The following is a 57671-nucleotide window of genomic DNA, read 5'->3' as shown; positions in this document are numbered from 1 at the left end:
AGGGCGGGTACCGGCAGCCCGTAGCCGAGCAGGGTGGCCCCGGACCAGACGGCGCCGGTGCTCTCGTCCCGGTACCGGGCGGTGGGGTCCAGGCCGCGCAGCCTCAGCGGAGGGTGGTCGGGCCCGAACGAGGTGGTGGCCCGCCACACGAACACCGCGATGCGGCCGGCCTCTGCGTCGGTGTACTGAACGGCCGTCAGCGGCCCCTCGCCCGGGGCCAGCAGCCGGTCCTGCCGGCCGTGCTGCACCAGCGGGCGGATGTCCTTGTACTGCGCGACCAGCCGGGCCGCCTCCTCGATCTCCGGCTCCGTCCAGCGGGTCAGGTCGCCCCCGATGCCGAGGACCCCGGCCATGGCCGAGTGGAAGCGGAAGGCGAGCGGAACCGACCGCCCCGTCAGCGGGTTGGGGCTGTCCGTCACCCAGGCGGACATCACTCCCGCCGGGTACACCTGGCCGAAGCCGTGCTGGATGGCCAGCCGGTCCACCGCGTCGGTGTTGTCCGAGGTCCACACCTGATCGGTACGGCGGAGCATGCCCAGGTCGGTCCGGCCTCCGCCGCCCGCGCACGCCTCGATCCGCAGCGCGGGGAAAGCGGCGCGGAGCCGGTCCAGGAGCCGGTACACCCCGCGGGCGTGCTCGGTGTACACCTGGCGGGCGGGCCCGCCGGTATGCGCGCCCGCTTCCGTGAACGAGCGATTGAAGTCCCATTTCAGGAAGTCCACACCGTTGTCCGCGACCAGAGCGCGCAGCCATCCGTAGGCCCAGTCGGTCACCTCCGGCCGGGAGAAGTCCAGGACCAACTGGTTGCGCAGTTCGGTGGCGGTGCGGTCGGGCAGGTGCAGCACCCAGTCGGGGTGGGCGCGGAACAGGTCGCTGTCGGCGTTGACCATCTCCGGCTCCACCCACACCCCGAACGACATGCCGAGGCGGTGCACCTCGTCGGCCAGCGGCCGCAGTCCGCGAGGGAACCTGCGCGGGTGAGGCGTCCAGTCGCCGAGTCCCGCGCGGTCGTCGTCCCGGGCACCGAACCAGCCGTCGTCGACGACGAACAGTTCCACGCCGAGGGACGCGGCACGACGGGCCAGGGCGAGCTGGTTGTCCTCGTCCACCGCGAAGGAAGTGGCCTCCCACGAGTTGTAGAGCACCGGCCGCAGCTCGTCGGGGTGCGGCAGCACCTGCCGCCGCACATAGGTGTGCAGGGCGCGGCTGGCGTCGCCGAAGCCGCCCCGGGCGTACGCCGCGACGCTGACCGGCGTGACGTGGCGCCCGCCGGGTGCGAGGGCGGTCTCGGCGCCCTCGTGGCCCTCCGAGACGGCGACGCCGGCGTGCCGGGCGGCGGTGTGCTGGACCGTCAGCCGCCAACTGCCGCTGGTGGCGAGCGCCGTGGCCCAGACCTCGCCCTGTTCCTCGTCGGCGTGGCCGGCGTCGAGCATCGCCCAGGGGTTCGCGTGATGACCGGTGTGGCCGCGCCGGCTGGTCAGGGTGGTCTCGCCGATCGGCAGCGCGGTCCGCTCCAGACGGTGCTCGGCGGACCAGCCGCCGTGCACGCAGGACAGGCGCCACCCGGGCCGCTGAGGCAGCGGCCAGTGGGCGGAGGAACACCGTGTCAGGTGCAGTGGTTCGGCGCCGGGTCCCGCGGTGTGGACGAGTTCCGTCCAGCGTTCGAGGACGTCACCGCCCGCCGGCACCCGGTAGTGGAGTTCCCAGGCCAGTGGCCGGGAGCGGTCCCGCACGGCCACCACCAGGTGGTCGCCGTCGATGATCCGGACGTCCTCGACGCGGGGTTCGAGGGCGCTGCTGCCGTCGGGGAAGCGGACCGTGAGGGCGGGGACGCCGAACCGGGCGCCTCCTTCGACGGGGTACTCCTCCACCGCGTCGTGCCGTCCCTCGAAACTGTCGTCGTGGCCGGACCACACGGGCAGCGCCACCGCGTCCCCCGTCGGGACGGGAGCCCCCCAGTGGACGTGGCGCACGGTGCCCCGCGCACGGTCCACCCGCAGGACGTAGCAGGAGGCGTCGGTCCGCAGCACCACCGTGCCGCTTGGTTCGTCGAACTCCACACCTGCGGGCGCCGCGGGCACGGACACGGGGGCGTTCATCAGGCACTCCTCGGTGACGGGTGGGGACGCGGCGGGTCCGGCGGGCGCCGGCGCCCGGTTCAGTAAAGCGACTCGGCGACATCCTCGCGGACGACGGCCACGCCCCCGGCGGGGATCTCGGTGCACGGGCCGTCCCCGGCCGCGTCGAGAAGGCTGGTCCCTGCGACCCGCACCCCGACCGGCTCGCCGCCGTGGTTGACGAGGAAGAGGTAGGAGCCGTCCGGGCCGGTCCTGCGGACCGCCTCGACCCCGTCGGGCACGTCGGCGACGGGCCGCAGCCCGGCGTCCCCCGCCAGCCGCCGCAGCAGGTCCCGCAACGTGGCCCCCGACGCACGCGTGGCCGCGTACCAGCTCGTGCCGGCGCCGTGGTCGTGCCGGGTCAGGGCGGGGCCTCCCGCAGCCGGTCCGTCAGCGAAGCGCAGCACGGGTGTGCAGCCGCGGGGCTCGACGCGTTCGGCCCACTGGCCGGCCGTCGAACCGTCGTCGAGGGAGACGGTGTCGCCGGGGCGCAGCGGCAGGTACTCGTCGATGCGGAGGCCGAGGACCTCGCCGAGCGCGCCCGGGTAGCTGCCGGGGTGGACGCGGTCGTGGGTGTCGACGACGCCGCTGAAGCAGCCGACGGCGAGGTGGCCGCCGTCACGCACGTACCGGGTGAGACCGTCGGCGTGTTCGTCGGACAGGAGGTAGAGGTTGGGGGCGACGACGGCCTTGTAGGCGGACAGGTCGGCGCCGGGCGCGACCACGTCGCACGTGATGTTCAGCCGCCACAGGGCCTCGTACCAGTCGCGGACGGTGTCGAGGTAGCGCAGGGGCGCGCTCGGGCGGGCGTCCATTTCCAGGGCCCACCAGTTGTGCCAGTCGAAGACCAGCGCGACGTCCGCCGCGACGCGGGTCCCGGTCACCTCGCGCAGGGCGGCGAGGTCCGTGCCGAGGCCGCACACCTCCTTCCAGATCCGGGTGTCCGTGCCGCCGTGCGGGAGCATCGCCGAGTGCCACTTCTCGGCGCCGGCCCGGGACTGGCGCCACTGGAAGAACATGATGCCGTCGGCGCCGCGGGCCAGGTGGGCGAGGCTGTTGCGGCGCATCTGCCCGGGCTGCTTGGCCACGTTGACGGGCTGCCAGTTGACGGCGGAGGTGGAGTGCTCCATGAGCAACCAGGGACGTCCGGCCGCCATGCCGCGCGCCAGGTCGGCGTTGAGCGCGAGGTCGATGTGTCCGTCCGGGTCGGTGGCGGGCAGGTAGTGGTCCAGGGAGACGATGTCGCAGTCCGCGGCGAAGGAGTGGGCGTCCACCTTCTTCTCCAGCGTGCCCAGCTGGTTGGTCGTCAGCGGGATGCCCGGCGCGAGGCGCCGCAGCAGCGCGGCCTCGGCCCGGTGGCGGGACAGGAGCTGGTCCGAGGAGAAGCGGCGGTAGTCCAGGTCCTGCCCGGGGTTGCGGAAGGCGGTCGTGTCCCGTGGCGGGTCGATCTCCTCCCAGTCGCCGTAGCGCTGGCCCCAGAAGTCGGTGCCCCACACCTCGTTCAGCGTGTCGAGGGTGGTGTAGCGCTCCCGCAGCCAGCGGCGGAACGCGGCGGCGCTGACGTCGCAGTAGCACAGGGCGTTGTGGTTGCCGAACTCGTTGTGCACGTGCCACAGGACGACGGCGGGGTGGTTCGCGTACCGCTCGGCGAGCGCGGTGACCAGGGCGTCGGCGGCCTCCGCGTAGGCGGGGTGGCTGGGGCAGAACACCTGCCGGCTGCCGTGGGCGAGCCGGGTGCCGGAGGCGGTGACGGGCCGTGCGTCGGGGTGCGCGTGGGTGAACCACGGGGGCGGGGCCGCGGTCGCGGTGGCGAGGTCCACGGCGATGCCGCCGGCGTGGAGCAGGTCGAGCACCTCGTCGAGCAGGGCGAAGTCCCAGGTGCCGGGGCGGGGTTGGATGCGCGACCAGGAGAAGACGCCGACGGTGACGAGGTTGACGCCCGCTTCCCGCATGAGGCGGACGTCCTCCCGCCACACGCCCCTCGGCCATTGTTCGGGGTTGTAGTCGCCGCCGTAGGCGATGGAGCCCAGTTTGCGGGTGAGCGCGGTCAGCGGGTCGGGGGCCGGCGGGTGGGCGGTCTGCGGGTGGGGCGGGGTGGAGGTCACGACTTCACCGCCCCGGCGGCCAGTCCGGCCCGCCAGTAGCGCTGCAGGAGGAGGAAGGTGAGCACGATGGGCACGACCGAGATCAGGGCTCCCACGATGGTCAGGGTCTGGAGCTGGGGCAGCCGGCTGGTCTGCGACTGCCAGGTGAACAGGCCGAGGGTGACGGGGTAGAGGTCGTCGTCCTGGAGCATGACCAGCGGAAGGAGGAAGTTGTTCCAGATGACGACGAACTGGAACAGGAAGACGGTCACCAGGGCCGGGGACATCAGGCGCAGCGCGATGGTGCGGAAGATGCGCAGTTCACCGGCGCCGTCCATGCGGGCCGCCTCGATCACCTCGTCCGGGACCGAGGCCGTGGCGAAGATCCGGGCGAGGTAGACGCCGAAGGGGCTGACGATGCTGGGCAGGAACACCGACCAGAAGGTGTTGGTGGCGTTCACCTGGGCGAACAGCAGGAACAGCGGCAGGGCGAGGGCGCTGGCGGGCACCAGGACGCCGCCGAGGACCAGGGAGAAGATCGCCTCGCGCCCCCGGAACGTGTACTTGGCGAGGGCGTAGCCGGCCGCGGCGGCCAGCACCGTGGCGACGGCCGCGCCGGCTCCGGCGTAGAGCAGGCTGTTGAGCAGCCAGCGGCCGAACACGCCGTCCTGCTGGGCGAACAGCGCGGAGAGGTTGTCGCCGAGGTGCCAGTCGGCGGGCAGCAGCCCGGGGGTGGAGACCAGGTCGCTCTGGCTCTTGGTCGAGGAGACGAACAGCCAGTAGACGGGCAGCAGCATGTAGCAGGCGGCCAGGACCATGAAGGCCGTCGCGGCCACGACGGGGAGCCGTCCGGGCCCGCCCCGGCCCGCCGGGGCGGCGGGGTGGGCGCCTTCGACGCGGGTGAGGATGCTCATCCCTGCCTCCTGGAGGTCAGGCGCAAGAACGCGAACGACAGCAGGAAGGTCACGACGGCGAGCAGCACCGACAGGGCCGCCGCCTCGCTGTAGTTGTCGCCCGACGCCAGCGAGTAGGCGGCCAGGTTGGGCGTGTAGGTGCTGGTCACGCTGGTGGAGATGGTCCGGAAGACCTGGGGTTCGGTGAACAGCTGGAAGGTGCCGATGATGGAGAACACCCCGGTGAGCACGAGGGCCGGCCGGATCATCGGGATCTTGATGCGGGTGACGATGGTCCAACCACCCGCTCCGTCGACACGGGCCGCCTCGCCGATGTCCGCGGGGAGGGCCTGGAGGGCCGAGTAGAGGATGAGCATGTTGTAGCCGGTGTAGGTCCAGGTGACCACGTTGCCGATGGAGAACAGGATGAGGTGGGTGCCGAGGAGGTCGACCGTGATGCCGGCCGACCGCAGCAGTTCCACGATCGGCGAGAGGCGGGGGTCGTACAGGAAGGCCCACATCACGGCCGCCACGACGCCGGGAATGCCGTACGGCACGAAGTACACCAGGCGGAACAGGCGCCGCAGGCGCGCCACGGTCGAGTCCAGCAGCAGCGCCAGCACCAGCGAGAGCAGCAGCATGACGGGAATCTGGACCAGCGCGAAGACGCCGACGCGCACCACGCTGTCGCCGAAGAACGGCTCGTGCACGACGTCCGCGTATTGCTCGAAGCCGGCGAACACCGCGTGGGTGTGGCCGAAGGTGCCGCCCGTGCGCTCGGTCTTGTGCAGGCTCTGCCAGAAGGCGTACCCGACGGGCACGAGCGTGAACAGCACGAACGGGACGAGGAACGGCAGGAGGAAGGCGTAGGGGGCGAGGGCCTGGCGCGCGGGTCTGCGGCGCGCTCGGGGCGGGGTGGTCGGGGAGGTGCTCACATGAGGGCCTTCGGCGGGGAGGTGCCGTCCCCGCCGCCGCGACGGGCGGCGGGGACGCTCTGGGCGGGTACGGGGAGGTCAGCCGGTGACGTCGAGGGACTGCTTGCGCAGCGACTCCACGCTCTGCGACTGGGTCTGCTTCAGGACGTCGGCGAGTGTGCCCTTGCCGCCGACGGCGCCCGCGGTGCCGTCACTGATGTAGCGGTAGGTGTCGGTCATCGTCGGTCCCCAGGTGAAGCCGTTGTCCACGTCGGCGGACGCCTTGGCGAAGACGTCGAAGATGCGCTGCTTGCCGTAGAAGTCGACCGGCTGCTTCAGCGCGGGAAGGTCCAGGCCCTTCTTCGCCGCGGGGTAGAGGCCGCCCTCGCGGTTGAGGATCTCCAGTGCCTTCGGGTCGCTGTTGAGCCAGAGGGCGAACCGGGAGGCTTCCGCGGGGTGCTTGCTGCCGGAGAGCACGGCGGTCGTCGATCCGCCCCAGTTGCCGGCCTGTTCGTCGCCCGGCTGCCACTGCGGCATGGGGGCGACCGCCCACTTGCCCGCCGTGGACTTGGCGTTGTCGCGAATGGTGCTGTAGCCCCAGGCGGCGCTGATCCAGGTGACGACCTCGCCGTCGTTCCACGACTTGTACAGCGCCGGCGAGAAGCCCTGGAGGTCGGTGGCGACGAGGTGCTTGTCGATCAGCTTCTGCCAGTAGTCGGCGACTTGGCGGCTCTCCGGCCGGTCGACCGTGACCTTCCAGGAGTCGCCGTCGCGCTGGAACATGGTGGCCTTGTTCTGCCACAGCAGACCGGTGAACCAGTTCGGGTCGGTCTGCGAGTAGTGCGTGATGTACTTGCCGGCCTTCTTGATCTTGACCGCGTCGGCCGCGTACTCGTCCCACGTCGTGGGGGCCTTGAGGCCGAGCTTGTCGAAGATGTCCTTGCGGTAGAACAGCGCCATCGGGCCGGTGTCCTGCGGGACCGCCCAGATGCCGTCCTTGCCACCGGCCCCGAAGCCGACCTGCGACCAGGTCCAGTCCACGAACTTGTCCTGGGCGGCGCCGACTCCGGGGCACTTGGCGATGTCGCGCAGCCCGTCCTTGAGCCGGAAGCTCGCCAGGGAGTCGTACTCGATCTGCCCCAGGTCGGGGGCCTTGCCGGCCTTCAGGGCGTTGGACATGTTCTGGTAGGTGCCCGCATTGCCGGCCGGAGTGGTCTTCAACTTGACCTGCACGTCCGGGTGTTCGCTGTTCCACAGGTCCACTGCCTTCTGCATGCCGGGGACCCAGGACCAGTACTGCAGCGTCACCTTCCCGGACGCCGGCTTGCAGGACGAGCCGGCGGCGTCGTCCGCTCCTCCGCCTCCGCCACCGCTGCCGCAGCCGGTCGCCGTGGCGAGCGCCAGGACCACCGCACCGGTCAGGCAGCGCCTGACCAGCGATCGTCCGACCGGGGATGCACTACGTTCGCGTATCGCCATGAGGTTGCTCCTTGCACCGGGTGTCCCACTCCGACCAGCAATGGGCGCAACCCTCACAACAGGAATCCACAGAAGTCAACAGGCGCGGCGAAAGTTTTCCCAACCGAGTCCACGCCCAATGGCGCTCAGCAGCAGGCTCAGCAGCCCTCAGAATCTACGTTGACCTGCACTTTCAACAACACCGTCGCCATGCGTCGCACATCACTCTCGCCACACGCAATCGATTACGCTACGGTGCTCACCAGACCAGGAGGGTGTCGCGTCGGGACGGGCGGGACGCCTCCACGGGCGCCCGCCGCTCAAACCGAACTGCGGGCGACGAACTCGGCTTTCACGCGGACCGTCTTGGGCACACGGCGCCCGTCGAACCGCTCCCTGAGCAGCCGGGCGGCGGCGCGGCCGACGTCCTCCGCGGGATAGCGCACCGTCGTCAGCTGCGGCCGCACCAACGAGGCGAAGGAGGCATCGTCGTGACCCACGAGCGCCACGTCGCCGGGCACGTCGATGCCCAGCTCGTGGGCCTTGTCCAGGGCGCCCACCGCGATCACGTCGTTCGAGCAGAACACCGCGTCCGGCCGGTAGCGCCGGCTCATCAGCTCGGCGAACCCGGTGGCCCCCGCTTCCCGGGTGTGCTCGCCGCGCACGACCAGCCGCCCCGGCAGGGCGGTCCCGAATTGCCCGGCGAGCGACCTCAGGATCTCCAGGCGAGGGTCTCCGCCCGTCGCGTCCCGCGGTCCCGCGATCATCGCGATGCGGCGCCGCTTCGCCGCCGTCACCGCCTCCAGCGCCCGCCGCATCGCGGCCCGCGCGTCGGGCGCCACCGTGTCCACCGGCCCGAAGGGCACATCGGCACTCACCACGACGGGAACCCCGGCCCCGGCGAGAACGTCCAGATCCTTCGGCGACAGCCGGAACGGCGTGATCACCACACCGGCGAACCGCTGCTGCACCGCCTCGGCCAGCAGCGCCCGCTCCTCCTCCCGGTCGGCGCGGGTGTTGCAGACGATGACGTGCATGCCCAGCCCGCGGAACTCCTCCTGGAGCGTCGCGGCGAGCTGCGCGTAGAACGGGTTGGCGATGTCGGGCACGATCAGCGCCACCAGGCTTGAGCGTCCCGTCCGCAGACTGCGCGCCGCGGTGTTGACGGCAAAGCCCAACTCGGCGATGGCGGACTCCACCGCCGCACGCGTCGCCGGGGCGACGGGCCGCTTGCCGGACAGAACGTAGGAGACCGTGGCGGTCGACACACCCGCGGCCCGTGCGACGTCCGCCATCGTGACCTGCTCGCGCACCCGTCACGCTCCTTTCGCGCCGTCACCATACTTCACCAGCGACAACGACAGGGAAGCGCTCTCCCCGGCGCCGGTCCGCCACCCCGCCCGGCCACCGTCCCGACCGCCCGCCGGCATCCTTCGCCGAACGGGGCCCGCACCCCGGATGCACGGGCCGGACGGCGTCCGAGAACGGCGCCGCCCCGTCGACCGCCGGACGGGCCGTTCCGGGCTCCGCGGGTCGCCGGCTTTCGACACCTGGAGCGACCGGATTCCCACGGACACCGGCACGGCCGTACGCCGCGCCCACGCCGACCTCGTAATCCACTGGAGGCTGTCGGCGCCGGAGGTGCCGGTGGGCGCAGGTAGTCGACGAGGGCGGCCAGCCACTTCCGGTCCACCGCCGACTGGAGGGTCGTGCCGCTCGTAAGGCTGCGCCTCTCCCTCACCCTGACCGCATGGGCGGCCTCCGACGCGACGTACTCCGAACAGCTCACCCAGACCATCGCGGACCGCCGGTGCCACGGCCGGAGCGTGACGGCCGACTGCGCCGGCCATGCCCTGCCCCTGCCGGTCGTCCCCGTCGCCACCACCCGGTGCCGCGAGCACGCAGGTGCTCGCCGAGAGGCTCGGGAACGACGTCCCCGCCGTCCGGATTCGCCTCCTGCGAGGACGCGCCGGCGCCCGGTGGCCCGGCACCGGCGGCAGGCCGGACGCGCGACCGCGCAGCGGTTACCCCGTCTCGGCATCCCCCGCGCGAGTGACGCGGGATCACATGACCCGATGTCGCCGGGCATCGGATATCACCGGCGCGAGCGGACGCCGCGGGGTGATCCTTGGGCATGGAGTTCTTCTGCTACCACCGCGACCGGCCGGCCTCCGCTCTGCTGCGCGACGACCTACTGGAGGCGCACTGGTCCTACATGGACGGCTACGCGCAGCAGATGATCGCCCGGGGGCCCACGCTCACCGAGGACGGAGACACCGCCACCGGCAGTGTGCACATCGTCGACCTGCCCGATCCCGCCGCGGCCCGCGCGTTCGCCTTCGACGAGCCGAACTACCAGGCCGGTGTGTACCGGGACGTTCTGCTGCGCCGCTGGCGCAACGCGCTGGGGCGGACCATGTGGGACTTCGCCGGGGGACGGGACGGCGGCAACCGCTACCTGGTGATCGGGCTGGGCGCGGGCGAACCGGTCGACCTCGCCCTGCCCGCCGAGCAGCACGAGCCGATCGCCTACGGTCCACTGCTGTCAGACGACGGCTCGTCCTGGCTGGGCACCGCCGCCCTCGTCCGCGCCGGCGACCGGGCCTCGGCGCGCACCGTCCTGAGCGCCGACGGATACGCCGATGTCGAGGTGCACGCCTGGCAGTTCGGCGGACGCCCGCAATGACGCCGCGGTTCCCGACCGGCGGCGGCCGTGTTCGCGGCCTCCCGCCCGCCCTTGGCACCCGGCGCCGCGGACAGCAGACTCTCCCCCATGACAGCCACGACCGAAGAGAGCTGGGAGCCCGACCACGGCGCCCCCTACCGGCCCGTCCCCTACCGCCCGCAGCGCATGGAGCCCTCGGAGTCCCTCGCTCGCTCGGCCGAGCTGCGCGAGAGGATGGCCGGGCGGCGCACCGTTCGCCGGTTCTCCCCCGACCCGGTGCCGGAACAGGTGATACGGGACGCCATCGCCTGCGCGGCCACGGCACCGTCCGGCGCCCATCAGCAGCCCTGGACCTTCGTCCTGGTCCGGGACCCGGAGATCCGTGGGCATATCCGGGCGGAGGCGGAACGCGAGGAGCGGATCTCCTACGACGGCAGGCTGGGCGAGGAGTGGCTGGCCGCTCTGCGCCCCCTGGGCACCGACGAGGTGAAGACGCATCTCACGGACGCCCCGGCACTGATCGTGGTCTTCCAGCAGCGGTACTGGCTGGGCGAGGCCGGCGAGAAGCGCAAGCACTACTACGTGGACGAGTCCGTGGGGATCTCCGTCGGGATGCTGCTGTCCGCACTGCACCTGTCGGGCCTGGCAGCGCTGGTGCACACACCCAGCCCCATGCGCTTCCTCTCCCGGGTGCTGGACCGCCCCGAGAACGAGAAGGCCTTCGCGGTGATCCCCGTCGGCTACCCGGCGGACGACTGTCAGGTGCCCGATCTGCGGCGCAAGACGCTCGACCAGGTGATGGTGGAGGTCTGACCTTCGCGTGAGCTGCGCCTGCCCCACCACGACGACACCCGATGCCGGAGGAGTCAGGCGCACGCGGCTCCTGACGAACCGTCACGGCGCGTCGGCCGCAGCCGTCCGGGGAGCGCGAGGGGGCCCGGGGCTCATTCCTCCGCGACGGGTGCCGGGGTGTGCAGGATGCCGTTGACGAGAGCGTCGAAGCCCCAGCGGAACCTCTCCTCCGGCGTACCGCCGATCAGTGCGGGCATGTGTGCGGCGATCGCCGGATGGGTCGTGGCGCTCGCGGTGTCCAGCGCGTGCACGGTGGCGTTCCAGTCGTCCGCGGCGGCGGGGTCCTGCTCGCGTGCCGACTGCTCGGCGGCCGTGGCGGTCGCGCTCTGGAGCAGTTGGTCCACACCCCAGGCGGCCTGCTCACGGGTGGCGCCGCCACGGGACAGGAGGTCGAGGGCTCGTTCCACCAGACGCAGGTAGTTCGCGCCGCCGGGGCGGGCGACGAGCGCGGAACGCGCGAGCTGAGGGTACGCGAAGAGCACCAGGGTGTAGGACCTCATCACCGCGAACAACTGCTCCCGCCAGTCCGTCGCGCCCTCGTCCCCCGACAGGTCGACCTCGCCGAGCAGGCCGTCCAGGACCGCCGCGTGCAGCGCGGCCGTGTTGGCCACGTAGACGTAGAGCGAGGCCGGACCGGTGTCCAGCTCCTGGGCGAGGCGGCGCATCGTGAGCTTCTCCAGCCCCTCGCTCCGCGCGATCCCCAGGGCCGCCTCCACGATCCACTGCCGGGAGAGGGCGGGCTTCGCCGGGCGGTCCCGGCGGCTCGTCGGTACTTTTCTGGCGGCCATGCCCCGATCGTAACGAACGCGTTCGCACCAGCCTTCTCCCGCGGAGCCCGAACCGGACGCAGCCCGGTTCTCGCTTCCATCTGCGCCCCTGGCCCCGCCGTCGGCGCGCAACGAAGCGAACGCTCCTCCACCGCACGTTCGTCACGGGCAAGCGCTGCCTTCCCTCCCCCGCCCTCCCGGGCAGCCCGCCATCCCGCAGCCGGGTCGTCGGATCACCGGGGAGGCCGCGGCGAGCATCACGAACTTGTTCGCGACGAACGTGTTCGTTACAGTCGAGGAGTCGACGCGCCGCTTAACGCCCCGCAGCACGGCAGGCTCGCGCGTCCTTACCAGACGCCCAGCGCGGCGCACCGCCGTCCCCTCTCTTCCTGGAGGCAGCCATGAGCACCCACCACGTCCCCGTCGCGATCATCGGTGCCGGCCTCGGCGGCCTGACCGCCGCCCGCGTCCTGCACGTCCACGGCATCGCCTCCGCGGTCTTCGAGGCGGAGGCATCCCCCGAGGCCCGCACCCAGGGCGGCATGCTCGACATCCACGAGGCGACCGGTCAGCAGGCTCTGCACGACGCCGGGCTGCACGACGCGTTCCTTCGCATCGTCCACGAGGGCGGACAGGCGATGCGCCTGCTGGGCCCTGACGGCACCGTGCGGGTGGAGGAGGCGGACGACGGCACGGGCGGGCGTCCCGAGGTGGACCGCGGCGCGCTGCGCGACCTGCTCCTGGACTCCCTGCCCGCGGGCACGATCCGCTGGGGTCGGCGGGTCACCGGGGCGCGGGCGCTGACCGACGGGCGGCACGAGGTGGCGTTCGCCGACGGCTCGATGGTCACCACCGATCTCCTGATCGGCGCGGACGGCGCCTGGTCGCGCGTGCGCCCCCTCGTCTCGGACGCCCGGCCCGCATACACCGGCATCTCCCTGGCCGAGACCGACCTGGTCGAGACCGATGTCCGCCACCCCGACGGCGCGGCCACCGTGGGCGGCGGGTTCTTCATGGCCCTCGGCCGAGAGCGTGGCATCCTCGCCCACCGCGAGAGCGACGCGAGCCTGCACTGCTACAGCGTCCTCAAAGTCGACGCGGACTGGCTCGACACCATCGACTTCTCGGACCCCGCCGCCGCGAAGGCCGCTGTCCTCGCGCACTTCGAGGGCTGGGACGAAGGGCTGCGCAAGCTGATCGCCGACGCCGACACGATCACCCCCCGCCGCGTCCACGCGCTGCCCGTCGGACACCGGTGGGAGCGCGTCCCCGGCGTGACCCTGCTGGGCGACGCCGCACACCTCATGTCGCCGTTCGCGGGCGAGGGCGCCAACCTCGCCATGCTCGACGGCGCCCGGCTCGCCCTGTCCCTCGCCACCCACCCCGACGACACCGAGGCAGCTCTGAGCGCCTACGAAGAGGACCTCTTCCCGCGCAGCGAGGAGACCGCGCGCGACTCCGCGGACAGCCTGAACACGATGTTCGGCGTGCGCGGCCTGGAGGAGATGGTCGCGTTCTTCACCAGCGGCCCGGCCGGGGAGCAGGCCCCGGCCTGAGAACCGCTGCCGGCACGGGCAGGACGACGTATCCCTCCCCCGCCCCGGTGCGGGACCAGGGCGGGCCCGCTCGCCGTCCAGCGCCGCGATCGCTCCGCCCGGGACCTCCCCCGCGCCACAGCCCTCCCCATCTGCGCGAGGCACCCCCCCCGGAAACGGGAGGGAGGGAGGGAGGGCCGTGGCGCGTGTGCGGAGTGATGAGTTTCGGGGCCCGCGCCCGTCACACCTACGACGGAACACCGCACGGCGAAGGGACGGGACGTGATGAGCGGGCACACGCGGCTGGAGGAACCGGGCGTGAGCGGGCCGGGCGAGGTCGGCCCGGCGGACTTCTCGGCGCTGACCGAGCGGCACCGGCGGGAGCTGCACGTGCACTGCTACCGAATGCTCGGCTCGTTCGAGGACGCCGAGGACACGGTGCAGGAGACCTTCCTGCGGGCCTGGCGACGGCGCGAGACCTACGAAGGGCGCTCGACGTTCCGGGCGTGGCTCTACCGGATCGCGACCAACGCCTGCCTGGACCTGCTCGCCCGGCGTCGCCCGCAGGCCGCGACCGGCGGCGAGGTGCCGTGGTTGCAGCCCTACCCGGACCGGCTGCTGGACGAACTTCCGGCAGCGGACACGGACGATCCGGAGAGGGCCGCCGTCGCGCGGGAGACGATCGAACTGGCCTACCTCGTCGCCGTCCAGCACCTCGCCCCGCGCCCCCGCGCCGTGCTCATCCTGCGGGACGTGCTCGGCTGGCCGGCGAAGGACACCGCACAACTCCTCGGCGACACCGTCCACTCCGTCAACAGCGCGCTGCAACGGGCCCGCGCCGGCATGCGGGAGCACCTGCCCGCCAAGCGGCAGGACTGGAGCGGCGACGCCGGAGACTCCGGCACGCGCGAACTGATCCGCCGCTTCACCGACGCCAGCGTCGCCACGGACGTCGACCGGCTCGCCGGCATGCTGCGTGACGACGTCCGCTGTTCGATGCCGCCCACGCCGGGCCTGTCCCGGGGCCGCGACGCGGTGGTGGCCGGCTGGATCGAGGACGGCTTCGAGGGCATGCGGGGCCTGCGCGGCCTCCCCACCGCGGTCAACCGGCAACCCGCCGTCGCCTTCTACCAGTGGCACGAACGCGAGGGCTGCCGCCTGCCGTTGACACTCGACGTGGTGCGCGTGTCCGGCGGGCTGGTCGCGGAGATCTTCATCTTCGGCGCGGACCGGTTCGCGCGGCTCGGACTGCCCGACCGGCTGCCGGCCCCGGCCGCGTAGTAGTACCGGGGACCGCCCCCGGCCGGGGGCGGTGTGCCCTCGGCCTACTCCGGCTTGCGCGCGACGGCGGCGTAGACGCTGACGTCCCCGTCGTGCGCCTCGTTGATGTCGTGGTACCGGATCCGGTCGATGAGATCGAGCGATTGCAGGTACTCGGGCGAGGGCGCATCCACCACGGGGGCGCTGCCGTCGGGGCGCCAGCGGTGGACCGGGACGACGCCGGGCTCCTCCGGGCTCATCCCGTTCTCGGCGAAGAACGCCTCGACCCCCGCCTTGGACCGGGGTGTGAAGGCAAGTCCCCGGTCCTGGAACGACTTCACGATCCCGGCCGTGTGCGGGGTGAGATCCGTGGCGAGATGGCTCAGCACCAGCCACGAGCCCGCGGGCAGCGCCTCCAGGAGCCGCCCGACCAGCGCGTAGGCCTCGTCGTCGGGGACGAAGTGCAGGACCGCCAGCAGACACAGGGCCACGGGCCGGTCGAAGTCCAGAGTCTCGGCGGCCCGTTCGACGATGCGGTCCACCTCGCGCAGGTCCGCGTCGATGTAGTCGGTGCGGCCCTCGGGGCCGCTGGTGAGCAGGGCGCGGGCGTGGGTCAGCACGATCGGGTCGTTGTCGACGTAGACCACGCGGGATTCCGGGGCGATCGCCTGGGCGATCTGGTGGACGTTGTTCTGCGTCGGGAGCCCGGCACCGATGTCCAGGAACTGGCGCACCCCCTCCTTCTCGACCAGGGTGCCCACCGCGCGCCGCAGGAAGTCGCGGTTGTGCCGGGCGGTGAGGAAGGCGCGGGGCTGGTGTTCCAGCGCCGCCGCCGCGGCGGCCCGGTCCACCAGGTAGTGGTCCTTTCCGCCGAGGAAGACGTCGTAGACCCGGGCGGGGTGCGCCTTGGTGGTGTCTATCCTCCGGCGGAGTTCGGCGGGGTCGTCGCTGAGGACATCGCCGGGCATGGGTGTCTCCTTGGGAGTCGGAGCGTTCACGGGGACCGTCGGACGCTGTGGTCGATCACGCATTCGACGAGAGCCACCTTACGTCCAACCCATGGCGCGAAAGGGAGAGTTGTCCATCGCAGGCGTCGCGGTTCCTGCGGGTGAACCCTCCGCCGGGCACTCCCGCTTTCGCAGCACTCCAACATTCGGACGACACACCCCCCTCGGACGCCAAGGGAGGGACGTAGCTGCCTCCCGGCGCGGCGGGCCGAAGGGGCCCGTCGCGCCGCGAGACCGACCCCGCCTCGCCATCGCCCCACACAGGTCACGACACCGCGGACCCCTGATACTGGCCCAGGTACCGGAACCTGCCGTCGTCGACCCGGAAGTGGAACATCGCGTCGCGGCTGTAGCCGTATCCCATCTCGTACCTGATCGTGCGTGTGATGCCGGAGTACGTGATCTCCGGCATCCGGCGGGCGATCGCGCCCCGCTCCGTGAGCGGGACGCCGTTCTTGTGACATGCCTCGGCGAGAAACATCACCCCGTCCCATGCCTCCGCCGCATACCAGCCCGGGTCGGCGCCGAAGCGGGCGCGGTAGGCGGCGGAGAACGCGCGGGCCGAGGCGCGGGCCGTCGGGTCGGTGAACGACGTCGCGAGGACCCAGCCGTTCGCGGCGTCGCCCGCCGACACGAGGAAGCGCGGGTCGAGCGCCCGCTCCGTCGCCATGCGGGTTCCGCCGAACCGGACGGCCGTCAGTGCCGAAGCCAGTCCGGCGGCCCGGTCGGGGCCCCCGGCGAAGACGACCGCATCGGCCTGTGAGGCCGTCGCCCGTGCGGCGAGCGCGCCGGGGTCGAACGTCGCCGCGGGCACTCGGACCGTGTCGGTGTCCCGTCCGTTCCAGCGCAGCGCCTGCTCGGTCTGGGCGCAGACCGTCTCGGCGAAGCCGCCCTGCGCGCGGTCGTCCACGAGCAGGACGCGCCGTGAGTCGACGTGTCTGACGAGGTAGCGGACGAGAGGCGCAGCGAGTTGGGCGTGGGTGACGCTCAGCGCCGCGTGGCAGTGGAAGACGCTGGTGCCGGACGTCGATCCCAACGTGTCGGCGCCCACCGACACGGACACGGCGGGCAGCACCGCCTCGGTGTACGCCGTGTCGGCGGCGTGGAAGCAGACGTCGCTGGTGGGGCCCAGCACGGCGAGCACACGGGCGTCCTTGGCCAGTCGAGTGGCCAGATCGGCCGCCCGGTCCTCCTCGCCGCCGTCGTCGTAGGCGCGCAGGGCGAGACGGACGGGGTGGTCGCCGCGACCGTTGACTCGTGCGACTGCCAGCCGGGCGGCGTTGAGCTGAGCCCTTCCGCTCATCCGGCCGGTGCCGGTGAGATCGCCGTGGAAGGCCACGACCACTTCCGGACGGGCCCGGCGGGTTCCGGGCGTCGGAGGCTGCGGCGCCGTGGCCCCTGTCTGCCACCACCAGGCCCCACCGCCCGCGGCGAGAAGCCCCGCCGTCGCCCCGAGCCACAGCACGCCGCGCCGACCCCATGGGCGCGAGCCAGGAGAGGCCACGGCCGTCATCGTCGGGGCGTCCGGCGAGACGATTGCCCCGCTCGCCTTGGGCGGCGGGGGGACGCGGGTCGGTTCGATGGTTCCGATGGCGAGGACGGCGGCGGACCTGGTGTTGATGAGCCGCGTAACCCGGGCGGGCAGCCAGTCGGACGCCGGGATCTCAGGGAACGTGTCCCGCGGACCGAGGGCGGCGCGCACCTGCGCGAGCGACGGCCGGTCATGGGGATCCTTGCTCAGGCAGGCGCGCAGCAGTGGAGCCAACTCCTGCGGGAGCGCCGCCGGATCCGGGTCCTCGTAGAGGGTACGCCAGAGCATCCCGGCCGGCGCACCGTCACCGAAGGGCCGAATCCCGGTCGCCGCGAAGGCGAGCAGACATCCGAGGGAGAAGACGTCACTGGGCGCGCCGGTCTCGCCGTTGCGGGCCCGCGCCTGCTCGGGAGAGAGGAAGCCGGGCGAACCGACGACGACACCCGTGGCGGTGAGGGCGGTGGCTTCTGGAGCGCGGGCGATGCCGAAGTCGATGAGGCGGGGCCCGTCGGGTGCCAGCAGGACGTTTCCGGGCTTCACGTCGCGGTGCACGAGTCCTGCGTCGTGCACCGCTTGAAGTGCCTCGCCGAGTCGGACAGCCAGAACGCGTACGGACGCGAGCGGCAGCGGCCCCAGGGCGTACACCGCCTCGGCGAGCGAGGGTCCCGGCACGTACCCGGTGGCCAGCCACGGTGTGTCCGCCTCGGCGTCCGCGTCCAGCAGCGGCACCACCCACGGGCTGCGGACGTGCCGGGCGGCCTCCACCTCGCGGTGAAACCGGGTCCGAAATCCCCTCTCGTCGGCGTACGAGGAGCGGACCGTCTTGACCGCGGCGACCGCACCGCCCGGCGCGCGGGCGAGGAAGACCACACCCATGCCGCCGGCGCCCAGTCGGCGCAGTAGGCGGTAGCGGCCCATCCGCGACGGGTCGCCGACTCGCAGCGGCTCCATCAGACGGTGGCCGGCGCCGGGCCGCCGTACACGAAAGCGCCTTGGTCGACCCGCCACAGGAAGCCGCCCGTGCCGTCGATGACCATCATGCCGGTCGCGGTGAAGGCGAAGGTCTTGGTGATGCCCCGGTACGTTCCGCGACGGACGGCGGTCAGGAGCTTGTGCCGCGTGCGGTCCTTCGCCGGCAGCCTCGCCAGTGCCGTGAGCAGCATCGAGGTCACGTCATACGCCTCGGCCGCGTAGCGGGGTGGCATCCGTCCGAAGCGTCGGCGGTACGCGGTGGCGAAGGCGCGCGCCTCGGGTTTCCGGGTCGGGTCGACGACAGGGGCCATCATCACCCATCCCTGCGCACTGTCCCGAGCATCCGTCAGGAAGCGGTCGTGCAGCAGGGCGGGACCGGACACACGCGGGCCCCGGAAGCCGCGGGCGTGCAGGGCCTCGGCGATCAGTGCACCACGGTCGGGCAGACCGGCGAAGAAGACGGAGTCGGCGCCGGCGGCGAGCACCGTGTCCACCGCATCGGTGAAGTCGTGGCTCATCGCGCTCACCACGTTCGGCACCGAGGGGTACGGGATGGAGCCGAGGGCGTTGCTGAGGGACCCTCCCAGGTCCGTCCCGTAGTCGCCGGCCGACCGGTCGACGACGATACCGATGCGCCTTGACCGGCCCTTGTGACGGAGATAGTTGCTCACGTATGCGGGCAGTACGGCATCGGGCAGCCGTGCGTGCAGGAACGAGCGGAATCCCTGAATGGACAGGGCGGTCGTGCCCGGTGACACGGCGACGACCGGCAGCAGCCCCGCGTCGTAGGCGGCGAGTGCCGCCTGCCCCGTTTCGTCGGTGGTGGGGCCGACCACGGCCAGGACCTCGGGGTCGTCGGTGAGTTCCGCGGCAAGCCGGGACGCCGCCGCCGGGTCACCCCCGTCGTCCACCACTCTGGTCTTCACTCGGAACGGCGCGTCATCGCGTGCGTTGAAGTCGGCGACGGCGAGCCGGAGTCCGTTCCCCTGGGCCTGGCCGCTCTCGCGGTGCGGTCCGGTGAGGTCGCCGTGCAGCGCCACGGTGTGAACCGGCCGGCGCGCGGACACTCCGGTGGGGCCGTGCCGGGAATCGTCTCGGCCGACCGTCCACCAGGCCCCGCCGGCGCTCGCCGCCAGGGCCGCCGTGCCACCCGCGAGCAGCAGGAACCGTCGGCGACCGGCCGTGCGGGAAGAGGACGCAAGCGGTGGAGACGGCGGTCCCGTGTCGGGCCCCGCCGTGCCGCGAGAGGGTGGGGAGTCGGTGGGAGGCAGTGTCTGTTCGACGTCCGGCAGTGCCAGGACGGCGGCCGAGCGCTCGGCGATGAGCACGCCGACCGGTTCGGGCAGCCAGTCGGGGACTTGGTCATCGTGCCGCGTGGAACCCGGTGCCTCGTCGCCTCCCGCAACGGGATCGGAGGTCAGTCGTCGCGCGACCTCGACGGCCTGCGGGCGTCGGTCCGGATCCTTGTCCAGGCATCCGGCCAGCGTCTCACGCAGCACGGCGGGCACGCCGTCGAGGTCCGCGGGGGCGTGGACGGCCCGGTACAGCAGGGCGTCCACCGCGCCGCCGCCGAACGGTGCCCGTCCGGTCGCGGCGAACGCCAGGACGCAGCCGAGGGAGAAGACGTCGCTCGCCGACCCGATACCGTCCCCAGCGCGCCCGTCGGCCTGCTCGGGAGAGAGGTATCCGGGGGTGCCGACGACCATGCCGGTTACCGTGAGCGCCCTGTCCTGCGGCGCCCGGGCGATTCCGAAGTCGATGAGACGTGGCCCGTCATGGGCGATCAGCACATTTCCTGGCTTCAGGTCCCGGTGGACGAGCCCGGCCCGGTGCACCGCGCCCAGCGCCTCGGCAAGCCGGATGCCCAGGTGCCTCACTCCCCGCCCCTCCAGCGGGCCGTAAGCGGCCACGGCCTCGCCCAGTGATGGTCCGGGGACGAACGTCGTGGCCAGCCACGGCTCGGCGGCTCCCGGATCGGCGTCCACGAGCGGCACCACCCAGGGGCTGTCGACTCGCCGGGCCACCTCGACCTCCCGCTGGAAGCGCTCCCTGAAGTCCTGCTCCCCGGCGTATTCGGCGTGGAGGACCTTGAGCGCGACCAGCGTGCCGCCCGGAGTGCGGGCGAGGTACACCACCCCCATACCGCCGGAGCCGAGGCGGCCGAGCAGGCGATGACCCGCGACTCGGGCCGGATCCTGAATGCGCAACGGCTCCATCAGCGGTCTCCCCCGAGTTCGAACTCCACACTGTTGATCATCGACACCTGGGCGCGCGACGCGTACCGGTTCAGTTCGTCGTCCGAGTAGCCCTTGGCGCCCCTGACGGACACCGCCATGGTCACCGTGCCGAGCCGGGTGACGTACCAGTGGTAGGTCTGCCGTGTGCGCCCGGTGACATGCGAGCCCAACTCGACGACCTGGTCGTCGGCGTAGGTGTTGCGGCCGCTGCCGTAGGAGGTCCCCGCCGACATCAGGCCGGTGATGCGCTCTCCGGCCCGGACCTGCTGCTCCCGGCAGCGCAGCGGCTCCTCGAGCGTGGTGGCCAGCAGTTGATCGGCGTCACGGACCGTCGCGTGCACGGTCACTCCTGCGCTGACCTTGAGTGTGCCCTTGCCGCCGGTGGCGGGAATCTCGCTGTAACGCGTCATGGAGGCCAGCACGCCGGTCGGCAACGTCCGCCGCTGCCAGCGGCACTGGTCGTCGAGAACTGCGACGGTGCCCGGGGGGCTCGTGGCCGGGTTCTGGCGAGTGAAGTCGCCACCCCATTCGTGGGGTTCGAGCACGACATCGGACGCCAGCCGCGCGGCCTGGCTCCTCGTTCCGGGCACCTTGGCCGGGTCGGCCCGGAAGGGGCTCGCCGATGCCGTCAGACCGGCGGAGGAGGACGCGGAGGTCCCAACTCCGGGCATTGCGGAGGCCGAGGATGTCGATCCCGCCGCTCCCGCACTGCCGCCGCCCGACGCGCAGCCCGCAATCGCCGCGATCGCCGTGGCCGCTGCCACGGCACCCCGCCACATCCCCACCCCTGCCCTTCCGCGTCCGCCGTCGCCTTTTCCACCCATTGCAGCCCCCCTTGCACACGAGCCGTCGCCCGCACTGCCGGTGAGCGTACCGAGAGAAATACAAGGCATACGGAAAGTTACGGAAAGATGAGTACGAATCGCATGAATGTTCGCCATATCAACGCTCGTGCAAACGGTGACTCTCCCGCACGACGTGCCCGAGCGGCGCGTGCCGGAGGGGTGGGCACGCGGTGGTCGGGCCTCCGCTTCCGGAGGCTGCGCATCTTGGCGTTGGCCCGACGGTCCGGGACGCGGCCTTGGCCGGGATGCCACCGGACGTGACAGGTCGTATCGCGCCCGTGACGGTGCGGTCGTCGCCGAGCGCGGACCGGACGGAGCGCAGCCCGGTGCGACTGCCGGAAGGCCGCTGAAGTGCGACGAAGAGCACGTCAAGCCAGATGCCGCTGGTTGCGGGGTGGCCATCACAGAATCGCCGCCCCACGCCAACGGCATACCTGGTCCGCTCGGTTCATGGCCACACCTCGGAGGAGGGCCCGAGCAAGCCGCCCTGGTCAGCCGGCCGGCAAGACGCCCGCAGGCCGGTCCGCCGTCCGGGCGACCGACCGCAGCAGGCAGGGCGCCATCACGACGACGAACACCCCGAAGAGCGTGAGGGGCAGCAGCCGCAGCAGCCGTGAAGGGTCGTCACGAAGCCAGTGCCAGTTGGCCCACCAGTTGCCCACTACGTCCAGCACCATCACGACGCCCGCCGCCACGATGCCTTCTCGCCGTACGAGTCCCACCAGCACGACGACCAGCGGATCGAGGACCACCAGGCCGACGAAGAACACCTGCAGAGCCACCTGCGGGAACATCGCGTACGCGTGGACACCGCCCCGGGCGATGTCGAGAACGTGGGTACGCGTCCCCACCAGAAACCCGATCGAGTAGACGGCAAGGGCCCCCCTCGCCCACACAGGCTGTCCACCCCAGCGTTCACGCAATGCGACCCGCACCGGGCCAGCCTAGACGAGCCCCCGCAGGGCCCGGGGCGCCGGGACGAGCGTCCCCGACGACGTCACCGAGCCCGATCGGCCAGCCCGGCGTACAGCGCGTCGGACGCGCGGGCGAGCAGGGGACGGGGGTCGGGGCTGTTCTCCAGTCCGACCACCAGCGACACACAGATCTGCGCCGCGCCCTCCGGGTCCTCGACACCCGAACGGCGCAGCAGATCGGTGAGCACGGCATGCAGGTCGCTGGTGAACGCAGTGCAGATGTCGCCGAAGAGACGGGCCTTGGCGTCGAGCAACTCGGCGGTGTGCTGGGAGTCGCCCCGCAGCTGGAGGACCAGGTCGAGCTTGGCCTCCAGGACACCGCGTACCCGGTCCGCGACCGGGGCGTCCGCGGATGCCGCCTTCCTGGCCCGCGCCAGGGCCTGCTCGTGCAGGCGCACGGCCAGCAGCCGGAAGGCGGCGTCCTTGTTGCGCACGTACTGGTAGACCGCCGACCGCGACACGCCCATCTCCGCGGCGATGTCGTCCATCGTGGTGCGCCGCACCCCGTACCTGGTCAGACAGGTGTAGGCGGCGTCGAGCACCTCCTGGGTGCGGTCGGCGGCGGCCATGTCAGGCCAGCTTCTTCAGCAGCTCCTGCGCCAGCGGGGCGGAGGAGGCGGGGTTCTGACCGGTGACCAGGTTGCCGTCGACGACCACGTTCGGCGCCCACGGCTCGCCGACCTGGACCTCCAGGCCGGCCTCGCGCAGCCGCGTCTCCAGCAGCCACTTCGCCCGGTCGGCCAGCCCGGCCTGGGTCTCCTCGGCGTTCGTGAAGGCGGCGATCTTGCGGCCCTTGAAGGAGTTGCCGCCGTCCTCGCCGACGGCGGCGAGCAGCGCGGCCGGGGCGTGGCAGACGACGCCGAGCGGCTTGCCGGACTCCAGCGCCCGGGTCAGCAGCCGTCCGGAGGTGGCGTCGACGGCCAGGTCCTCCATCGGTCCGTGCCCGCCGGGGTAGAAGACGGCGTCCCAGTCCTCCAGGCGCACGTCCTCCAGGCGGATCGGGTTCTTGATCTCCTCGATCGAGGCGAGCGTGTCCGCGATCTTCTTCGCGCCGTCCTCTCCCCCGTTCACCTCGGCAGCGAGGCTGCCCCGGTCCACGGTGGGGACGACGCCGCCCGGGGTGGCGACGGTGATCTCGTGCCCCGCTCCCTTGAGCGCCTCGTAGGGAGCCACCGCCTCCTCGGCCCAGAAGCCGGTCGGGTGCTTGGTGCCGTCCGCCAGCGTCCAGTGGTCGGCGCCGGTCATCACGAAAAGGATCTTCTTCGACATGGTGCACTTCTCCGAGGGTCGGTTTCGACGCGCTGACGCTGTGGACTCAGATCGTCAGCGTGCTGATGTCCTCGACGCTAAACCGACTCGGCCCGTGCGACCAATGACGACACCGATGCCACGTATCGACGATTCGATGGGTACACGGGCACGGACCGGTCCGGTCCACGGCGTCCCGCCCTGTCCTGGAGCGCAATCAACGGGACGCAGCCGGGTCACCTACCCTCGGCCCATGAACGAACGGGAACCTCACCCGCCGGGCACCCTGGACCTGAACCAGTTGCGCACCTTCCTCGCCGTGCACCGCACGGGTTCCTTCACCGCCGCCGCCCAGCAGCTCGGCCTCTCGCAGTCGACGGTGACCACGCAGATCCGCGCTCTGGAGCAGCGCCTGCACCACGAGTTGTTCCAGCGCCGGGCACGGGGCGTGGCCCCGCTGCCCTACGCGGACGAACTCGCCGTGCGGCTGGCGGCGCCCCTGGACCAGTTGGCCCGCGTCACCGACGAACGGCGCGCCGCCGCGACGGCTCCGGTCCACATCGCCGGCCCCGCCGAGTTCCTGTGCTCCGTCGTGATCCCCTCTCTCGCGTCGCTGACGGCCGACGGCGTCCGGCTGCGGATGGCCACCGGGCTGACCGAGCCGCTGCTGGAGGAACTCCGCGCCGGACGCCACGACCTCGTCATCGCCACCCAACGCCCCCGCGGGCGCACTCTGCGCGCCGAACCGCTCTTCGACGAGGAGTTCGCCCTGGTCGCTGCCCCCGTGTGGGCCGAGCGGCTGACCGGGCGCGACCTGCCGAACGCCCTCCAGGACGTTCCGCTGGTCACCTACGCCGAGGATCTCCCCATCGCCCGCCGCTACTGGCGTCACGTCTTCGGCCGCCGGCTCCAATCCCGCGCCGCTCTCACCGTCCCCGACCTGCGCGGCATCCTCGCCGCCGTCGTCGCGGGCATGGGGTGGAGCGTCCTGCCCCGCTACCTGTGCCACGCCGAGCTGGCGGCCGGTTCGCTGCGTCTGCTGCACGAGCCCGAGGACCCGCCCATCAACACCGGCTATCTCGTCGGCCGCCCGGGGCCTCCCGCTCACCCGGACGTCGTCCGCGTCCACGACCACCTCATGGCCGCGGCACGGAACTGGTGAGGCATCTCGCTCTCGGGCTGCGCGCGGCCCGGCAGCGGGGGTCTGTCGCTCGCGGACCACGCCCCGAGCGTGACGTGTGCCCGACGAGCACCGTCCGCTCCGCGGCGTATCGTGGTCGAGTAGGTGGGATGACACGGAGTTCTCGCGCCGCCGGGGGCGGGCGCACGAGGACGCTTCCGGACCGAGAGCCGCGGAAGCGCGTAGGCCGCCCCTCGGCCGAGAAGCCGCGGCCACGAGGATCACGGGTAGAGCCATGCGAGCGTCTGCGCACCGCACGGAAACCGGCCGCGACATGGAGCGCGTGGAGGCGCTCATGTCCGACGTGATGCGCGACACCGGTGCGACGGCCGGCCTGCTCTACCTGCTGCCCCCCGGGCAACGGCTGCTGTGGCTCGCCGTGCTGTCCGGTCTGTCCCGGCAGATCGCCGCACCGTGGTACCGGGCCGGGCTGAACGGTTCGACGCCGGTCGCGGACGCGGTCCTCAGACGGTGCTCGATCTCGCTCCGCAGCCAGGAGGACCTCGCCCGCGACTACCCGCAACTGGGTCTGGTCCTGCCCTACGACTTCTCGCTCGCCGCGAGCCCCTTCATCGGTGATACCGGCGTCTGGGGAGGGCTGGCACTCGTCTGGCCCGTCGGGCACCCGCCGCGGCTGACATCCGGCCGGATCGAGGCGATCGCCGCGCACTGCCGGACCATCGCCCGGGTACTGGAGCGGGCCGCAACCGAGGGCCACCCGTTGCTGCCCACCGACGAGCCCCGTTATCTGACCGTGTCGTCCGAGGAGCCCGATCCGGCCCACGCCATGGCCGCGCTCGGCTTCACCGAACGCCTGCCGACCGGCTGCTGCGCGCTCGATCTGGAGGGTCGGGTCACCTTCCTCAACTCCGCGGGCGCCGATCTGCTCGGAAGCAGTTCCGTGGCCCTCGTCGGCCGCCGCCTGTGGGAGGCGCTGCCGTGGCTGCACGCACCGGTCGGCGAGGAGAGCTACCGGGCGGCGCTGATCACCCACAGGGCCACCTCGTTCACCGCCACACGTCCCCCGGACCGTCCCCTGGTGTTCCGGCTCCACCCGGACAGCAGCGGCATCAGCGTGCACATCACCCCCGCGGCTCGGCGGACGGCCGCCGAGCAGAATCCGCCGCCACCCGACTCACCGGGCGCGATGGGCCTCTACCACCTGACGCACCTCGCAGCCGCGATGGCCGAAGCCGCCACCGTCCATGACGTGGCCGCCGTCGCCGCCGACCAGATCGTGCCCGCGTTCGGGCCCCAGGGCCTGGTGCTCACCCTTGCCGAGGAAGGCCGGCTGCGGATCATCGGCCACCGCGGCCACAGCACCGAACTCATCCGGCACTTCGACGGCACCCCGATGACGTCCCGCACCCCGACCGCCCACGCGCGGGCCATCGGCGCACCCGTGTTCTTCCCCCGCTTCGCCGACTTCCAGCGCGCGTACCCCGGCGCTCCCCGCTACGACTCCAGGACGTCCTGGGCGTTCCTGCCCCTGACGGCCTCCGGACGGCGCATCGGTTCCCTCGCCCTCTCCTATGACGCCTACCATCCCTTCGACCCGCCGGAGCGCGCCCTCCTCGCCTCCCTTGCCGGACTGATCGCCCAGGCCCTGGACCGGGCACGCCTCTACGACGCCCAGCACACCGTCGCCCGCACCCTCCAGACCAGCCTGCTTCCTCCCGTGCTCCCCGGCGTCGCGGGGCTGGACATCGCCGCCCGCTATCAGTCGGGCGGTCACGGCATGGACATCGGCGGCGACTTCTACGACCTCATCCACACACCGGGCAGCACCACGGCGGCCATCGGCGACGTCCAGGGCCACAACACCGCCGCCGCGGCCCTCATGGGGCAGGTCCGCACCACGGTGCACGCCCACGCGACCGCCGGCGCCTCGCCCGGAGACCTCCTCGCCCGCACGAACCGTCAGCTCACCGACCTCGACAGCGACCTGTTCGCCAGTTGCCTGATCGCCAGGCTGGACCTTGCCCACCACCGCGTCCGTCTCGCCACCGCGGGACACCCACCACCCGTCCTGCGCCACCCCGACGGCGGCACCGAGGTCCTGGACCTGCGGCCCGGCCTGCTGCTGGGCATCGACCGCGAAGCCGACTACCCCACCACCGACATCGCCCTCCCGCCGGGCGCCGTGCTGCTCCTGTACACGGACGGGCTGGTGGAGATACCCGGCCGGGACATCGACGACACGACCAACGCCCTCGCCGACCACCTGGCACGGGCCGGGCTGCACGATCTCGACAGCCTCGCCGACTTCCTCCTTCGTCACGCCGAGCGCTCGACCCGCCACCACGACGACATCGCCCTCCTGCTCATCCGGGCCACGCGGTGAAGGAGCGCGGAGTCCCGCGGATCGCGGGCCGGGAGGGGACACGGCGGGACACCGGCTCACCCACCGCCCTCCACAGCGCCGCGTGCCCGCGCCCCGGCCCCACCGCCGGTCCGCCTGCCGCGAGACGCCGCTGCACCACTCCCCTCCCCGCAGCCGGTAACAGCTGTTACCATGCCGGGATGGCGAAGACACAGCTGGGTGCACGCGTGAACGAGGATGTCGCGGAGCTCGCGAAGATGCGGGCGGCCGACCTGGGACTGAGCATCGGCGACTACCTGGCGCGACTGGTCCAGGAGGACACCAGCGGTCTGCGCGCCCGCGCGGTGGACGCCGCCGCCCGCTTCCTGGCCGAGCACCAGGACGTCTTCGACACGGCCGAACAGGCCCAGCAGACGCCCCGGGAAGCGCACGCGGCCTGATGGACCTGCACATCGACGTCCCCTGGATCCTGCAGGTCGCGGAGGTCGCCGGAGCGGGGGACCCCGCACCCGACGACTACGGCGTGCCGGTCTCGGCGGTCGCCCGCCACCGCGCCGAGCTGTTCGAGCAGCCCGTCTACGACGGTCCGTACACCAGGGCGGCGGCCCTCGTACACAGTCTGGGCCGCTGCCGCTGGCTGGAGCGCTCCAACATGGCCGTCGCCGCCGCCTCCGGCGTCATGTACCTGGAAGCCTCCGGGATCTCCGTCAAGCCCGCCCGCGAGGACGCCGTCGCCCTGAAGGACCTGCTGCTCGACCCCACCTGCACGGCCGCGAGGATCGCCGGCCTCCTGCGGACGTGGCCGACCGCCACCTGACCACCGCGCGGGCCGGGGCACCCGGTCAGTAGCTGTCGTAGACGGGCTTGCCACTCGGCCGGTAGACGCCGACGACGGTGCCGCCCTTCGTCGTGCCGACGTCGACCGGCTGCAGGGCGGTGGGGACCGCTCCCCCGGCGAACAGCCGCTTGCCGCTGCCGATGATCACGGGATGGATCGTCAGCCGGTACTCGTCGACCAGGTCGTGCTCCATGAGCGTCCGGGCGAGGTCTCCGCTGCCGACCACGTTGATGTCGCCTCCCGGGGACGCCTTCAGTTCGCGGACGGCCTCGGCGACGTCCCCCTCCAGCAGGGTCGAGTTCTCCCAGTCGACCGACCGCAGGGTGCGGGACGCGACGTACTTGCGCATGCCGTTCATCCGGCTGGTGAACGGGTTCCTGGGGTCGGCGGTCGGCCAGTACCCCGCGAAGATCTCGTACGTCTTGCGGCCGAGCAGCATCGCGTCGGCGTTCTCGTACCACCCGGCGATGGCCGCTCCGACCTCGTCGTCGGACGCCTGCTTCTGCCAGCCCCCGTGCTCGAAGCCGCTCTCGGTGTCCTCGTCGGGTCCGCCGGGCGCCTGCATGACGCCGTCCAGCGTGAGGAACGTACAGACGTTGATCTTGCGCATGGTGCGCTCCCTTCGTCGGGGGTGTGGACCCCCGCCCCGCCGGAAACTCATCGCCGCATCGTCCGCGACGTCCCTCGGGCGCCGGTCGGCGCCCGAGGCCCGGCCGGGCCGCGCGTCGCCGCGGAGTGCGGCGGCGCGCGGAACCGTGGCGCGGACGGCGTCACGGCCTTCGTCCCCCGGCCCGTCGCAGCTCGCCCGGGAGTGCACGCGGCGGCGCGAACCGCGGGCCGACCCCGCGCCGCCTGCCCGTCCATCGTCTCGCCGCCCCCGGGACTGGCGCACTTCGGCAGAGCCCGAGGCGCTGTCCCGTCGGGCCGGGAAGCTGACTCCGTACGCCCCGCCGGCAGGGTCTGCTAGCGGCGCCGTGCGGGGGGCGCGGCGGGCGCGGACGCCGCCGGGGTCGTCCGGGCCGAGGAGTTCTGCGCGCTGCGCGAGGCTCCGGGCTGGGCCGAACCGCTGGGCAGGTGCGCGTTCACGTGCGAGGCGACCAGGTTGCCGGTGCTGAAGGTCTGCTCGCCTTCGAGATTCTGCGTGAAGGAGGAGCCCATCTGCACCAGCCGGCCGATGCGCGACTGCAGTTGCACCCGGTCGGCCACGCTGAAGGACAGGGCCGCCTCGGTCGCCACGGACGGGTTCTGCCGGTTCTGCTCGTGCCAGTAGGCGTACTCGGCGCTGGCGATCCGCTCGTGCGCCGCCGGGGCGTCCGCGCTGCCGAGCGGCGTCAGATAGGCGCTCGTCAAGTCGGGATCCATGAAGACCGTGTGGACGTCGCGCGCGCCGTGCTCTCCGGCTCCGAAGCGGATGCCCTCGATGGCGGCCGCGACGGCGTGGCCGACGGTGAGGTCCTGCGACGGTGCCTGGTTGAGCAGTCCGTGGATGTAGGACATGGCGGTCGCCCGCGGGGTGCTCTCGTCCGGCTCCGGATCGGCGCGCAGGCTCTGGATCTTCCGCAGCGTATCCATTTCTTCCCCTTTTCGGTGATTCGGCTGGGATGCACAGATCACAACGCTGGGCGGACCCGCGAGGTTCAACGGACGAGGGACAAGGCCCCGCGACACCTTCGGCCGGAGGGGGCCCGGGGACGGCCGCCCGTGTCCGCGAGGGCCCGACCGGCCACTACGCTGACGGCCCAACACCTCGGGAGGTCGGGTTGGCACGGCAGCGGAGCGCGCTCGGACGGGACTTTCGGCGCTTGTGGGGTGCCTACGCGGTCAGCGCGGCGGGCAGCGCCGTCGGGATGGGAGCCCTGCCGCTCATCGCCCTCCTGGTGCTGGACACCTCGGCGTTGCAGGTGTCCGTGCTCGCCGCCCTGTCCGCGGTGGCCAGCGGGGTGATCGCCCTGCCGCTCGGCGTGCGCATCGAGAACCGGTACAAGCGGCCGGTCATGATCACGGCGGACGTGTGCCGCGCCGTGATGCTGGCCAGCGTTCCGGTGGCGATGGCGTTCGACTCGCTCACCTTCGGCCACCTGTGCGCGGTGGGGGTTCTCCAGGCGGCGGCGTCCGTCGCGTTCGACGCGGCGAGCGGGGCGCATCTGAAGGCGCTCGTCCCGCCCGAGCACCGCCTGCACGCCAACAGCCTTTTCGAGACGACCAACTGGATCACCGTCAGTGCGGGGCCGCCCGTCGGCGGCCTGCTGATCGGGCTGCTCGGGTCCGCCGCCACACTGGTGGTCGACGCGCTGTCCTTCCTCGGGTCGGCGGTCGGTGTCCGCCGCATCCGTCAGCCCGAAGCGGCGCCGCCCGAACGCGCCGCCGGCGCCCGTCTGGGCCGGGACATCGCCGCCGGGTGGGGTTTGCTCCTGCGGCACCCCGGACTGCGTCCGCTGTTCTTCAACGCGCTCCTCTTCGGTGGCTCGATCATGATGACCTCGCCGTTGACGGCGGTCCTCATGCTGGACGAACTCGGCCTGCCGCCCTGGCAGTACGGTCTCGCCCTGGGACTGCCCTGCCTGGGCGGCGTGCTCGGCTCGCGTCTGACCCCGCGCCTCACCCGGCGTTTCGGCGGGCGTCGCGTGCTGCTGGTGTCCGGCGTCGCGCGGACGCTGTGGACGGTGCTGCTGCCCCTGACGCCCTCCGGCTCGCTCGGCGTCCTCGTCATCGTGGCCGCGGACTTCGGCCTGCTCCTGTCGGCCGGTGTCTTCGGCCCGTCGTTCACCACGTACCGGATGGCGGCCACACCGGACGCGTTCATGTCCCGTGTCGCCACCTCCTGGTCGGTGGGCTCGAAGACGTGCCAGGCGGCGTTCATGATCGCCGGTGGCCTCGTCGCCGCCGCCGTGGGAGTGCGCGGCGCGCTCCTCGTCGCCGGGCTGCTGTGCATGGGCAGCGCGCTCTTGCTGCCCTGGCGGAGTACACCCGACGCCGGCGGACTCGTTCCCGAACCGGCGAAGAACCCCGTTCCGTCACCGGCTCCTGTTCCTGCTCCTGCTCCTGCTCCTGCCCCTGCCCCTGCCCCTGTTCCTGCTCCTGTTCCTGCTCCTGCTCCTGCTCCTGCTCCTGCTCCTGCCACGGAGGCTCCCTGAACGTGACGGTGGTCCGGCCGGCGGGGTGATGCGTCGCCGGCCGGTCCCGGAGAGCGTCGGTTCAGCCGGCCGCCTGCGCCTGCGGGAACGGCGGTCCGGGCGGTCCGGTGTGCCCGCCCGCCTCGGGAGCGGAGGGATGCCTGCGGGGCGCCGGCGCCGTCACGTAGTGCCGGGCCAGGGCGTCCGCCATCGCGGCGACCGAGTACCGGTCCCTGGCCACGTCGCGACCGCGCCGGGCGTACGCCGCACGGTCCTCCTCCGCCACGGCGGCCACGCGCACGAGGCCGCGCGCCAGGCCGGCCGCGCCGGAGGTGTCGAGCAGGAGACCGTTCACCCCGTCCCGCACGTAGTGCGCCACTCCCCCGCGCAGCGGTGCGGCCACCGGCAGTCCGGCGTCCATCGCCTCCAGGACGGCGATCCCGAACTCCTCCTTGACGGAGGGGCAGACGTACCAGCTGCGCGTTCCGTGCCGCGGGTCGGCCAGCGCCCGCTCCAGGCGCCGGACCTCGTCGTTCGCCATGGCCGGGATCAGCGCGCAGCGCCGCCGGGCCTGCGGGCGCCCCGCGAGGAGGGCGTCGACACGCCGTCTCATCCCTTCTTCCGCCCCGGTGGAGTCGGCCACCGGGCCCCCGCCGACGAGGACCAGGGTGGACGCGTCGCACAGTCCCGACGCCAGCCAGGCGCGCACCAGCAGGTCCTGCTGCTTGACCGGATCCAGCCGGCCCACACTCAGCAGCAGGGGGAGCTCCCGGTCTGCGGGGTCGAGTGCGTCGGGCCGGTCCCCTCCGCGGAACAGCGCGGACAGCAGGCCGCGCCGCCGGCGGGACTCGTCGGGCGCCGGCTGGTAGGGCGCGATGCCCTCCGGGGGTGCCGCCGGTCCCGCCCCTCCGTTCTCCCCGGCGAGCCGGGGAAAGTGGCGGACGAGTTCGCCGGTGCCACCGCGCCCGGGGATGCCGACCACCGTGTCGGCCCGCTCGACGAGGCGATCGGCGACGAAGATCCGGTGCAGGTCGTGCCGGAGCGGCTCGGCCGCGTCCGGCGTCGTGTGCGCGTGACGTTCGGCGAGGTGGCGGTGCGGGTCGGGGGTGGCGGTGAACACCAGCCGCGCGCCGAGGCGGGCGGCCGCCTCGGCGAGGGCCAGGCTGCCGTCGTCGGCGTAGCGGACGTGCAGGACGTCCAGCCGGCGCGGCAGGCCGCCCAGCAGCCGGGTCGCCCACCAGGAGATCGCCGGGCGGTGCGCGTGCAGCTCGGCCTGCTCCGGGACATCCGCGGCGTCGACCGGCAGCCGCAGCACCCAGTGCCCGGGGCTGCGCTCGTGGGCGACCTCGGGGGTGCGCTCGAATCCGGCGCGGCCGGTCAGGACGACGGTGACCGCGCCCGCCATCCCCGGCGTGGCGGCCAGCCGGTCCCCCAGCCCGCCGAGCAGGACGGACAGCCCGCCGCTGGGCCCTCTGCCGGGCGTTTCCAGCCCGCCCAGGAGCATGGTCTGCCCGACGACGGCCCCGACGCGCCCCGCGCTCCACCGGACGGACGGAGCGGGCGGTGACAGGAGCATCCGTTCGTAGACGTCCGCCGCGGTCGAGGCGGCGGGCAGCAGCGCCCGCCCGCCGGGGACGTCGTGCAGATAGCGCCACGCCGCGTGGCGTACGGGCCGGGAGCGGCCGGGTCCCGCGAGGTCCGCGGCCTCCTCGGGGGCCAGCGGGAACAGCCGAGTGGAGGCGGCCAGGTCGAGGAGGAACGCGGTGGCCGAGGCGTCCCGGTCCGCGCCCAGAGCGGAGCGCAGTACGGCCGTGCAGTGATCGGGCCCGTACCACCGGACCGCGTCCGGCCACAGTTCGGCCAGGACGGCGGCGAGCCGCGGTGAGGGCCGCTCGTGGGCGAGGAGCGCCTCCGGGGTCAGCGGCACGTCGAGGCGGCACGCCTTGCGCAGCGCGGCCACCGTCGCGTCCTCGCGGCTGACGGCGGTGGCGGCGCCGGGACCGGCGGCCGCGACGGGCCGGCGGCCGTACTCGGCTTCCAGCAGGCGAGCCAGGACGCTGCGGGCTCCTTCGCCGCCCTTCCCGCCGGCCACGTCGCGGCCCAGCGCGAAATTCGTGCGCGCCGCGATCAGGGGGTCGGACGCGGCGCCGTCGGGTTCGAGCACTGCGGTCGATGCGGATGCGGCGGGAGGCACGGGTTCTCCTGTCGACACGGTGAGCTGACCTCGATGGTTCGCTCCGCCTCGGTCGGCCGGATGCACCGGCTTTCCCGAGCGGAACCGGCCCGGCAGGGTCCGGGGGACGCCCGCCGGGCGTCCCCCGAAACAGGCGCCCGGCCTCATCCGGAGCGGCCCTCGCTGCCGAAGGGAGGGCATGCCTCGCATCGTCGTCGTCAGTCCCCCGTTCATGTCGCACGCCCGGCCCCTGTCCGTCCTCGCCTCCGCCCTGCGGCGGACCGGGGCCGAGGTGCACCTGGCGTGCACGGCTCCCTTCGCCCCGCTCGCCGACGCGGCGGGCGTGCACTTCGAGGAGCTGGCCGTGTCGCGCAACGCCAACACGGGCATCGCCGAGGCGACCCGCCAGGACGCCGAGGAGTCCGCCCGGCTCGGCGAGTTCCTGGACGCGACCCGGGCCGGTGCCGTTCCGGCGCTCCTCACGCAGACCCGGCACCGCAGGCAGGACATGCTCGCCGACCCGCAGGGCGTACTTACGGACCTGCGCCGCCTGGACGAGCGGCTGCGCCCGGACTGGTACGTCGTCGACCAGCTCAGCTATCCGGTCACCCTGGCCCTGCACTGCCTCGGCGTCCCCTGGGCGACGTTCTGCCCCGGGCACCCCGGCTACGTCCTGTCGGCACCGGACGCCTACTTCGGCCTGCCCTACGACTGGCCCGGCGTCCTGCGGCCGACCGCACGTGACCAGGAGCGGCTGCTCGCCGCGGTCCGCGCGACCGACGAGGCGTTCACGGACCTGTTCGCGGCCTTCGCCCGGCGGCACGCTCCCGCCGCCGCACCACCGGGCAGGGCCTTCGCGCTGACGTCCGCGCACGCCGTCGTGTACTCCTACCCGGAGCTGCCCTGGCTGCCCGAGCGCCCCGCCGGTCCCGCGTCCGTCTTCGCCGGCCACAGCGTGCTGCCGCCCTCGCCGCCGGACCAGGAGTGGCAGCGGCGGCTGGACGGCTTGCGCGACAGGTCACGACGGGTGGTGCTGGTGGCGCTCGGCACGTTCCTCTCCGCCCGTGACGACGTGCTGCGCACCGTCACGGAGGGAATCCTGGACCACCTGCCGGACACCGCCGTCGTCGTCGCGGCCGGCGACCGGGTCGACCGGCTGTCGGACCTGGCGGGAGACCGCGCGGTGGTGGTGTCCTCGGTGCCCCAGCAGTCCCTTCTGGAGCACGTGGACGCGATGGTCCACCACGGCGGCAACAACTCCTTCACCGAGTGCCTGCGCGCGGGGGTACCCGCCGTCGTCCTGCCCTTCTCCAGCGACCAGTTCGCCGTCGGCCGGGACGCGGAACTGGCCGGGGCGGGAGTCGTCCTCGACCCCAACTCGCTGACGGGCAAGGAGGTTGCGCGGGCCCTTCAGTCCCTGGACGCCACCTGCACGGGGCTGGCCGGCCTGACCCGCCAGGTACGGGCGAGGGGGCCGCGCTGGGCCGCCGCACGGCTGATCGCCGCCATGAGCGAGCACGCGCCCGCACGGTGACCGGCCGGACCGGCGGCCGGTGTACGGCACCCAGGGTGCACACCACGATCTGGCAGGCTGTCTTCCACGGGACACAGGTCTCGACGACGAGTGGGAGCAAGCCGGCCATCAGGGCCGGGGCGGGGGGCCGGACATGGACCGTGGCAGCGCGACGGCGAAGCGGATGGTGTGGCTGACGGCCTCCGTACTCGCGGGTGGGCTCCTGGCGGGTTGCGGGGACACCCGGGAAGGGACCGATGCGTCCGCCGGTGACGCGAAGCCGGGAAAGGTCGTGGAGAAGGATCAGGACCACACCCTCTTCGAGCGGCCCGACGGCACACGCGTCGACCTGCGCTACCGCCCCGGGCGCGGCCTCACCGAACGCCACCGCGCGGACGGCGCCTGGTCCGCGGAACACGTGGTTCACCGGACGAAGACGGCCCCCTGCCAGGGGATCACCGTGCGGGGGCAGGGTGAACGGGTCGCCGTCATCGCCGACTTCGCCACCAACTGCCGCGACGGCGACCCGCCCATGGAGAACGTCGCGGCGGTGGGCGACGGCCCCGGCCTGGACCACTGGGCCGCCAAGGGGACCCGGGGCAGCGACGGCTGGGAGAAGATCCGCTTCGGGGCCGACAGCGTCGCGTTCTCGGAGCGCTGGTCCGCCGGGACCGCGTCCGTGACCTGGTCCGAGGGCAAGGGCTTCGGTGAGAAGCAGCAGCGGTACAAGCCGCTCAGAACGGCGTACGTGGGGCGCTGGACGGCGGCGGACGGCTCGCACACCCTCTCCTTCGAGCAGGCGGGTGACGGCCCTCCGCAGCTCACCGTCAGCACGCTCAAGGGTGAGCCCTGCACGGCGGTCGTGCGCGTCCTCCAGGTGGACGCCACGTCGGTGGAGATGCGGGGCGAGCCCCGTGTCACACGGGGTGCCACGACCGGCCTCTGCCCGCCGGACCCGTTCGAGACGGAGTACGAGCTCGGGGCGGACGGCGACTCCCTGACCCTCACCGACTTCACCCGCAGCCCCCGCAAGCATCTGATGACCTACGAGCGATCGCGGTAGACCGTGCGAGTGAGGTGGGCGACGGATCGCACCCGGCGGGGCGCGTGTCCTCCCGAAGAGACGGCGCGCCTCACCCGCCGGCCATCGACCGTCCGGCGGGTGACGGCGGGTGGCGGTGCGAAGACCGCCCGGGCATTTGTGCCCCGCTCGCTGCGGGTCGATCCTTGAGGTAGCGGGCGGCCCTGCCCGGTGATCCCGGGGCTCGGAGGACGGACGTGCGATGACCGCGCCATCAGGGGGTCCCGGGGCGTACGGCCCCGGTGATCCGCAGAAGGAACTGTCCACCGCGTCCGTCGGGGTGGACGGACACGGCGTGGTCACGGCGTGGAGCGCGAAGGCCGAGGAACTGCTCGGCCACCCGGCCCGGGATGCCCTCGGGGTCCGCCTGAGCACCCTCCTCACGGACGGGGAGAACAGTCCCGTCGCCGCATGGCCGACGCGTCCACCGGAGCGAACCCGATGGCAGGAGACATCCTTCCGGCATCGCTCCGGCGAGCCCGTCCCGATCGTGGCGACGGCCGTCCCTCAGGAAACCCGTGCGGGACCCGCGCTCCTGCTGCTCCTGACGGACGCCGAGAGTTTCGCGACCTGGCAGATCCAGCAGGCGGTGGCGCGCGGTGTCACGTCGCAGTCCCCGGTCGCCATCACCGTCTACGACCGCGACCTGCGGGTGGCCTGCGCGAACTCCGCGGCGCAGCGGGAGCTGCCCGGACCGTTCGCCCAGTACCTCGGCAGGAGCGAGGACGAACTGTTTCCGGACAGCGAGGTGCTGTCCCTGAAGCATCCGGCCACCGTCACCGAACTCATGCGCAGGGTCCTGGCGACCGGCACGACGGTGGTGGGCCTGCACTACCGGGGGCGGCCCCCGGCCGATCCGGAACGCGAGCACGTGTGGTCGCTGTCCTACTACCGGCTGGAGGACGACGAGGGGCGTCCGCTGGGGGTGTGCGAGGAATCGGTGGACGTCACCGATCTGCACCACGCGCAGCAGCGGCTGGCCCTCCTCAACGAGGCCAGCGTGCTGATCGGCAGCACACTCGACCTGGACCGCACCGTGCAGGAACTGGCCGAGGTCCTGGTGCCGCGGGTCGCCGACTTCGTGGCCGTGGACCTGCTCGGTGACGTGCTGGAGGGCCGCGAGCCCAGCGCCCGGTCCGTGGGCGACATGTGCCGGGCGGTGCACCGCTCCGTCCACGAGGACCTTCCCGAGGCGGTCGTCGCACCCGGCAGGCCGGTCGGCTATCCGGAGGGCTCACCGCAGTACCACTGCCTCGCCACGGGCCGCCCCGTGCTCAACGCCGTCCTGGACCTCTCCAGCCCATGGCTGCTCGACGACCCCATACGGCGCACCCGCTTCGGCGCGGTCGGCGTCCACTCGCACCTCGTGGTGCCACTGCGCGCACGGGGCATCACCATGGGCGTGGCCACCCTGTTCCGCTGGCACACCCAGGAGGCGTTCTCCACCGACGACCTGCTGCTCGTGGAGGAGCTGGCCGCCCGCGCCGCCGTGTGCGTCGACAACGCGCGCCGCTACACCCGTGAGCACCAGGCCGCGCTCACCCTGCAACGCAGCCTGCTGCCGCAGGAGTTGCACACCCACACGGCCGTCGAGGTCGCGTACCGCTATCTTCCCGCGGACGCGGAGGCGGGGGTGGGCGGTGACTGGTTCGACGTGCTGCCGCTGGCCTGTGCCCGGGTCGGGCTGGTCGTCGGTGACGTCATCGGTCACGGCATCCACGCCGCGGCGACGATGGGCCGGCTGCGCACCGCCGTCCACACCCTCGCCGACATCGACATGCCGCCGGCCGAACTGCTCTCGCGCCTCGACGACCTCGTCCAGCGTCTCGCCGAGGAGGCCGACGCGGCGCATCCCACGGGTGTCGAGGGCGTGGTCGGCGCGACCTGCCTGTACGGCGTCTACGATCCCGTGACCCGCCGGGCCACGTTCGCCCGCGCCGGTCATCCGCCACCCGCTCTGGCGCACCCGGACAGGGCGGTGACGTTCCCCGACATTCCGGCGGGCCCCCCGCTCGGTGTCGGGGGCGTTCCCTTCGAGTCGGCGGAGGTGGAGGTACCGGAGGGCTGCGTCCTCGCCCTCTACACGGACGGGCTCTTCGCCGCTCCCGACGGCGACGCGGACGCCGGCCTCGAACGCATCGCCTTCGCTCTCGCCTACCCCGACCAGGCTCTGGAGGAGATCTGCGACACCCTTGAGCGGAGCATGGCGCCGGGTCATCCGCAGGACGACGTCGCCTTCCTCGTGGCACGGCCGCGCCCCATCGACACCGACCACGTCGCCACCTTCGATCTCCCCTTCGAACCGGCCTCGGCGGGCCAGGCCCGCAGGAAGACGGGCGACGTCCTGGCGCACTGGGGGCTGGACGACCTGTCCGTGGCAGCGGAGTTGGTGGTCAGCGAGCTGGTGACGAACGCCATCCGGCATGCACGGCCGCCAGTCGCGCTGCGTCTGATCCGTACCGGGGACCGCCTCATATGCGCCGTCTCCGACCACAGCGGCACCTCGCCGCACATGCGCCGGGCCCTGCTGGGCGACGAGGGCGGCCGGGGTCTGTTCCTCGTGGCGCAGTTCGCCCGCCAGTGGGGCACCCGCACCACGGGGAAGGGAAAGGTGATCTGGGCGGAACTGCCCCTCCCTCACGTCCCGGTGAGCCCTCACGTCCCGGTGAGCCCGGTGGGCGTGTAGGCCCGTGACGCGCGCACCGCGACGCATGGCCGGGGGGTGGGCCACCGGGGCCGGGACGCCGGCCGGGGGGACGGCCGCCCGGCAGCGGTCGAGGACGTGTGCGCGGCGGCAGACTCCCGTCGTGGGAGGCGGGGGATGTCGCGGGCCTGCAACGGCTTCTCGGGTGCGGGCGGTACACGCACGGATGCCCCGGGAGTTCCTGGACCCGTGGTGCGCCCCGCGGGAAACGGGCAGCGGACGTCCCCGCGTTCCCTCGCCTCGCGGCGGGCCGCGGGTGGCTCCGCGAGGCGGGGGGGCGCACGTCCTCGGCTTCCGCCGGACGACGCGCCGCGCGGGGACGCGGTCCGTCAGTTCTCGTGCCGGATCTCGACATGCCTCGCTTCGGACTTGGCGGTGGCCAGACCCACGCGAACGGTCAGCATGCCTTTGGTGTAGTCGGCTTCCACGTCGTCCTCGTCAGCGTTGGCCGGCAGCGTCACGCTGCGCGTCATGGCGCCGTAGCGGATCTCGTCGTGGTTCTTGTCCCGTTCCTTCTCGGTGCGTTCGGCCCGGACCGTCAGCACCCCGTCGCCGACGACGACGTCGATGTCCTCGGGCCCCATGCCGGGCAGCTCCGCCCGCATGACGTAGTGGTCCTCCTCGACGTAGTCCTCGATACGGACCTCGGGGACCGCGAACCGTGCGGGAACCGCGTCGAACCAGTCCGGCAAGTCCGGGAACGGGAACCTCTGCCTGCGCGTCAGTGTCGCCATCGCCGTGCCTCCTCCTGAACGTCGCCGCTGTGGCACTCCCATTCCATCGCGTCTGCGGCCCTGTCGACGAGGCCGAACAGTCCCGCCGGGCGTGCCATTGGTCCCCGTTCTCTCCGGTGGCCTCCGCGGACGGCGCAGGGCGAGATCGCCCGGCACGGGGGCTGCCGACCCCGGGCGCCCGGGCAACCCGACCTCGGTGGCGGGTGGACGAGGCACGCGGTCGCAGCGGGAGCGGGCGGGCAGCGCGCTCCGAGGCCGCCGATCATCCGGTTGCGCGGCGGGTCACTTCTTTCCGGATCGCAGGATCACCACCGGGCACGTGGCGTGCTGCGCGATGTGCTGGCTCACCGATCCCAGTAGCGCGCTGGCGAAGCCGTGCCGGCCGCGGCTGCCCACGACCAGGGCCTCCGCCCCGTCGGCGGCGCGCAGCAACACCTCCGCGGCATTGCCGTGCACCACGACCGTCTGCACCGCCTCGGCCGCCGTCGGTCCCAGGACATCGTTCATTTCGGTCCGCATCCGCTGCCTGGTCTCGTCCTCGTCGACGTCCATGTCGGCGGCGGGGCCGGACCACCCGGCCAGACCGGGCAGCTCCCACACCGCCACCGCCTCGACCGCGGCGCCGATCAGCTCCGCGTACCGAACCGCCCACCGCAGCGCCTCGTAGGAGGCGGGCGATCCGTCGACGCCGACCACGACCCGCCGTTCGGGTGCGTTCCTGTCCATGTCACATCTCCTTGTCACGGAGTCGGGTCGGTCGCCGATGCCGGTCCGCCCTGACGCCCAGCGTGCGGGACCGGGCAGGGGGTCGCCACCGTTGAGGTCCAGCGGGATGACGGGCGACGACCGGCCCCCTCGGCGGCCGGTGGTCCGGGCCGCGGCCGGGGCCGGGCTCCGCGTGACGCATCGGGCCCCGGCGGCGCGGGGCGCGGAATGCGCGGCACGTGGCCGCCCCCGTTTCTGGCGCCACGCTCGCGGGAGGCGCCCCCGTGCGCTGTCCCGCCGGGGCTCCCCTACGGTCTCCGCTGCTGCTCGGCGGCCCTGCGCACGGCGGCGGCGACGCGCTCGGTCAGCTCGGGCAGGGCCGCCCGCACCTGCTCGCCGAGCCCGTGCCCGGGCTCCGTGTCGGCGACCTCCATGGCGTGGACGACCAGGTTGGGCGGGAGCCGGCCGAGCGTGCCGGCGAGCGCGAGGCTGGTGCCCAGACGGAACCCGTGGGTACTCGTCGGCTCCCGGGCATCGCCGACGACCTGCGCGGGCGTCAGGACGTGCAGCGTGCCGGGCCGGGACGGCCGGGTGCGCAGGGCCTCCACGACGACGACGGTGTCGGCGCCGGCCCACAGGTCCATGAGACGTCCGGGGTCGCAGTCCGCTGTCGCCAGTGTGGTGCCGGAGGGCACGCGGCCCCGCAGCGCCTCCACGACGGCCGGGCCGACACCGTCGTCGCCCCGCAGCGGATTGCCGATGCCTATGACGACGATCGGGCCGGTCACCGGCGGTCCACGGTCAGGGCGAGGAAGTGGGCGGCGCAGGAGATGCAGGGGTCGTGGTTGCGGACGGCCCGTTCACACAGCTCGGTCAGGTCGGTGTCGGTGGCGGGTCCGCCGGTGTCGAGCCGCGCCTGGACGGCCCGGCGCACGTCCTCCTCGATGGCCGCCTGGTTCTGGGCGGTGGGCGGGACGATGCGGGCCGCGGTGAGCGTCCCGTCCTCATCCAGGGCGTAGCGGTGGTAGAGGAGTCCGCGGGGGGCCTCGGTGGCGGCGGACCCGACGCAGGCGTGCGGGGTGACGGGCACGGCGGGGGCCGGCGGGGGCGTGTAGTGCTCGATGATGTGCGCCGCCGACTCCAGGGCGTGCACCACCTCCACGGCGCGCACGACGATGCTGCGGAAGGGGTTGGCGCACACCGTGCCGTCGGCCGGGTCGCCCAGGCCCGCGTCCCGCGCGGCCTGCGCGGCCACCGGATGCAGCCAGCGGCCGCTGATCGCGTACCGGGCCAGCGGGCCGGTCAGGTGGCGGTGGCCGTCGAGGGCTGCCGTCGGGGCGGTGGTGTAGGACTTCTGGGACGACGCGACGCGTTCCTCGAAGTCGGCGGTCGGGAAGGTGCGGGCGGGCGTGCCGTCGCCGGGTGCGGCGAGGACGGCCGGGGAGCCCGCGTCGACCGCGTAGTGCCCCGGGTCGCGCAGCGCGAGGAACGCGTGCTCGCACCGGATGTCCGGGAAGTCGAACGCCGCCGTCCAGCGGACCGTCTCCAGGGCGTCGGCGCGGGCCCGCGACAGCTGCGCGGAGAGGGCGAGGAGATCGTCCGGTGCCGGTGTCCGGTAGAAGCCGCCGACCCGGACGTTGACGGGATGGATGCTCCGGCCGCCGAGCCGTTCCAGGATCGCGTTGCCGGCCTGCTTGATGCGCAGTCCGCGCTCGACGGCGGCTCGCTGGCCGCGCGCGAGTTCCACGGCGTCCGCGGCGCCGAGGAAGTCGGGGGCGTGCAGCAGGTGGACGTGCAGGGCGTGGCTCTCGATCCACTCGCCCCAGTAGAGCAGCCGGCGCAGTTCGGCGAGGGGGCCGTCGACCGTGACACCGCACGCCTGCTCGATCGCCTGGCAGGCGGTCATCTGGTAGGCGACGGGGCAGATGCCGCAGATCCGCGAGGTGATGTCGGGTGGTTCGGTGTGGCCCCTGCCGATCAGCAGGGCCTCGAACAGCCGTGGCGGCTCGTAGATGCGCAGCTGCGTCCGGGTGACCGAGCCGTCCTCGATGCCGAGGTGGAGGGCCGCTTCGCCCTCCACCCGGGTGAGCGCGCCCAGCCGCAGCGAGCGGTCGTCCCGCCCGTTCACGAGGACCCTCCCCGGGCCGCTTCCGCGGCGCTGCGCGCGTGCCGCCGGGTGCGCGTGAGCAGGTCGGACACCGGAACGAACGCCGTCGCCGCCGCGTTGAAGGTGCGGAACACGCGCTCGATGTCGCGCTCGCTCATGCCGTCGCGCCGCAGTTCCTCGACCATGGCCCGCAGATTGGGGGTGTCGGCCGGACCGAAGCAGCCGTAGCAGCCCCTGCCGTAGGCCGGGCAGACGGCTCCGCACCCGGCGTGCGTGACGGGTCCGAGGCACGGCGTGCCGTGGGCGACGGTGACGCAGGTCGTGCCGCGCCGCTTGCATTCGTGGCAGACGCTGTGGCCGGGGGTCTGCGGTCTGCGTCCGGCGAGGTAGGCGGTGAGGACCTCCAGGAGCTGGCCGCGGTCGATGGGGCATCCCCGCAGTTCGAAGTCGACCGTGACGTGCTGCGCGATCGCGGTCGAGGTGGCGAGTGTGGAGATGTAGTCGGGGCGGGCGTAGACGGCGGCGAGGAAGGCGTCGGCGTCGGCGAAGTTGCGCAGGGCCTGGACACCGCCGGCGGTGGCGCAGGCGCCGATCGTCACCAGGTGCCGGGACATGCGGCGGACCTGCCGGATGCGTTCGGCGTCCTCGGCGGTGGAGATCGACCCTTCGACCAGGGAGAGGTCGTAGGGTCCGTGTCCTTCGAGGCGGGCCCGTTCGCCCGTGCCGCCCTCGGCCGAGGAGAACTCCAGGAAGTGGTCGATGCGGACCCGTTCGGCGAGGGCGAGCAGTTCGTCCTCGCAGTCGAGGAGGGTCAGCTGGCAGCCGTCGCAGGAGGCGAACTTCCACACCGCGAGCGACGGCCTGGGGTCGGCGGCCGGTCCGGGATCGGATGTCATGTCACAGCTCCCTCACCTGGAGCAGGGACGCCACGCGGTCGTAGCCGACGACCGGTCCGTCCCGGCACAGCAGGAGCGGACCGAGCTGGCAGTGCCCGCAGTGGCCCGTGCCACAGCGCATGGTGCGCTCCAGCGAGACCTGGATGCGGTGCGGTTGCAGTCCCCGGGCGACGAGATCCCGCGCCGTCTGACGCATCATCACCTCGGGTCCGCAGATGAAGGCGCAGGTGCGGTCGCCGCGCAGTTCGAGGTGGTCCAGGAGTGTGGTCACCAGTCCCACGGGACCGCGCCAGCCCGGTTGGTGGCGGTCGACGGTCACCTCCACGTGGGCGCGCGCCCGCCAGCTCTCGGTCTCCTCCCGAAAGGCGATGTCGGACGGGGTGCGGGCGCCGGCCAGCACCGTCAGCGAGGCGTAGGCGTCCGGCCGGGCCAGGATCTCGTGGACGGCCGGCCGCAGGGGGGCGAGCCCGATCCCGCCGGCGACGACCAGGACGTCACGCCCTCGTGCCGCTGCCATGTCCCAGCCCGTTCCGAAGGGACCCCGCAACCCGACGACGTCCCCTGGGCGCAGCCCGTGCAGGGCTGCCGAGACGGCGCCCACCGCCCGGACGGTGTGGACGATTCCGCCGTGCCGGCCGGCCAGCCCGCTGGCCGAGATGGGCACCTCACCCACCCCGAAGGCGTAGATCATGGCGAACTGGCCCGACGCGAACGGAGGCAGCCGCGCTCCGTCCGGCACCAGTTCGAACGTCCGCGTGTCGGCTGTCTCGACGTGCGACTCCGCGACGCGGTAGGGCAGCGGGGGCCCCACGGTGCCGGTCATGGCGGTCCGCCCCATGGTGCGGGCCCGGCGCGCGCGGGGACGCGGAGCGCTGAGGTCGCCGTCATCCCGGGGTCTCCTCCGTGCCGGGGGACGGGGGGCGTGTCCAGTCGTGGAGGGCGGCGGCCTCCTCCGTGATGTCGATGCCGACCGGGCACCACACGATGCACCGGCCGCAGCCCACGCATCCGGACGACCCGAACTGGTCGTGCCAGGTACCGAGCTTGTGGGTGAGCCACTGGCGGTAGCGGCTCCGGGACGACTCGCGGACGGGTCCGCCGTGCAGCTGGGAGAAGTCCAGGTCGAAGCAGGAGTCCCACAGCCGCCACCGCTCGGCGTGGTCCCCCGTCAGGTCGGTGACGTCCTCCGTGGTCGTGCAGAAGCAGGTCGGACACACCATGGTGCAGTTGCCGCAGGTCAGGCACCGTCCGGCCACGTCGTCCCAGCGGGGGGCGTCCAGGGTGCCCGCCATCAGTGCGCGCAGGTCGGTCTCGGGCATGGCGCGGCCCATGGCGTCCGCCGCGCCCGCCACACCCGCTCGGGCCGCCTCGCGGGTGCGGGTGTCGGCGGCCCGGACGGGCAGCTCCGCGAGGATCTCGGCACCCTCCGCGCTCTTGCCGCGGACCCAGAAGCGGTGCCCGTCCTCGTCGTCGACCTCGGTCAGCACCAGGTCACAGTCCGAACCGCAGGCCGGTCCGGTCCCCATCGACGTGCAGAAGCAGGTGGCGCCGGGTTCAGTGCACTCCACCACGATCAGCAGCGCCCCGGATCGCCGCCCCGCGTACACCGGGTCCCGGTGGGCGCCGCCGGTCAGTACGCGGTCCTGGATCTCGACGGCCCGCAGGTCGCAGGGGCGCACGCCGAGGAAGGCGTATCGCGGGGGCTCGTCCGGCTCGGCCACGAGGGACAGCCGGTCCCCGTCGCGGTCGGCGCTCCACTCGCGCACCCGCGCGGGATGCAGGAAGGTCTTCCACGACTGGGGGCCCGCCGCGTTGGCGAACGCCATGCCGTCGGACCGCGCACGCAGCCGGTACCGCCCGGCGTCGAGCTCCACCCCCCATCCGTAGGGCAGTTCGTCCGCGGAGCGCAGTTCCGCCAGGACGATGGCGTCGTCCCGCACGGTGGGCCCCACCACCGTGTAGCCGCGCCGCCGCAGCACCTCCACGAGCACGGTCATCCCGTCCTTGCCCATCACCGTGCCGTCGGCGGGGTGCGGGGCGGTCTCGCCGTCCGTGACAGCGTCCATGATCGGCCTCCCTGGACGGCCCGGGCGGAGCCGGGCCCTGGTCGCGGGGCGCGCCGGGGGCACGACGTCTTCGCCCCTCCTTCCATTACCGCACCTTCGCGGGTGGGTGCGCGCGCCGAGCGGTCCGGCCCGTCCGGCCCGCTCGGCGCGCACGCGCGCCCCGCTCCCGGCGGCAGCGCCAGAGCCGGCCGGGGACAGGGCGCGAGGGCACGGCCCGCCGTATTTCACGGGCACCCGTGGCGCGCGGCCCGTGATGCGGTCAGTCTGGAAGAAGCACCACGGAGGGAGTCCCCGCGATGACCGCCGCCCCGGCCCCGGCCATGGAACCCGAGCATCGCGCCCGGCTCATGTGCCTGGCCCGGGAGGTCTCCTTCCCGGCCGGGACCCCCCTGTTCGACGAGGGAGGACGCGCCGACCGCTTCTGGGTCGTGCGCACCGGTACGGTCACGCTCGACGTGCACGTGCCGGGGCGGCGGCCGACCGTGCTCGACACGCTCGGCCCCGGTGATCTCGTGGGATGGTCCTGGCGGTTCCCCCCGTGGATCTGGCAGGCGGGGGCCGCGTCGGTGACCCCGGTGCGGGCCTGGGAGTTCGATGCCGCGAGCGTTCGCGCGCGGTGCGCGGCCGATCCCGAGTTCGGTCGCGGTATCGGGCTGTGGGTGGGGCGCGTGGTCGCCCTGCGGCTGCACGCCGCCCGCCTGCGGCTGCTGGATCTGTACGCGGCGGACGGCGGCGGAGGCCGGTTATGACCGCGGCCCGTCCACGAGGTGACGAGAAGGCCGTCCCGCTCCGGCCGCGCGGCCGGAGCGCGACGGCAGGCGCGGCGCGCCGGCAGGCGCCACGTGCCCCGAGCAGGAAGTGAGGAGTGAGGGACCATGCATGCACACGCGGGTGACGTCATGCGCTTCACCAGCAGGAAGGCAGGCCAACCGGAACACCGGGCGACGGTGGTCGACGTGCTGGGCGCCGACGGCGAACCGCCCTACCGGCTGCGCTACGACGACGGTCACGAGAGCGAGATCTTCCCCGGTCCCGGCTGTGTCATCGAGGAGCGCGGGGATCAGGCGGCGGATCAGGCGCACGCGCGCCGCACCGAGCGCTGACGCACCACGGTGATCCCTGCCCGGCGCCCAGCCGTCCGGCCGGGAGCGTCGCACCGACCGGTCGCGGACCCGGCGCGCCGGAGCCCGGAGCGGAGGCAGGCGAACGGCGACCCGCCGGGCCCGGCCGCGAGGCCGGACCCGGCGGGTGCGCGGGTTACGTGTAGGGAAGGTGGATGACCGAGAGGTTTCCGGTGCCCAGCGTGCTCGCGGCGTGGCCGATGGCGTTCCACATCCGCGCGCGGACCGTCCCCTTTCTGAGATCGCAGGCGGTGCCCGTCACGGACACCGTTCCGGCGTGCTGCGTGTAGTGCTCCCAGCCGGCCACGGGATCGGTGGCGAAGTAGCGGTAGGTCTCGACACGGTCCCAGCTGCCGTCACCGGTGCAGTCGTACGAGAGCTGGAGCTGCGGGGCGTTGCCCACGGCGGTGCCCGCGTCGACGGCCAGATCGAAGGCCGTCGAGCCCCCGTCGAGGTCCAGGGTGAGACCCGTGGCGGTGAAGTCGACCGCCTTGTACGGCGTGCCGTCGTGGTTGGTTCCGTCGGCCGATGCCAGCGGGACGGTGTCGGCCGGGTTCTGCGCCGCGGTCAGTTTCCCGTCGGCCTGCACGAAGAGGTCGGGGGACGAACCGCCGTCGCCGGTGGGCGGCGGACTGCTGTCGGGCGGTGTCGGGGGGTCGGTCGGGGTCGGTGTGGGGGTGTCCGTCGGGGTGGGGCTTCCGGTCGGTGAGGGATCACCTCCCGTGGCGCTGCCTCCGCTCCAGTTCTGGGCTCCCTTCGCGACGGTCCTGCCGCCGGGTACGGCGACGTCGGTGCCGTCGGAGAAGTGCACGGTCATGTCCTGTGCCGTGGCGTTGGCGGCGACGTAGGTCCGCTTGCCCTCCTTGGTGAAGGCGACGGCCAGCGGGCTGTCGGCGGTCACGGTGGTGTCGATGGTTCCGAGAGCGGCGAGGTTGCGTATCCAGTGGAAGGTGTGGGCCTTGCTCTCGCCTTCCTCGGAGGTGAAGGAGTGGTCGGAGCGGAACGCCGCGAGTGCGGCGTCCGGGTCGCCCAGGGCGAGGTACTCGTACCAGATGTCGGTCCAGATGGTGGGTCTGGTCTTCCCGCTCTGCGCGAGCATCTCCTGGTAGTCGGCCGTGACCTGGTCCGGGTCGGCGCCGAGGTAGAAGTGGCCGCCGGTCACCGGGAGCAGGTTGATGCCCTGGATCTGTTCGGGCGCGCTGGAGAACCAGGTGGAGTAGGCGCCGCCGTTGCCCCAGACCATGCCGACCTGCCGGTGCTTGAACTCGGCCGGGTAGACCTCCTCGTGGCCGTCGAACCAGTAGTCCTCGATGGCGGCCGCCTGGGTCGTGTACATGTAGATGCCCGCGTCACGGACCGTCTTGTCGCCGGTGGCGATGCCCCACTGGATGAGCGCGTTGTCGAAGTTCATGCCCTCCGAGGAGGACTCCTGGTTGTTGCCGGCGAAGAAGGACCCGTGGCCGGACGCCCAGTCGTGACCGCTGTAGATGTCGAAGTCCCGCAGGTAGGGGAACCGCTTGTCGGCGCGGTCGTAGTTGTTCGCGTCCCGGATCAGCAGGTCGACCATGGCGCCGTAGTGGCCCGAGGCCGCCCAGTCCGGATCGAACTTGGCCAGGGTCGCGGCGGCTGCGACGAAGTATCCGTAGTGGAAATGGTGGTCGTTGAGTTCCTGGTCGGAGCCGTAGGAGGCGGGGTATCCGATGAGGGTTCCCCACGCCTTGTCGTAGTAGAACTTGTGGCCGTTCTCGTCCTGCGACGCGGTCAGCCAGTCGGTGAGCCTGCTTCTGATCGCCGCGAGTGCGGCGTCTCGGACGTCCGTGCTGCCCGTCTGGTCGGCGATCTCGGCGATGCGCGTCGCTCGGCCGAGTCCCTTGCCGGTCCAGTAGGTGTCGTCGCTCTGCTGGCGGGTCGGATCGGACTTCTCCGCGTCCAGGTAGTCCCGCAGGGTGGCGGCGTCGGCGCCGGAACCGTCGGCGACCGCGGGGACCTCGGGCAGGACCCCGTGGAAGACCATGGACGTCGTGAAGGACCGGACGCCGGTCAGGATCTTCAGCGGGCCGCGGGACGAAACGTAGGTCTCCGCTCGGGGTTCGCCGCCGGCGAGGTGGCGCCACTGGTGGGGCAGCAGCGCGGTCACGGTGGCGGTCTGCGAGCCCTCCAGGGCTTCGGTGGTGTACCGGTAGGTCGTGGTGAGGGTGCTGTCGATCTCGTCGTACGTGTAGGAGACGCTCGTGCCGGTGACGTGCGCGTGGGCGTACCTGGCGTACGCGTCGGCCAGCGCTTCGCGGTCGGCCGCCGACGTGGCGGACGTGGTCGGCAGGACCGCGACGGTGAAGTAGTCCTTGCCCGCCAGCGACGAGCCGAACCCGGAGTCCTGGACAGACCAGGTCGCGCCGCTCGGCGCGAAGGCGACGTAGTCGTGGCCGTTGACGCGGTAGCCGATGCGGGAGCCCGAGTGGGACCACACGCTCGACTGCGCTCCCGAGGCGAGCGTGATCCGGGCGTCGCCGCCGCCGGCCCGGAAGTAGGCGAACGGCAGACCGGACCCGATGGTCGCTCGCAGCGAGTGGGTGCCGTCGCTGAGCAGGGGGCTGACCGTCCAGTCGCTCCAGTCGTCGACCTTCACCTCGGGCGCCTGGAGCCCGCTCACACCGACGGTGAAGTCCTCGGCGTAGTCGAAGTGGTACTCGCCGACGCCTTTCGCGCCCCCGGAGATGGCGGGTGTGGTGCTGTAGGAGACCCCCAGGCCGGTGGAGCGGGCGCGGAAACCGAGCGGCTGCGCGTACAGCGGTTCTCCGTAGGCGCAGTCGGTGCGCTTCCACAGGATGGAGGACCACCAGTCGTTGGTGGGGACGGGCCCGGCCGGCGCCCGGGAGGTGACCCAGTGCCGCGGGTTGGTGGAGATGTCCCCGCAGCCGGACGGCAGAGGCCCCGGCGGCTGGGTGGTGTAGCTGCCCTGACCGACGGCGTCGGCGCGGGCGGTGTGCGAGGCGAGCACGGCGAGGAGGCCGGCGAGCAGGGCCGTCACGACCGCGCACACCATGCTGCGGGGGTGCCGCACGGTACGGGTGGCCGCCGGCCGCCCGCCGGGCACCGGTATGGCCTGCGCGGCTCCGGGCGCGTCGCCGGGTGGGGACTGACTGACTGGGGGCATCGAGAACTCCTGAGGGGAGGGCCCGCACACGGGCCGTATGCCACAACGGGCAGGAGAGTGCTGGTCCGCCGGGAGATCCGTCGCCCGGCGAGCAAAAGTCCGTAACGATCACTCGTACAGGTGCGAACCTGGCTGTGATTCACAGGATGAGAGCGCTCTCAACACTGGAGAGGCTAGGGACGCCCGCCGGACACTGTCAACACTTCACGCAACACGCCTTCACCGCTGCGTAACCGCCGCGACATCCCCGGACGGTGAGCGCGATACGTCCGTCGCCTGCCGTCTCCCCCGTCCCGGAAGGCCCGGACCGCGTCGGCCAGCTCACCTCCGGAGGGGCGCCGGGACTGCTCAGGCGCCGTGAATGGGCGGGAGAGCGATGCCGTCGCCGAACGGCTCGGGGGGCTATGCCGTCGCGCGGAGAAGCGCCGTTCGCGACCGGGTCCACGTGTGACGCGCGCACACGAAGCGGTGGATGGTCTGCCGCTGCACCGCCACCCATCGGTGCGCGCTCCCGGAGCCGTGGGCCCGTGCCGGGTGCGCTGCCGGCGATCCGCCTCGGGAGTACACGCCTTGATGGACCGGCAAGGGCATGCCGCCCCGCCGGGCGCGGAGATCGCTCGCGTCGCGGTGGCGGGCCGTCCGGCATGGCGGCCGAGGCGCCGTCGCTTCGGTGGTCCGGTCGGGTCCCGCCACCGGGACCATCGGCCTTCCCCCCGGGGCCCGCCGGCCGGTGGCCCGCGGCGGGTCCCGCGCAGGAGCATGTCCGTAGGCCGGTTCACCGGACGTACCGGCCGATGCCGCGGCCGGGCGCACCGCGACCGCACCCGCGGCACGAGAAGCCGGGTCCTGGCTGGTCCGGGCCGTGCCGGGCCCCCAGTGCTCTCACCTTCAAGGAGCCCCCCGATGCGCATCGTCGCCGCTCTCGGCGGCAACGCCCTGCTCCACCGCGACGAACGCCCCTGCCCGGACGTCGTGCGAGCCGGCATCGAGCGGGCCGTCGAGAGCCTCGCCGTGCTGGCCCGGGACAACGATCTCGTCATCACCCACGGCAACGGGCCCGAGCTCGGCACCGAGGCCGTGGACAGCGCCGCCGGTCCCCCGCTCGGCGCTCCCCGGCCGCTGGACATGCTCGGGGCGCAGAGCCAGGGGATGATCGGATCCCTGCTGGTCAGGTCCCTCCGAAGCGCCCTTCCCGGCCGGCCGGTGACCGCTCTCGTCACCCATACGCTGGTGGACCCGGGCGACCCGGCCTTCGAGCGACCCGGCACGTTCGTGGGGCAGGTCTATCCCCGGGACATCGCCCAGTCCCTCGCCCGCAAGCACGGCTGGCACATCGCCAGGGACACCGCGGGCTGGCGCAGAACCGTCCCGTGCCCGGAACCCGAGGCCGTCCTGGAGACCGACGTGATCCACGCGCTGCTGAACAGCGGCGCCGTCGTCGTCTGCGGGGGCGGCGGCGGTGTTCCCGTCACAACCGATGCCGACACCGGGCGGCTGAACGGAGTCGAGGCCGTCGTCGACACGGACCTGACCGCAGCTCTGCTGGCCGAGGAGTTGAAGGCCGACTTCCTGCTGCTCCTCACCGATGTGCCCAACGTCTACACGGACTTCGGCACCCCTCGCCGGCAACCGCTCCTCGGCACCACTCCCGACGTCCTGCGGAGCCTGCCCCTTCCCGAGGGCTCGATGCGGCCCAAGGCCGAAGCCGCCGCACGATTCGTCGAACGGACCGGCGGGCCGGCCGCGATCGGCGCCCTCGGCGCGGCCTACGCCATCGCCCACGGAACCACCGGAACACTCGTCTGCCCCCGACTCGCCTTCGGATGACGCGGCAGGTCCCGCGCGCGGACTCCGGAGGCGGGGAGCGGGACTCTCGGCTGCCGGGGAGGGCCGGCAGGCCCCTGCCCGGCACACGGCGGGGAGCGAACAATCGGAGCCCCACCGAAGGAGGTTGACCATGCCCCGCACGCTGACCGTCGGGCTGGACGGCTCGCCGGAGAGCCTGGCCGCCGCGGACTGGGCCGGCCGCGAAGCGGCCCTGCGCGACCTGACTCTGCGCCTGATCCACGCGTCGCAGTGGCAGAGCCCGCTGTACGCACCGCGCAGCGCCCTCGGCATTCCGGTGCCACCGCCCGGCCTGCAACACGACTGCGCGCAGCGACTGTTGGACGAGGCACGGAGTCGTGTGGCCCGCCGCCACCCGGACCTGACCATCGAGTCCGACGACGTGCCCGGACTGCCCGCCCAGGCCCTGATCGAAGCCGCCCGGGACACCGACCTCCTGGTGTTGGGGTCGCGCGGACTGGGCAAGGTCGCCGGATTCCTCCTCGGGTCCGTATCCCTCACGGTCCTGGCAGGCAGCGAACGGCCGGTGGTGCTCGTGCGGTCCCCCCACCCCGATCCGCCGGCCGGGCCGGACGGTACGACGGATTCCGCTCCCGGCGGAGATCCCGAGCGCGGGGACGTCGTCCTGGGACTCGACCTGCGCCAACCCGGTACCGCCGTGATCGACTTCGCGTTCGAGGAGGCGTCCCGGCGCGCGGCGCGGCTGCGCGTCGTGCACGGCTGGACGCTGCCTCCCTACTTCTACGGCGGCGACCTTCTCCCGGAGGCGCGCGACGATCTGGGCACGCGCGTGGAACGCCGCCTGGCCGACGTCCTGGAACCGTGGCGCCGGCGGTTCCCCGCCGTGGAGGTGGCGCCCCGGACCGCTGTCGGCGACGCCGGTGAACTCCTCGTGGACGCCTCCCACGATGCGGCCCTCGCCGTCGTGGGCCGCCGCATCCGGCGGGCCGCCGTGGGGCGTCACATCGGACCGGTGGTCCAGGCCCTCGCCCACCACGGCACCGCACCGGTGGCCGTCGTCCCGCACGACTGACCGGACGCGAACGGCCGTGCCGGCGGTCACGGCGGTGGTGTGGCATCCCGGCGCGTACCGCAGACTTGGCCCCATGCCGTCCGAACTCCCCCGGCCGCCCCGCCGCTCCGACACGCCGCCACCGGCCGATCCTCCCCGCATTGCCTGGCGCAGGCAGATGCGGGAGCGGGTCGTCGAGGAGGCGTGGCAGCTCGCTGCGCGGGAGGGGTGGGACCGGGTGCGCGTCGCGGACATCGCCGTCCGGGCCGAGGTCTCCCGGCCCTCCATCTACGCGGAGTTCGGCGACCGCGCCGGGATAGGGGCCGCGCTCGTGCTGCGGGAGACGGACCGTTTCCTGCTGGAGGTGTCCCGGGTCCTCGACGCGCGCCGCGACGACGTCGCCGCGGCGCTCCAGGCGGGGGTCGGTCACGTACTGGCCGAGGCCGGGCAGAACCCCCTCGTCCGTGCCGTGGTGGGTGCGGCCCGCGGCGGCACCGACGGCCTGCTCCCCTTTCTCGCGAGCCGGCCCGAACCCGTCTTCTCGCGGGCCCGCGAACTCGTGGAGGCGTGGCTTGCCGACAGGACGCCGGACGTACCCGCCCGCCTGCGCCGCGACGCAGCCGATCTGCTGGTCCGGCTGACCATCAGCCACCTGCTTCTGCCTTCCGGCGATCCGGGGGCGACGCCCGCACGGGTGGCCGGTGCCGCCTGTGCCGTGCTGGGCCTCGGTGCGCCGCGCCCGGCGGGGCCGGAGTGGCGGGACGGCGGTCCGGACGCTCCCGCTACGCCGTAGCGGAGATGCGGGGTGCGTTGTTCGGAGAAGATCGTCATGGCGAGCGGTGTGCGGTGGTGGACCGTCTTCCTTGAGGACACGTTCCGGCACCACGCCTCACCGCGTTGCGATGCGAACCGCCGGGGCGAAGCCCCCCGGCCCGTCACGGTGTTCCGGGGGGCTTCGCACAGGACTCGCCCATCGACTGCGCTCAAGCCGGGGCGGGCGCCACGCGAACCGCGGGCTCGGCGTCCCGGGCCCTGCCCGCGGGCCGCGCTCCGCCCTGCGGTTCGTAGCGCCCTCCGCTGCGGAACCGCTGGACGGCCGCGCCTCGGCTGCCGCCGGGAGTCCGCGGGGGCCGCGGCGGGAGGGTGGAGCACGGTCCGCCCTCCCGGCGGGATCAGCCGGAGATCTCCTTGCGCCCGGAGCCGGCGCCGACGGAGATCTTGCGCGGCTTGGCACGCTCGGCGATCGGAATGCGCAGGGTGAGGACGCCCGCGTCGTAGTCGGCCTGGATGCGCTCGGTGTCCAGGGTGTCGGCGAGCACGATCTGGCGGGAGAAGGCGCCCAGCGGCCGCTCGGACAGCTCCATCTTCACGTCGTCGGCCTTCGTCACCGGCCGTCGCTCCGCCTTGACGGTGAGCATGTTCCGCTCGACGTCGATCTCGAGCGCGTCCGGGGACACGCCGGGGATGTCGAAGGCCACCACGTACTCGTCGCCCTCGCGGTAGGCGTCCATGGGCATCACCGAGGGCTTGGACCAGGTGGCCGGGCCCATCAGCTGCTGCGCCATCCGGTCCAGCTCACGGAAGGGGTCGGTGCGCATCAACATCGTGAAACACCTCCAGTAGGTTCGAGCGGTTGCTGCCAATGCGCTGCACTGCCCCTGTTGTAACATGTCATCCAGTCGATGACAAATACGATGTCGTCATCCGGATGACACTCCCGAGGGAGGTGCCCATGAACTCGGCAGACCAGCCGTCCACGAGGGGACCCGACGCCCAGAGCCCGGCGTCCTTCCTCGCCGCCGCGGCAGCCCTGGCCGCCGTCGACGACGCCCTGCGCGACGCCCACGGCGAGACACCCGACGCCGCCGGGCCCGGCCCCGAGCAGGCCCTGGCTTCCCTGCTGCTGCTGCGGCAGGTGCGCGAACGGCTCGCCGGCTGGGAGACCGGCCTGATCGAGACCGCCCGCGACGCGGGAGCCAGCTGGGCCGACCTGGCCGCCCCTCTCGGCGTCGCGAGCCGGCAGGCCGCCGAACGCCGCTACCTGCGCGGTCGCCCCGGCACGGAGGGCAGCACGGGCGAGCAGCGCGTGACGGCCACCCGCCAGGCACGGGCGGCCGAACGCGCCACCGCGACCTGGGCCCGCGCCCACGCCGCCGACCTGCGCCGCCTGGCCGGCCGGCTCACCGCCCTCACCCGTCTCGACCCCGCGGCACGCTCGGCCCAGGCCGCCCTGCACGCCGCTCTCGGCGCCGCGGACGCGGCCGACCTCCTCGCCCCTCTGGCCGGCATGCGCCCCCATCTCGACGCCCGGCACGGCGACCTCGCCGCGTCCCTGGACGCCATCGAGGGCCTGCCCGGGACGGCGGGGGCCGCCGATGCATGACCCCCGCTCCACGGCACCCGACGATGCGGGCGGGCTCCGGCCCGACCCGCGGCACATCCCATCCGGCGCCGGTCCGCCCTCCGTACCGGCCCGCCTGCCCGCCCGTTCATGACGCTCCCACAGAAAGAGACCCGCATGCCCAGCAGTGTCGAGACACTCGAGTTCCAGGCCGAGACACGCCAGTTGCTTCGACTGGTGATCCACTCGATCTACTCGAACAAGGACGTCTTCCTGCGCGAGCTGATCTCGAACGCCTCCGACGCCCTGGACCGGCTGCGGCTCGAATCGCTGACCGACTCCGACCTCGCCGAGACCGACACCACCGACCTGCACATCCTGCTGGAGGTCGACAGGGAGGCCCGCACCCTGACCGTCCGCGACAACGGGATCGGCATGACCCGGGACGATCTCGTGGAGCTGATCGGCACGATCGCCAAGTCCGGCACCGCAGGTCTCCTGGAGAAGCTCAGGGAGTCCAAGGACGCCGCCACCGCCGAAAGCCTGATCGGGCAGTTCGGCGTCGGCTTCTACGCCGCGTTCATGGTCGCCGACAAGGTCACCCTGCTCACCCGGCGGGCCGGCACCGACACCGGCACCCGGTGGGAGTCCGACGGCGAGGGCACCTACGACCTCCAGGCCGTCGACGACCTTCCCGTGGGCACCTCGGTCACCCTGCACCTCAAGCCCGCCGACAGCGAGGACGAACTGGCCGACTACCTCTCCGAGGCGAAGATCCGGCAGATCGTCAAGCGCTACTCGGACTTCATCCGCTGGCCCATCCGCATGGCCGCCGAGCGCACCGAGACCGACGGTGAGACCACCGGGGACCTCGACACGCTCAACTCGATGAAGGCGCTCTGGGCCCGGTCACGCAACGAGGTGACCGAGGAGGAGTACCACGAGTTCTACCAGCAGATCAGCCACGACTGGCTGGCGCCCGCCGAGACGATCCACATGCGCGCCGAAGGCACCTTCGAGTACGAGGCGCTGCTGTTCATCCCCGCGCAGGCACCCTTCGGCCTGTTCTCCCCGGAGACGAAGTCCGGCGTGCAGCTGTACGTCAAGCGGGTGTTCATCATGGACGACTGCGACGTCCTCATGCCCAACTACCTGCGCTTCGTCAAGGGCGTGGTGGACGCCCACGACCTGTCGCTGAACGTCTCCCGCGAGATCCTCCAGCACGACCGGCAGATCAGCGGGGTACGCCGGCGCCTGGTGAAGAAGGTCCTCGGCGCCGTCAAGGACATGCAGGCCAAGGACGCCGAGCGCTACGCGACGGTGTGGGCCCAGTTCGGCCGGGCGCTGAAGGAAGGCCTGATCGAGGACCCGGACAACACCGACGCCCTGCTGGAGCTCGTGTCGGCCGCCTCCACCCACGACCCGGAGAAGACCACCACGCTGCGCGAGTACGTCGAGCGCATGAAGGACGGTCAGGACGCGATCTACTACCTCACCGGCGAGACCCGCGCGATGGTGGAGAACTCCCCGCACATGGAGGCCTTCGCCGCCAAGGGCTACGAGGTCCTGATCCTCACCGACCCCGTCGACGAGGTGTGGGTGGACCGGGTCCCGGCGTTCGACGGCCACCGCTTCCAGTCCATCGCCAAGGGCCAGGTCGATCTCGACGAGGCGGCCGACGGCGACGGGGAGACGGATGCCGAGAAGGAACAGCGCGAGCAGGACTTCGCCGCGCTACTGCCGTGGCTGACCACCGCCCTGTCCGAGCAGGTCAAGCAGGTCCGGCTGTCCTCCCGCTTGACGACCTCGGCGGCGTGCATCGTCGGCGACACCCACGACGTGACACCGACCCTGGAGAAGATGTACCGGGCGATGGGACAGCAGATCCCGCCGGTCAAGCGGATTCTGGAGCTCAACCCCGCGCACCCGCTCGTCACCGCCCTGCGCACCGCGCACGAGGCGAACGCCGACGATCCCGCGCTGGCGGAGACGGCCGAGCTGATCTACGGCAGCGCGCTCCTCGCCGAGGGCGGCGAACTGCCGGACCCGGCCCGCTTCACCCGGCTGCTCACCGACCGCCTGACCCGCGCCCTGTAGCCACGGGCTGAGCGCGGCACCGAACGCGTCCGCCTCCCCGGCTTCTCCGTGCGGGGTGGGCGGGCGCGTTCCGGGGAGCCGGTGGCGAGCCCCGGCCCGTCGGGCGTTCTCCCGGCGGTCGATGCCGCGGCGCGTCCGCGGGCCGGGCGTCCCGCCGCGACGTTACGCGAGGTGCGGCGACCTGCCGCGCTACGCGCCCCGCCTGGAGGAGACGTCCCGCCGGACTCCCGCCGTCGGACGCCGGTTGGCGAGCGTCACGTCTCCGTCGTAGTGGGCCAGCAGCCGCGCGTCCATGATCCTCCGCCACACGCGGGGGAACCAGCAGGTGACGATCATCGTCGCGTAGCCCGAGGGCAGTTCGGGCGCTTCGTCGAAGTGGCGGAGCGTCTGGTAGCGGCGCAGCGGGTTGGCGTGGTGGTCGGAGTGCCGCTGCAACTGGAAGAGGAGCAGGTTGCTGACGGTGTTGTCGCTGTTCCAGCTGTGGCGCGGCGCGACCCGCTCGTAGCGGCCGTCCGGCAGCCGCTCGCGCAACAGGCCGTAGTGCTCCAGGTAGTTGACCGACTCCAGAAGGCAGAAGCCGAGGACAGCCTGGACGGCGAGGTACGGCAGCACCGCCCAGCCGAAGGCAGCGGTGAGGGCTGCGAAGAGGGCGGCGGACAGCGCCCACGCCGTGAGGACCTGGTTGTCGCCGCTCCACACGCGGCGCCCTCGCCGTTCCAGCCTGGCGCTCTCGATGCGCCAGGCCGAGCGCACTCCGCCCAGGACCGTGCGCGGCAGGAACCGCCAGAACGATTCGCCGAGGCGGGAGCTGGCGGGGTCCTCGGGTGTGGCGACCCGGAGGTGGTGTCCGTGGTTGTGCTCCACGAAGAAGTGCCCGTACCAGGTCTGGGCGAGGGCGATGCGGCTCAGCCGACGCTCCACCCGCTGCCGCTTGTGGCCCAGTTCGTGGGCGGTGTTGATGGCCACGCCGGCCACCACCCCCGTGGTCGCGGCGAGTCCGAGGTCGCCGGCGACGGACAGACCGCCGTAGGCCCAGATCCCGCAGGCCCACACCAGGGCTCCGTACTGGAGCGGCAGGTAGAGGTAGGTGCACCAGCGGTAATACCGATCGGCGTCCAGGGCCTTCATGATCGCCTCGGGCGGATTGCTGCCGTCCCTGCCGACGGCGGCGTCCAGGACGGGGATGAGGACGAAGGCGAAGACGGGGCCCCACCACCAGAAGAGTTCCAGACCGGTGAGGTGAGCCAGGGCTCCCGCCTGGAACGGCAGCGTCGGGACGGCCAGCGCGCTCAGCCACAGGTACCGCTTC

46 protein-coding genes (2 of these 46 only partly in view) are annotated in these 57671 nt (G+C 72.8%); 19 read left to right on the top strand and 27 right to left on the bottom strand.

Translation table 11 applies throughout. The features are described 5' to 3' along the window. From ACGFS9_RS19855 to ACGFS9_RS19830, 6 genes are all read right to left on the bottom strand, one after another. A protein-coding gene (locus ACGFS9_RS19855) for an alpha-galactosidase (RefSeq protein WP_393254828.1) crosses the window boundary here: on the bottom strand, positions 1-2099 show its 5' portion. The gene continues 52 nt to the left of window position 1, outside the view; only the first 2099 of its 2151 coding nucleotides appear in the window; it begins with the start codon at positions 2097-2099; its stop codon lies off the left edge, out of view. A 59-nt stretch (positions 2100-2158) separates the two neighbouring features. After that, positions 2159-4168 carry a beta-galactosidase gene (locus ACGFS9_RS19850; RefSeq protein WP_393254939.1) on the bottom strand — a complete coding sequence of 670 codons (2010 nt, stop codon included), beginning with the start codon at positions 4166-4168 and terminating at the stop codon, positions 2159-2161. 50 nt (positions 4169-4218) lie between these two features. After that, complete coding sequence (locus ACGFS9_RS19845) at positions 4219-5115, bottom strand: carbohydrate ABC transporter permease (protein WP_393254826.1); 897 nt, start codon at positions 5113-5115, stop codon at positions 4219-4221. After that, on the bottom strand, positions 5112-6029 hold the full coding sequence (locus ACGFS9_RS19840; RefSeq protein ID WP_393254825.1) for a carbohydrate ABC transporter permease: 918 nt from the start codon (positions 6027-6029) through the stop codon (positions 5112-5114). Before ACGFS9_RS19840 ends, ACGFS9_RS19845 begins: the two co-directional genes overlap by 4 nt. Positions 6030-6107: 78 nt before the next feature. Beyond that, positions 6108-7487: an ABC transporter substrate-binding protein gene (locus ACGFS9_RS19835; protein ID WP_393254823.1), complete on the bottom strand. Its 1380-nt coding sequence runs from the start codon at positions 7485-7487 to the stop codon at positions 6108-6110. Between the two features lie 299 nt (positions 7488-7786). Then, positions 7787-8779: a LacI family DNA-binding transcriptional regulator gene (locus tag ACGFS9_RS19830; RefSeq protein WP_393254821.1), complete on the bottom strand. Its 993-nt coding sequence runs from the start codon at positions 8777-8779 to the stop codon at positions 7787-7789. Positions 8780-9600: 821 nt separating this feature from the next. Here ACGFS9_RS19830 and ACGFS9_RS19825 point away from each other — a divergent pair. After that, positions 9601-10152: a YciI family protein gene (locus tag ACGFS9_RS19825; RefSeq protein ID WP_393254820.1), complete on the top strand. Its 552-nt coding sequence runs from the start codon at positions 9601-9603 to the stop codon at positions 10150-10152. Between the two features lie 87 nt (positions 10153-10239). Continuing rightward, positions 10240-10944, top strand: coding sequence for a nitroreductase family protein (locus ACGFS9_RS19820; protein ID WP_393254819.1), 705 nt, complete (start codon positions 10240-10242; stop codon positions 10942-10944). Positions 10945-11075: 131 nt separating this feature from the next. On the opposite strand, the gene ACGFS9_RS19815 is transcribed toward ACGFS9_RS19820, so the two are convergent. Then, positions 11076-11771, bottom strand: coding sequence for a TetR/AcrR family transcriptional regulator (locus tag ACGFS9_RS19815; protein ID WP_393254817.1), 696 nt, complete (start codon positions 11769-11771; stop codon positions 11076-11078). Between the two features lie 380 nt (positions 11772-12151). Here ACGFS9_RS19815 and ACGFS9_RS19810 point away from each other — a divergent pair, with 380 nt between their 5' ends. Both ACGFS9_RS19810 and ACGFS9_RS19805 read left to right on the top strand, forming a co-directional pair. Then, on the top strand, positions 12152-13306 hold the full coding sequence (locus ACGFS9_RS19810; protein ID WP_393254815.1) for an FAD-dependent oxidoreductase: 1155 nt from the start codon (positions 12152-12154) through the stop codon (positions 13304-13306). A 264-nt stretch (positions 13307-13570) separates the two neighbouring features. Next, entirely contained in the window at positions 13571-14566 is a 996-nt protein-coding gene (locus tag ACGFS9_RS19805) for an RNA polymerase subunit sigma-70 (protein WP_393254813.1), read from the top strand. 44 nt (positions 14567-14610) lie between these two features. Here ACGFS9_RS19805 and ACGFS9_RS19800 read toward each other — a convergent pair whose 3' ends face one another. From ACGFS9_RS19800 to ACGFS9_RS19770, 7 genes are all read right to left on the bottom strand, one after another. After that, the gene (locus tag ACGFS9_RS19800; RefSeq protein WP_393254812.1) at positions 14611-15513 is read right to left on the bottom strand and encodes an SAM-dependent methyltransferase; all 903 of its coding nucleotides are present in this window, start codon (positions 15511-15513) and stop codon (positions 14611-14613) included. A 304-nt stretch (positions 15514-15817) separates the two neighbouring features. Beyond that, positions 15818-18034, bottom strand: coding sequence for a bifunctional serine/threonine-protein kinase/ABC transporter substrate-binding protein (locus ACGFS9_RS19795; protein WP_393254811.1), 2217 nt, complete (start codon positions 18032-18034; stop codon positions 15818-15820). Then, on the bottom strand, positions 18034-20271 hold the full coding sequence (locus ACGFS9_RS19790; RefSeq protein WP_393254809.1) for a bifunctional serine/threonine-protein kinase/ABC transporter substrate-binding protein: 2238 nt from the start codon (positions 20269-20271) through the stop codon (positions 18034-18036). Before ACGFS9_RS19790 ends, ACGFS9_RS19795 begins: the two co-directional genes overlap by 1 nt. Then, a complete protein-coding gene (locus ACGFS9_RS19785; protein WP_393254808.1) occupies positions 20271-20963 on the bottom strand; it encodes a hypothetical protein in 693 nt (230 codons plus the stop codon). Before ACGFS9_RS19785 ends, ACGFS9_RS19790 begins: the two co-directional genes overlap by 1 nt. A gap of 665 nt (positions 20964-21628) precedes the next feature. Continuing rightward, complete coding sequence (locus ACGFS9_RS19780) at positions 21629-21988, bottom strand: hypothetical protein (RefSeq protein ID WP_393254806.1); 360 nt, start codon at positions 21986-21988, stop codon at positions 21629-21631. A 146-nt stretch (positions 21989-22134) separates the two neighbouring features. Then, complete coding sequence (locus tag ACGFS9_RS19775) at positions 22135-22680, bottom strand: TetR/AcrR family transcriptional regulator (RefSeq protein ID WP_393254805.1); 546 nt, start codon at positions 22678-22680, stop codon at positions 22135-22137. Between the two features lies 1 nt (position 22681). Continuing rightward, the gene (locus tag ACGFS9_RS19770) at positions 22682-23380 is read right to left on the bottom strand and encodes a type 1 glutamine amidotransferase domain-containing protein (RefSeq protein ID WP_393254804.1); all 699 of its coding nucleotides are present in this window, start codon (positions 23378-23380) and stop codon (positions 22682-22684) included. 232 nt (positions 23381-23612) lie between these two features. Between ACGFS9_RS19770 and ACGFS9_RS19765 the strand changes: the two genes are divergently transcribed. From ACGFS9_RS19765 to ACGFS9_RS19750, 4 genes are all read left to right on the top strand, one after another. Then, positions 23613-24521 carry a LysR family transcriptional regulator gene (locus ACGFS9_RS19765; protein ID WP_393254802.1) on the top strand — a complete coding sequence of 303 codons (909 nt, stop codon included), beginning with the start codon at positions 23613-23615 and terminating at the stop codon, positions 24519-24521. A gap of 313 nt (positions 24522-24834) precedes the next feature. After that, positions 24835-26883, top strand: coding sequence for a SpoIIE family protein phosphatase (locus tag ACGFS9_RS19760; protein WP_393254801.1), 2049 nt, complete (start codon positions 24835-24837; stop codon positions 26881-26883). A gap of 179 nt (positions 26884-27062) precedes the next feature. Further along, entirely contained in the window at positions 27063-27302 is a 240-nt protein-coding gene (locus ACGFS9_RS19755; protein ID WP_393254799.1) for a hypothetical protein, read from the top strand. Further along, on the top strand, positions 27302-27679 hold the full coding sequence (locus tag ACGFS9_RS19750; protein ID WP_393254797.1) for a fic family toxin-antitoxin system, toxin component: 378 nt from the start codon (positions 27302-27304) through the stop codon (positions 27677-27679). The genes ACGFS9_RS19755 and ACGFS9_RS19750 overlap by 1 nt, the downstream gene beginning before the upstream one ends. A gap of 25 nt (positions 27680-27704) precedes the next feature. On the opposite strand, the gene ACGFS9_RS19745 is transcribed toward ACGFS9_RS19750, so the two are convergent. After that, positions 27705-28310, bottom strand: coding sequence for a dihydrofolate reductase family protein (locus ACGFS9_RS19745; RefSeq protein WP_393254795.1), 606 nt, complete (start codon positions 28308-28310; stop codon positions 27705-27707). Between the two features lie 353 nt (positions 28311-28663). Next, positions 28664-29272, bottom strand: a complete 609-nt coding sequence (locus ACGFS9_RS19740; protein ID WP_393254793.1) for a hypothetical protein — start codon at positions 29270-29272, stop codon at positions 28664-28666. Positions 29273-29502: 230 nt separating this feature from the next. Here ACGFS9_RS19740 and ACGFS9_RS19735 point away from each other — a divergent pair, with 230 nt between their 5' ends. Further along, positions 29503-30834: an MFS transporter gene (locus ACGFS9_RS19735; protein WP_393254791.1), complete on the top strand. Its 1332-nt coding sequence runs from the start codon at positions 29503-29505 to the stop codon at positions 30832-30834. Between the two features lie 61 nt (positions 30835-30895). Here ACGFS9_RS19735 and ACGFS9_RS19730 read toward each other — a convergent pair whose 3' ends face one another. Further along, on the bottom strand, positions 30896-33007 hold the full coding sequence (locus ACGFS9_RS19730) for a glycosyltransferase family 4 protein (RefSeq protein ID WP_393254789.1): 2112 nt from the start codon (positions 33005-33007) through the stop codon (positions 30896-30898). A 178-nt stretch (positions 33008-33185) separates the two neighbouring features. On the opposite strand from ACGFS9_RS19730, the gene ACGFS9_RS19725 reads away from it, so the two are divergent. The 3 genes from ACGFS9_RS19725 to ACGFS9_RS19715 all read left to right on the top strand — a co-directional run bounded on the left by ACGFS9_RS19725 (position 33186) and on the right by ACGFS9_RS19715 (position 38266). After that, on the top strand, positions 33186-34520 hold the full coding sequence (locus ACGFS9_RS19725) for a glycosyltransferase (protein WP_393254788.1): 1335 nt from the start codon (positions 33186-33188) through the stop codon (positions 34518-34520). Between the two features lie 133 nt (positions 34521-34653). Next, a complete protein-coding gene (locus ACGFS9_RS19720) occupies positions 34654-35562 on the top strand; it encodes a hypothetical protein (RefSeq protein WP_393254786.1) in 909 nt (302 codons plus the stop codon). Between the two features lie 220 nt (positions 35563-35782). Next, positions 35783-38266 (top strand): SpoIIE family protein phosphatase, encoded by a 2484-nt coding sequence (locus tag ACGFS9_RS19715; protein ID WP_393254784.1) that lies wholly within the window; start codon positions 35783-35785, stop codon positions 38264-38266. Positions 38267-38613: 347 nt separating this feature from the next. On the opposite strand, the gene ACGFS9_RS19710 is transcribed toward ACGFS9_RS19715, so the two are convergent. From ACGFS9_RS19710 to ACGFS9_RS19680, 7 genes are all read right to left on the bottom strand, one after another. Continuing rightward, complete coding sequence (locus ACGFS9_RS19710; protein ID WP_393254782.1) at positions 38614-39018, bottom strand: Hsp20/alpha crystallin family protein; 405 nt, start codon at positions 39016-39018, stop codon at positions 38614-38616. A 282-nt stretch (positions 39019-39300) separates the two neighbouring features. Beyond that, complete coding sequence (locus ACGFS9_RS19705; protein ID WP_393254780.1) at positions 39301-39744, bottom strand: universal stress protein; 444 nt, start codon at positions 39742-39744, stop codon at positions 39301-39303. Positions 39745-40031: 287 nt separating this feature from the next. Next, positions 40032-40511, bottom strand: coding sequence for a hydrogenase maturation protease (locus ACGFS9_RS19700; RefSeq protein ID WP_393254778.1), 480 nt, complete (start codon positions 40509-40511; stop codon positions 40032-40034). Next, positions 40508-41851 carry a Ni/Fe hydrogenase subunit alpha gene (locus tag ACGFS9_RS19695; RefSeq protein ID WP_393254776.1) on the bottom strand — a complete coding sequence of 448 codons (1344 nt, stop codon included), beginning with the start codon at positions 41849-41851 and terminating at the stop codon, positions 40508-40510. The genes ACGFS9_RS19700 and ACGFS9_RS19695 overlap by 4 nt, the downstream gene beginning before the upstream one ends. Beyond that, on the bottom strand, positions 41848-42726 hold the full coding sequence (locus tag ACGFS9_RS19690) for an oxidoreductase (RefSeq protein WP_393254774.1): 879 nt from the start codon (positions 42724-42726) through the stop codon (positions 41848-41850). The genes ACGFS9_RS19695 and ACGFS9_RS19690 overlap by 4 nt, the downstream gene beginning before the upstream one ends. A 1-nt stretch (position 42727) precedes the next feature. Continuing rightward, positions 42728-43549 (bottom strand): FAD/NAD(P)-binding protein, encoded by an 822-nt coding sequence (locus ACGFS9_RS19685; RefSeq protein ID WP_393254772.1) that lies wholly within the window; start codon positions 43547-43549, stop codon positions 42728-42730. A 61-nt stretch (positions 43550-43610) separates the two neighbouring features. Beyond that, the gene (locus ACGFS9_RS19680) at positions 43611-44792 is read right to left on the bottom strand and encodes a 4Fe-4S dicluster domain-containing protein (protein WP_393254770.1); all 1182 of its coding nucleotides are present in this window, start codon (positions 44790-44792) and stop codon (positions 43611-43613) included. A gap of 296 nt (positions 44793-45088) precedes the next feature. On the opposite strand from ACGFS9_RS19680, the gene ACGFS9_RS19675 reads away from it, so the two are divergent. Both ACGFS9_RS19675 and ACGFS9_RS19670 read left to right on the top strand, forming a co-directional pair. Next, positions 45089-45541, top strand: coding sequence for a cyclic nucleotide-binding domain-containing protein (locus tag ACGFS9_RS19675; protein WP_393254768.1), 453 nt, complete (start codon positions 45089-45091; stop codon positions 45539-45541). Positions 45542-45667: 126 nt separating this feature from the next. Continuing rightward, positions 45668-45895, top strand: coding sequence for a DUF1918 domain-containing protein (locus ACGFS9_RS19670; protein WP_393254766.1), 228 nt, complete (start codon positions 45668-45670; stop codon positions 45893-45895). 154 nt (positions 45896-46049) lie between these two features. Here ACGFS9_RS19670 and ACGFS9_RS19665 read toward each other — a convergent pair whose 3' ends face one another. Continuing rightward, complete coding sequence (locus ACGFS9_RS19665; RefSeq protein WP_393254765.1) at positions 46050-49067, bottom strand: glycosyl hydrolase; 3018 nt, start codon at positions 49065-49067, stop codon at positions 46050-46052. A gap of 903 nt (positions 49068-49970) precedes the next feature. Here ACGFS9_RS19665 and ACGFS9_RS19660 point away from each other — a divergent pair. The 3 genes from ACGFS9_RS19660 (at position 49971) to ACGFS9_RS19650 (ending at position 52717) form a co-directional block, all read left to right on the top strand. Continuing rightward, positions 49971-50894 carry a carbamate kinase gene (locus ACGFS9_RS19660; RefSeq protein ID WP_393254763.1) on the top strand — a complete coding sequence of 308 codons (924 nt, stop codon included), beginning with the start codon at positions 49971-49973 and terminating at the stop codon, positions 50892-50894. A gap of 130 nt (positions 50895-51024) precedes the next feature. Continuing rightward, entirely contained in the window at positions 51025-51945 is a 921-nt protein-coding gene (locus ACGFS9_RS19655) for a universal stress protein (RefSeq protein ID WP_393254761.1), read from the top strand. A gap of 73 nt (positions 51946-52018) precedes the next feature. Then, the gene (locus tag ACGFS9_RS19650; RefSeq protein ID WP_393254759.1) at positions 52019-52717 is read left to right on the top strand and encodes a TetR family transcriptional regulator; all 699 of its coding nucleotides are present in this window, start codon (positions 52019-52021) and stop codon (positions 52715-52717) included. Positions 52718-53096: 379 nt separating this feature from the next. Here the strand turns inward: ACGFS9_RS19650 and ACGFS9_RS19645 are convergent, their stop codons facing one another. After that, positions 53097-53528: an Hsp20/alpha crystallin family protein gene (locus tag ACGFS9_RS19645; protein ID WP_393254757.1), complete on the bottom strand. Its 432-nt coding sequence runs from the start codon at positions 53526-53528 to the stop codon at positions 53097-53099. Positions 53529-53656: 128 nt separating this feature from the next. Between ACGFS9_RS19645 and ACGFS9_RS19640 the strand changes: the two genes are divergently transcribed. Both ACGFS9_RS19640 and htpG read left to right on the top strand, forming a co-directional pair. Beyond that, on the top strand, positions 53657-54307 hold the full coding sequence (locus ACGFS9_RS19640; protein WP_393254755.1) for a type III effector protein: 651 nt from the start codon (positions 53657-53659) through the stop codon (positions 54305-54307). Between the two features lie 135 nt (positions 54308-54442). Further along, positions 54443-56362, top strand: coding sequence for a molecular chaperone HtpG (gene htpG / locus ACGFS9_RS19635; RefSeq protein ID WP_393254753.1), 1920 nt, complete (start codon positions 54443-54445; stop codon positions 56360-56362). 189 nt (positions 56363-56551) lie between these two features. Here the strand turns inward: htpG and ACGFS9_RS19630 are convergent, their stop codons facing one another. Next, positions 56552-57671: the 3' portion of an alkane 1-monooxygenase gene (locus ACGFS9_RS19630; RefSeq protein WP_393254751.1), read on the bottom strand. The gene runs 44 nt beyond the window's last position; the window shows 1120 of its 1164 coding nt (coding positions 45-1164); its start codon lies beyond the right edge, outside the window; its stop codon occupies positions 56552-56554.

This window comes from Streptomyces sp. NPDC048566 (genome assembly GCF_043199735.1).
GTDB lineage: Bacteria > Actinomycetota > Actinomycetes > Streptomycetales > Streptomycetaceae > Streptomyces.
The sequence above is the reverse complement of the archived record's forward strand: the minus strand, read 5'-3'. Positions and strand labels throughout refer to the sequence as shown.

Bases quoted from the DNA above. Each gene is read 5' to 3' on its own strand.
- ACGFS9_RS19845 (WP_393254826.1), bottom strand. From the start codon at position 5,115: ATGAGCATCCTCACCCGCGTCGAAGGCGCCCACCCCGCCGCCCCGGCG.
- ACGFS9_RS19835 (WP_393254823.1), bottom strand. From the start codon at position 7,487: ATGGCGATACGCGAACGTAGTGCATCCCCGGTCGGACGATCGCTGGTC.
- ACGFS9_RS19825 (WP_393254820.1), top strand. From the start codon at position 9,601: ATGGAGTTCTTCTGCTACCACCGCGACCGGCCGGCCTCCGCTCTGCTG.
- ACGFS9_RS19820 (WP_393254819.1), top strand. From the start codon at position 10,240: ATGACAGCCACGACCGAAGAGAGCTGGGAGCCCGACCACGGCGCCCCC.
- ACGFS9_RS19815 (WP_393254817.1), bottom strand. From the start codon at position 11,771: ATGGCCGCCAGAAAAGTACCGACGAGCCGCCGGGACCGCCCGGCGAAG.
- ACGFS9_RS19810 (WP_393254815.1), top strand. From the start codon at position 12,152: ATGAGCACCCACCACGTCCCCGTCGCGATCATCGGTGCCGGCCTCGGC.
- ACGFS9_RS19805 (WP_393254813.1), top strand. From the start codon at position 13,571: ATGAGCGGGCACACGCGGCTGGAGGAACCGGGCGTGAGCGGGCCGGGC.
- ACGFS9_RS19800 (WP_393254812.1), bottom strand. From the start codon at position 15,513: ATGCCCGGCGATGTCCTCAGCGACGACCCCGCCGAACTCCGCCGGAGG.
- ACGFS9_RS19795 (WP_393254811.1), bottom strand. From the start codon at position 18,034: ATGGAGCCGCTGCGAGTCGGCGACCCGTCGCGGATGGGCCGCTACCGC.
- ACGFS9_RS19790 (WP_393254809.1), bottom strand. From the start codon at position 20,271: ATGGAGCCGTTGCGCATTCAGGATCCGGCCCGAGTCGCGGGTCATCGC.
- ACGFS9_RS19785 (WP_393254808.1), bottom strand. From the start codon at position 20,963: ATGCCCGGAGTTGGGACCTCCGCGTCCTCCTCCGCCGGTCTGACGGCA.
- ACGFS9_RS19775 (WP_393254805.1), bottom strand. From the start codon at position 22,680: ATGGCCGCCGCCGACCGCACCCAGGAGGTGCTCGACGCCGCCTACACC.
- ACGFS9_RS19770 (WP_393254804.1), bottom strand. From the start codon at position 23,380: ATGTCGAAGAAGATCCTTTTCGTGATGACCGGCGCCGACCACTGGACG.
- ACGFS9_RS19765 (WP_393254802.1), top strand. From the start codon at position 23,613: ATGAACGAACGGGAACCTCACCCGCCGGGCACCCTGGACCTGAACCAG.
- ACGFS9_RS19760 (WP_393254801.1), top strand. From the start codon at position 24,835: ATGTCCGACGTGATGCGCGACACCGGTGCGACGGCCGGCCTGCTCTAC.
- ACGFS9_RS19755 (WP_393254799.1), top strand. From the start codon at position 27,063: ATGGCGAAGACACAGCTGGGTGCACGCGTGAACGAGGATGTCGCGGAG.
- ACGFS9_RS19750 (WP_393254797.1), top strand. From the start codon at position 27,302: ATGGACCTGCACATCGACGTCCCCTGGATCCTGCAGGTCGCGGAGGTC.
- ACGFS9_RS19745 (WP_393254795.1), bottom strand. From the start codon at position 28,310: ATGCGCAAGATCAACGTCTGTACGTTCCTCACGCTGGACGGCGTCATG.
- ACGFS9_RS19740 (WP_393254793.1), bottom strand. From the start codon at position 29,272: ATGGATACGCTGCGGAAGATCCAGAGCCTGCGCGCCGATCCGGAGCCG.
- ACGFS9_RS19725 (WP_393254788.1), top strand. From the start codon at position 33,186: ATGCCTCGCATCGTCGTCGTCAGTCCCCCGTTCATGTCGCACGCCCGG.
- ACGFS9_RS19720 (WP_393254786.1), top strand. From the start codon at position 34,654: ATGGACCGTGGCAGCGCGACGGCGAAGCGGATGGTGTGGCTGACGGCC.
- ACGFS9_RS19715 (WP_393254784.1), top strand. From the start codon at position 35,783: ATGACCGCGCCATCAGGGGGTCCCGGGGCGTACGGCCCCGGTGATCCG.
- ACGFS9_RS19710 (WP_393254782.1), bottom strand. From the start codon at position 39,018: ATGGCGACACTGACGCGCAGGCAGAGGTTCCCGTTCCCGGACTTGCCG.
- ACGFS9_RS19705 (WP_393254780.1), bottom strand. From the start codon at position 39,744: ATGGACAGGAACGCACCCGAACGGCGGGTCGTGGTCGGCGTCGACGGA.
- ACGFS9_RS19690 (WP_393254774.1), bottom strand. From the start codon at position 42,726: ATGACATCCGATCCCGGACCGGCCGCCGACCCCAGGCCGTCGCTCGCG.
- ACGFS9_RS19685 (WP_393254772.1), bottom strand. From the start codon at position 43,549: ATGACCGGCACCGTGGGGCCCCCGCTGCCCTACCGCGTCGCGGAGTCG.
- ACGFS9_RS19680 (WP_393254770.1), bottom strand. From the start codon at position 44,792: ATGGACGCTGTCACGGACGGCGAGACCGCCCCGCACCCCGCCGACGGC.
- ACGFS9_RS19675 (WP_393254768.1), top strand. From the start codon at position 45,089: ATGACCGCCGCCCCGGCCCCGGCCATGGAACCCGAGCATCGCGCCCGG.
- ACGFS9_RS19670 (WP_393254766.1), top strand. From the start codon at position 45,668: ATGCATGCACACGCGGGTGACGTCATGCGCTTCACCAGCAGGAAGGCA.
- ACGFS9_RS19665 (WP_393254765.1), bottom strand. From the start codon at position 49,067: ATGCCCCCAGTCAGTCAGTCCCCACCCGGCGACGCGCCCGGAGCCGCG.
- ACGFS9_RS19660 (WP_393254763.1), top strand. From the start codon at position 49,971: ATGCGCATCGTCGCCGCTCTCGGCGGCAACGCCCTGCTCCACCGCGAC.
- ACGFS9_RS19655 (WP_393254761.1), top strand. From the start codon at position 51,025: ATGCCCCGCACGCTGACCGTCGGGCTGGACGGCTCGCCGGAGAGCCTG.
- ACGFS9_RS19650 (WP_393254759.1), top strand. From the start codon at position 52,019: ATGCCGTCCGAACTCCCCCGGCCGCCCCGCCGCTCCGACACGCCGCCA.
- ACGFS9_RS19645 (WP_393254757.1), bottom strand. From the start codon at position 53,528: ATGTTGATGCGCACCGACCCCTTCCGTGAGCTGGACCGGATGGCGCAG.
- ACGFS9_RS19640 (WP_393254755.1), top strand. From the start codon at position 53,657: ATGAACTCGGCAGACCAGCCGTCCACGAGGGGACCCGACGCCCAGAGC.
- htpG (WP_393254753.1), top strand. From the start codon at position 54,443: ATGCCCAGCAGTGTCGAGACACTCGAGTTCCAGGCCGAGACACGCCAG.